Raw genomic sequence first — 57671 nt, 5'->3', positions numbered from 1 at the left:
GCAGCGTGCCGTCCTCCGCCATGATCGCGACATCGTTGACGATCGACGGCTCGCCCCAATAATTGCCCTCCTTGAGCAACTGCTGCTCCGGACGCAGCATCATCGTGCTCGGGTACATTTCGGTTTGGCCCGACGACAGGACAAAGGTCGGGCAAAACTCGACCAGCAGGCGCCGCAGCAAAGGTCCGGGCATGGGGGCCATCGCGTAAATGCAGTAGCGCAGCGATGCGAGGTCCACCGTGTCGCGGACCGGATGCTCCATCATCGCGGCGTACATCATCGGCAGCCCGACGAAAAAGCTCACCTTTTGCTGATCGATCGTTGTCAGCACCTGTCCGGGTTCGAAGCCGTTGTGGAGCACGACGGTTGCGCCGGCGGTGAGGAATGTCGTCAGCAGGCAATGCGCCGACACATGGAACAGGGGCAAGACGATCAGGATGCGGTCGTCGCGCGTGACCATCCATTCGCCGATGTTGCACATGACCGTGGCATAGACGGCCAGATTGCAGTGCATGACGCCCTTGGGGCGCGATGTCGTCCCGCTCGTGTACATGATCATCGTCAGATCACGTTCGTGAATTGGCAGCTCGGGTTCGACGTCGGATGCGGTCGAAAGTCCGACATCAAAACTGGAACCGAGCGTCAGCACCAACGGGGCGCCGTTAGAGCCGCCCGGGACCGCATGACCCACGTCCGCATCGGTAATGACAATTACCGTCTCGGTATGGCCGAGGATATAGGCCCGGTCGTCCGCCGACAGGACGGGGTTGATGGGAACCCAGACCAGCCCCGCCTTGTGAATTCCAAAGATGACGACGATGAAGTCGATACTGTTCGCACAGATGGTCGCGATCCGGTCGCCGGGCTTTGCGCCCTTATCGAGCAACATATTAGCGCAGCGGTTGGCTTTGTCGTCGAGCTCGCCGAAAGTGATGGTGCCCGATGGCGTAACCACCGCCTCCTTGTCGCGGAAGCGACGCGCCGAACGACGAAGCAGATCGCCGAGAGCCACACGCCCGATCCCCTCGGTGACGGCCGGAGAGGGTTGAAGCCCCAAACTGACGGGTGAGTTCTTATAACCCTCAGTCGGCGCTGACTGCGATTGCGTTGATTCGACCGGCGCGTTCAAAGCCCGAACCTCACGCTTGCCTGGAGACAGCCCGACTTCGTTCCGACAATCGCAGCATCGTTCCGGCCGAATTTCGGCCTGGTCAGTTGATCCAGACATAAGCCAAACATCGGCATCCTCTTTCATTCGCTTCTGCTCGTCGGGAGCGCGACTCTTATCGGTCGGCAATAGCTGCCGCCTGTCGCACGGTCAAGACTTGCTTGCCGCAAGCTAGTCCAAGTTATTTGTCGCTGGGACCAACGGAGACGCTGCCTGATCGCCGCAATCCGCGGCGGCGGCGACGAGTTGTCGAGGGAGGCTGGCGCGTTGTCGGCGTACCAGACCGGATATATCGGCAAGGGCGGGGCAGGCGGACACAATTGTGCCCGCCGCCCTTGGATGCTCTGAGGTCGCTGAGCTGCTTATCGTGCCACGCGTCAGGCTGCGCCGATAAGTTCGCGACCGATCAGCATCCGCCGAATCTCGTTTGTGCCACCACCGATGCCGAGGAGCTTTGCGTCGCGATAGAGACGCTCAACCGGCCAATCCTTGGTGTAGCCTGCACCGCCGAGCGCCTGGACCGCCTCACTCGCCACACGCTCCGTGTTTTCAGCGGCCAATAACAATGCGGACGCGGCATCAAATCGAGTCGTGCGGCCTGCATCGCAGCTTTTCGCCACCGCATACACATAGGCCCGCGATGAATTGAGTGCGACGTACATGTCAGCAATTTTCGCCTGCATGAGCTGGAACTCGCCGATCGGCTTACCGAATTGCTTGCGTTCCCGCACATAAGGCAAAACGACGTCGAGACAGGCCTGCATGATGCCCAGAGGGATGCCGGCCAGAACCGCGCGTTCGAAATCCAGCCCACTCATCAGCACGCCGACGCCGCCGTTCACCGGTCCCAGGGCATTCTCCTCGGGCACTTCGCAATCGTCGAACACCAGTTCGGCAGTCGGCGAGCCACGCATGCCCATCTTGTCGATCTTCTGACCGATCGAGAAACCCGGCATATCCTTCTCGATGATAAAGGCCGTGATGCCACCGCTGCCTTCCCCGGTCTTGGCGTAAACGACAAGCGTGTCGGCGTAGGTCGCATTGGTGATCCAGAATTTCGTGCCGTTAAGGACGTATCCGCCCTGCACGGCATCCGCTTTCAATTTCATCGAGACGACGTCGGACCCCGCACCCGCCTCCGACATCGCGAGGCTGCCGAGATGCTCGCCCGAAATGAGCGGCGGCAAATATTTCCTCTTCTGTTCGGGCGACCCCCAGCGCGCGATCTGGTTGATGCAGAGGTTGGTGTGCGCGCCATAGCTGAGACCGATCGCGCCCGAGGCCCGCGCGATTTCCTCGCACGCAATCACATGCTCGAGATAGCCAAGACCCAGCCCGCCATATTCTTCCGCGACAGTGATGCCGTGCAGACCGAGCTCGCCCATGCTCGCCCACAGTTCGTCGCGCGGAAACCAGTCGTCTGCGTCGATTTTTTTCGCAAGGGGCGCGATTTTATCGGCCGCGAACCGGCGGGTCGTTTCCCGGATCATGTCGGCCGATTCGCCGAGATCGAAGTCAAACAACTGCATAAATCGCTCCCATCATATTTGTCATTTCAGGATTCAAATTCCGACCGGGTCTCATGGCGACGTCGAAATCTGCCCGGCACCGTCGGATCGGGGACGTGTTTCGCCGGGAGGCGCCGGCCAAAGGCTGGCCGCCGCTACGGCATCGGCTTCGGCGAGCGTGAGTCCTCGCGCGGTCGAGCCTTCCGACCTGCCGTCACCGGCGGCGTGGCGGCGCAGTTCAAGCTTGGCAATCTGGTTGCGGTGGACCTCATCGGGACCGTCGGCCAATCGCAGCAGCCGAGATGTCGCGAAGGCGGCGGCAAGGAAATGATCGTTGTTCGTTCCACCACCGCCAAAGAGCTGAATGGCCCAATCGACCACCTGTTGTGCCATGGCAGGCGCGGCCACCTTGATCATCGCGATCTCCTGGCGCGCGGCCTTGTTGCCGACGGTATCCATCATCCAGGCGGCACGCATCGTCAACAGTCGCGCCTGATCGATCAAAATTCTCGATTGCGCGATCCGCTCCAAGGTGACGCTCTGTTCCGACAACGGACTGCCAAAGGCTACTCGCTCGGTCGCGCGGCGGCACATCCGCTCCACGATCCGCTCGCTGAGCCCGATCAGTCGCATGCAATGATGGATGCGGCCGGGCCCAAGCCTACCCTGCGCGATCTCGAAACCGCGGCCTTCGCCGAGCAGCATATTGGCTGCGGGCACGCGCACATTCTCGAACACAACTTCTGCCGAACGATCGGGAACGCCGTAAAAGCCCAGCACGGGCAAGGCCCGAACGACCCGGACACCGGCGGCGTCGCGCGGGACAAGGATCATGGACTGCGCCTTGTGCCGGTCGGTTGCCGCATCGCCCGTTCGGCCCATGAAAATGAAGAAGGCGCAGCGCGGGTCGGTCGCGCCGGTGGTGTACCATTTGCGGCCGTTAATGACATAGTCGTCGCCGTCGCGCGATATTTCCGAAGCGATATTGGTCGCGTCGGAAGATGCGACTTCGGGCTCGGTCATGGCAAAAGCCGATCGTGTCTCCCCGGCGAGAAGCGGCTCAAGGTAGCGCGCCTTCTGTTGATCGGTGCCGAACAGCAGGAGGGTTTCCATATTGCCCGTATCGGGCGCGGAACAGTTGAAGATTTCCGGGGCAAAAAGCGAGCGGCCCATCGCCGCGCATAGCGGGGCATATTCGACGTTGCTGAGCCCGCGCGCATCGTGCGAGGCCGGGAGAAACAGATTCCACAAGCCTTCGGCGCGCGCACGCGCCTTGAGATCCTCGATATCGGGATAGATCGCCCAAGGGCCGAGGCGTTCGGCGGCCAGATACAGCTCGCGCTCGACCGGATAGAGGTGCTCGGCCATGAAATCCTGCAGTCGGCGTTGCAGGGCAAGGCTTCGCGCGCTTTGAGTGATGTCCACGCTAGTTCCTCATGAGGCCGGGGCGCCGGCGCGGCGAGCCTGTCCCCAAGCGAGTTCGGCCAGTTCAGGCAGCGCCTTGACACGCTCGGCAGCTTCCGGCGACGCCGCAGTCCCCCTTGCCAGACGGCCCTTGATGCCGTGGATGATGGCGGACAGCCGGAAGAAGGAAAAGGCCAGGAAGAAGTCGTAGTCGGAAGTATCCGCGATACCCGTGCTCCCGGCATACAGCGCGAGATATTCCTCTTCGCTCGGCGCGTTCAACGTGGCGAGATCGGCGCCCGCCAGTCCGGCAACGATGTGACTGGGCATGCGATACATCATCGCGTGATAGGCAAAATCAGCGAGCGGATGCCCGAGCGTCGCCAGTTCCCAATCGAGCACGGCGACGATCCGCGGCTCGGTCGGGTGAAAAATGAGATTGTCGCAGCGAAAGTCGCCGTGCACGACGGCCACTCGCTCGGGATTTCGCGGCCTGGCATGGTCAAGCCATGCAATCACCCGGTCCATGTTCGGATCCCGGCCGGCGACCGTATCGGCCATATACTGCTCGGAAAGCCGTTTGATCTGGCGTTCGACATAGCCCGTCGGCCGCCCGAAGCCGCCCAGGCCAATCTGATTGGGATTCAGCGCGTGCAGGTTCGCGATCGCCGAGTTCATGGCCCGGAAATAGTCCGGTCGATCACCCGTGCCGACATCGGGAAAGGTGGCGTCCCAAAAGATTCGCCCGTCGACCAGTTCCATCAGGTAAAACATCGTGCCGATAACTTCGGGGTCGAGGCAGGTTCCGAAAATCTGCGCCACGGGAACGCCCGTTTTGGCGAGAGCGGCTTGCACCGCCGCCTCGCGATCGACGGCATGTGCACCCTTCAACAGCAACCCCGATGGCTGGCGACGAAGAACGTAAGACCGTGACGGCGTGGCGACCAGATAGGTGGGGTTGGATTGGCCGCCCCGAAATTGCCGGACGCTAATGGGACCTTCATAACCGTCGACATTGGCGCTCATCCAGTGCGCAAGGCTCGCTTCGTCAAACCGGTGGCCCTCTCGAACGGGCATGGCACCCGTCGAATCCGCTAAGTTGGCGAGTTCAGTCACCCGAAGAAACCCTCTCAATAGCGACACTCACGGCCGATATCTCCCGTTTAGCTTGCTAGCCACAAGCAAGCAAGTGTCGAATTTTCATTGGGCGGGCAGCTCGGCTGTCGATCTGGCGTCGGGGGCAATGCGTCGCGCGACCTGCTTGGTGCCACGCGTCGTAAAACGAAAGGCCGCCCTATCTTCAATTTTCGGTCCATCGGGGATGAGGACGCCGGGCGCGAAATGAGGTTGATCCAGCCCACGTTCGATGCGTTCAAATTGCAACCGCTCGTTGCATGCGTGGGCGACACGACTATTCGTCTTTCCACCGAGGCGACATGCAAGTTCGTCTCGCGCTGGCACCCGGTCCGGCGACATCGGCGCTCAAGCGGAGGGGGCCGATCGGCTTGGTTCGTCGCTAGGAATCAAGCCTGCGGCGCGTTGAAAGCTGTCGCCGACGCAAGCAATTTGGACCACCCGCTTCCGGCCATCACTTAGCTTGCTCGAAACAAGCGAGTGGACTAGAGCTAACGCAAATCTAAAAACAAAGGACGGTAAGTTGGTACAAATGCGAAGGCTGAAACCGGCCAGCAGGGCAAGCAACAAGGCGCCGCGCCTCACCCAGGCGGAACGTACAGCTATTTCGGACGGACGGATGCTGGAAGCGGCAATGGCGCTCGTGCTGGAGCGCGGAACCCATAACACCACGCTTCGCGAGGTCGGCGAGCTTGCCGGTTACAGCCGCGGGCTGGCGAGCAACCGCTTCGGCTCAAAAGACGAGCTGTTCGCCGAGTTGATCCACGTTTTCAACGAGCGCTGGAAGAAAGAGAGCAGCGCCCTGGTGGGCAGCAAGACCGGGCTGGAGGCCTTCGATGCCGCGAACGATAGCATCATCGACTTCATGAACGATAATTCGGATTATATCCGCGCCATGTTCATCCTATACTATGAGACGGTGGGGAGCAGTACCGTGATGCGCGACCGCCTCGCCGAACAGCATGCCGCCTATCGCAGGGCGATTGCTCGTTATATCAGTCAAGGCATCGCTGAGCAGACCATCAAGCAGACCGTCGATCCAAGCCGCGTGGCGCTTCAATATACGTCTTTCTTCTTCGGCCTCGTTTATCAATGGCTCGCGAACCCGGACGTCATCGAGTTCGAGAGCGCATTGCATGATTTTCGTGACGCGATGATTCAGGTCATCGGCGAGCCGGACAGGGTCGTGAGCCGCATCGCCTGATCGCACGCGGTCAAGTTGCGAGGTTGAATTCCTGGTAGTTCGGATCGCGGAGAATGTCGCGATATTCGTCCGGCGTCCCGGTCCAGTTTTCGGGCATGCCCTTTTCGTCCAGATACCAGTTCTTGCAGCCCGTGTTCCAAATCGTCTTCGGGACGGCCGAGAGCACGCGTTCGCGGAACTGTGCCATTGCTTCCGGCCGGGCCTCGATCGAATGAAATCCGTTGTCCGCGCAATAGCGGATGATCTTGACGATATGGTCGACGATCGCTTCCGAATAAGCGATCGCGCTGAAATTGCCGCGCGGCGAATGTGGCCCGCCGACGAGCATGAAGTTCGGGAACCCCGGCACGTGGACCGACAGATGCGCGCCAGTTTGTTTCTTCCACACTTCGGTCAGCGATTCGCCGCGGGCGTTGGTCAGCTCGATTGGCCGATGGTAGGCACGCGCATGGAACCCGGTCGCGAAAATGATCACATCGAGTTCGTGCAAATGTCCCGACTCGTCCAGCAAGCCTTTCTCTGTTGCACGCACGATCCCGTCGCGCACGATCTCCACATTGGGGCGAGCCACGGCTGGGTAGAATAATGTGGACATGACCATACGCTTGCAAAGCGGCTCATCGGTGGGAGTCAGTTTCTCGCGCAGCACCGGATCCTTGACGCGGCCAAGATGCCATTTGCACATGGCGGACAGAAATTTGCGCTGCCAACCCTCTTTGATGACCGCTTCAGCAAAAACGCGCTCGAAGAACCAACCGTAAAAGCTGCCCGCCATGCGCCCGATGAAAGGAAAGGCGCGGACGATGGCGCGCTCCGTTTTACCGAACCGGCGATTTGGCAATGGAAACACCCACTGCGGCGTGCGGATAAAGGCCTTCAGATTGACCCCTTGATTGGCAATGGCGGAGATGGCCTGCGTTCCGGTCGAGCCGCTCCCAATTATTCCGACCCGCTTCTCCGAGAGGTCGATGCCGTCGAGCCACTCCGCCGTGTGGAACTTGGTCCCCTTGAAACTATGGATTCCTTCGATATCCGGGAAGGCCGGAACATGTAGCGGGCCCGTTGCCGCAATCAGGAAGTCGACGGTGTCGCGCTGACCGTTCGACATCTCGAGATGCCATTGCTGACCGTCGAAGTCCGCCTTCGTTACCTTGGCGCCGAACACGATATCGCGCCGAAGGTCATATTTGTCGGCGATCCTGATCATATAGGACTGGATTTCCGGGCCCAACGCAAGCCGGTGGCTCCAGCCGGGGTTGTGCTCGAACGAATAATTATAGTGGTGCGCGGGCACGTCGCAGGCGATGCCGGGATATCGGTTTTCGCGCCAGGTGCCGCCGACTTCGTTGGCCTTTTCATAAATGACCAGATTGTCGAGGCCCGCCTCGCGCAGTTTGATCGCCTGCATCATGCCGGCAGCGCCGGCTCCGATGATCGCGGTACGCGGACGATAGGCGGGTTTCTTGTCCCGCGACGTGTTCGTCGCCGGGCCGTTGGCCAATTGATTTTGCATTGCTCTCTCCACTTGCTTGTCACACACTAGTATCGCATTGTCGCGGTGACAAGTAGATTGGAGTCACGGCAATGAATTTGATGGGGCGCGTTCGCGGTAAGAAAGCTCTTGTGACCGGCGCGGCGCAAGGATTGGGTGCCGCTTCGGCGCAAATGCTTGCGCGGCATGGCGCTCAGGTTCTGCTGACGGATATCAATGAAGCCGGGGCGCAGGGGGTCGCCGATTCGATCAACCTAGAGATGGGTAGCGAAGTTGCCTGGGGCTTCCGACAGGACGCGACAAAGGTCGATGATTGGGAAGCGGCAATCGACCAAGCCCAGCGCCGCATGCAGGGACTCTCTGTGCTCGTCAACAACGCAGGGATGGTGCGGACAGGATCGATCGAGGACCTCAATCTCGAGCAATGGCATCACGTTATGCAGGTCAATACCGACAGCGTTTTCTTGGGTTGTAAGCTGGCATTGCCAATGTTGCGCGAGAGCCAGCCAGCCTCGATCATCAATCTGTCGTCCATCTCTGGTTTGATGGCGTCTCCGAACCTTGCCGCCTATAATGCCTCGAAAGCTGCGGTGTGGCTCCTCACCAAATCGGTCGCGCTGCTCGCGGCCAAAAAGGGGTGGGACATCCGCTGCAATTCGATCCACCCGACCTTCATTCGCACGCCGATGCTCGACGATCTGCGCGGGGATCGCGACGAGGCGGCAACGCTTGCACGTCTGGCTAAACAGGTTCCACTGGGTCGCCTCGGTGGCCCCGACGACGTTGCTTATGCGGTCTTGTACCTGGCGTCGGACGAGAGCCGTTTCATCACCGCAGCTGAATTCAAGATCGACGGCGGAATTTCCGCGATTTAGAAACTTGCTTGCGCCTAGCTAGCGTATTAGATATGACGAATCACATTCAACGCAGATTGAGGTGGGAGAGGACGAATGAGCGCTCGGATGCCTTATCAACGCAAAGGCCCATTGATTGCCCGGCAGCGCGCCGGTGCAAGTCGCGCATCAACTGTCCCATTATCGCTGACTAATACCGATCGGCACGAACGCCGGTTCGTGCCGATCCTCGGGAAAATTTCTCTCCCGTAGGTTTCGGGGGATCGGTTTCACAAAAATAAAATCTAGGGAGAGCTTCAATGAACCATATCAATCGTGCGCTTTTGGGTGCCAGTATCGCTGCTATTGCCTTTGCCGGCCAGGCGCATGCCCAAGCCGTCGCGCCCGCTGCCGATACCCCCTCCCAGCAGCCGGTTGAGGTTGAAACTGCCAATCAGGCGCCAGACTCGGGTGACATTGTGGTCACCGCCAACAAGCGCGAGCAGCGCTTGAACGACGTCGGCATCACCGTCGCGGTGGTTTCAGGGGATGCGCTGCAGAACCGGCAGATCAACTCGCTGGCGGATCTTGCAAACGCGACACCCAGCCTCTCCTTTACCAACAGCGCGAACGGCACACCGGTGTACACTCTGCGCGGCGTCGGCTTTTACGAAACGTCGATTGGTGCTTATCCGACCGTCAGCACATATGTGGACGAGGCGCCGCTCGCGTTTCCGGTCCTTTCGTCCCACTCGGCGTTTGACCTGGAGCGGGTCGAAATTCTGAAGGGCCCTCAGGGCACCCTGTTCGGCCAGAACGCCACCGGCGGCGCGATCAATTATATCGCTGCCAAGCCGACTAACGAATTGAGTGCGGGCGGCAGCATCTCCTATGGTCGCTTCAACGAGGTCGTTGCCGATGCCTTTATCAGCGGTCCGATCTCCTCGACGCTGAGTGCGCGCCTCGCCGGCCGGATCGAACGCGCCGACGGCTGGCAGATCAGCAACTCGCGACCGGGGGACCGGAACGGCAAGGTCGAAAACTATATGGGCCGCCTGTTGATTGATTTTGAGCCGACCGAGCGGCTGCGTTTCAAATTGAATATCAATGGCTGGAAGGATAATAGCGAAACGCAAGCGCCCCAGTATATTGCGCTGTTTCCGCAAGTGCCTGCGTTCGTGACACCCCAATTGGCAGCAGCGCAGTTTTCGCCGGAGCGGCCGCAAGCAGCTGACTGGACTCCCGGCGTCCCCCGGCGCAGCAACAGGCTTGGACAAGCGACCCTTCGTACCGAATTCGACGTGAGCGACGACGTCACGCTGACCTCGCTCACGTCTTATGTCGATTATAAGCAACGGCAGGGTGATGAGGGCGATGGCCTTCCGCTTTCGACGCTCGACCTTGTCAATAACATCGGCCGGATCAAGAGCTTCAACCAAGAACTCAGGATTTCGAACAATAGCGGGTCGGACTTTCGTTGGGTCGTCGGCGCAAACTATGAGCGCAGCAAGGTCAATGAACTTATCGATCTATCGTTTCCTGACGTTTCCGTCAGAGGCCTTTATGGATCGTTCGGTTACCCGTTCTTCTCGCTATCCTACTCCAACGATCAAAAGATGGAGAATTATGCCGGCTTCGCGAACATCGAATATGATATCGGCCAACTGACAGTGAAGCTGGGTGGCCGCTATACCAAGTCGCGGACCGACGCCAGCGAGTGCGGGTTCGACGACAGCGGCAGTCCCATAAACACCGGCCCCCTGTTCTACGATGTGCTTTTCGGCGGAGCGTTGGGGCCATATGCCGGGCAATGCTACCAGATCAACAATACGCCGGACACGTACAACGGGGTTGCACCTGGCGCATCCGGCCGCTTCACCGACACGCTGAAAGAGGACAATTTTTCGTGGCGCGTGGGTCTGGATTACAAGCCGGTGGACGACGTCCTTCTCTATGCCAACGTAGCGAAAGGCTATAAGGCCGGCAGCTATCCGACGCTCTCGGCCTCGCTCTTTAGCCAGTATCTCCCGGTAGTGCAGGAGTCTGTGCAGTCTTATGAGGCAGGGTTCAAAGCCACGCTGCTCGATCGGACGCTGCAACTGAACGGTGCGGTCTTCTATTATGATTACACCAACAAGCAGCTGCGGTCGAAGTTCGTAGATCCGAATTTCGGAATTTTGGACGTGCTTCAAAATATTCCGAAGTCGGACGTCAAGGGCTTCGAAATCGAGATGAGCATCCGGCCGACGCAGGGCCTCGTGATCAACAACACATTCACCTATCTCGACGCCACCATCAAAGAATTCACCGGCATCAACTCAGGCGGCATTTCGGCCAATTTTGCCGGCGCAAATGTCCCGTACACGCCGAAATATCAGTTCGGCAGTAACATCGATTATGAGTTCCCTGTTTCCGACTCGTTGAACGCCTTTCTGGGCACGAGTTTGAATTTCCGGTCTAAAACGGTGGCGACGATCGGCGGCGAAACCAATCCCGCGGGAGTCACTTCGCCAGTCACGACCGTTTTCGGCATCGACGACTATGTTCTGATCGATCTCCGCGCTGGCGTGGCAGCGGCTGACGACAGCTGGCGAGTGTCCGTCTGGGGCAAGAATGTGGGCAACGAATATTATTGGAACAATGTGGTTGCCGCGTTCGACACCATTCAGCGCTATGCCGGCAAGCCCGCCACCTACGGCGTCAGTGTAAGCTTCCGCTACTAGGTCTGACGCGCGCACAATTTTAATGAAGGACAAGATGATGGCAGACAGACTAAATGGCAAAGTGGCCGTAATTTCCGGCGGCGCCTCGGGCATCGGTGCGGCAGCGGCGCGCCTCTTCGTATCGGAAGGCGCAAGTGTTATCGTCGCGGATCTCCAGGAGCCTCTCGATGAGAAGCTTGCTGAACTCATCAAGAGCAAGCCCGAAGCGATCAAATTTCAGAAATGTGATGTTTCCGTCGAGGACCAAATTGTTTCAGCGATAGACGCCGCGGTCTCGGCATTTGGCAAGCTCGACACGATTGTTGCCTGTGCCGGCGTAGCCGGAATGGGCGCGGCAGGCGATATTTCGGCTGAGCATTGGGACAAAACCTTCGCAATCAACGCGCGCGGTGTGTTCCTGTTCAGCAAATACGCCATCCCGCACATGATCGAAGCGGGCGGCGGATCGATCATCAACATTTCCTCGGCGTTCGGGATTGTCGCCGGCCCCCAATTCGCCGCCTATGCTGCATCGAAGGGCGCGGTGCGCAATTTCTCGAAGTCGGTCGCGCTGGACTATATTGGCCAAGGCATTCGATCAAATTCGATCCACCCGGGTTACATCGACACCCCCATTGTGCAGAACATCATCAACAAAGCTGAGGATGTCGATGCTGCACAGGCGAGCTTCAACAAACTTCAGCCTGGCGGCCGCCCCGGGGTTCCCGAAGACATTGCGTGGGGCTGCGTCTATTTGGCCTCGGACGAGGCCCGCTTCGTCACTGGTGCCGAACTGGTCATCGATGGGGGACTACTCGCGCGCTAGAACTGAGGGCTGGCTCCGGTGAAGGCTCGCGGTGGTTTTGACCATCTTTGCAGAGCCTTCTGGATCGCGTTCTTCAAGGGGCGGCTTTGCAGTGGGCTCGGTTGTTGACAATTCACCGGCGCCCTACCGCCATAAGAGGCCTTCCTATGCCAGAATCAAGATTGTTTGAGCCGCTCTCGCTATCGAGAGGTCCTGCAATGAAAAATCGGTTGGTGCTGGCTCCGATCACCAACCAACAAAGCTATGCCGATGGTTCTCTTTCTTTGGATGAAATCAATTGGCTCGCGATGAGGGCGGCAGGCGGTTTCGGCTTAATCAGGACCGCAGCGGCCTCTGTGCAGCACGTAGGGCAAGGGTTTCTTGGACAGCTTGGCATCTATGATGACTATCATATCGCGGGGTTAACCAAACTCGCTGCGACACTTCGCGCCAACGGTGCGATATCTGCAGTACAACTATACCACGGCGGCGACCGCGCCTCACCCGAACTAGTGGGTAAGCCAGTGTCTCCGTCGGACGGTTCAAATAATGACGCCAGAGCCCTGAATATAGGCGAAATCGAGCGGTTGAGAGAAGATTTCATATTGGCGGCGTTGCGTTCTGAAAAGGCAGGGTTTGATGGAGTCGAAGTCCACGGCGCGCATGGCTACGTTCTTGCGCAGTTTCTTTCGCCAGTCATAAACCGACGTACAGATCAATATGGCGGCAGCCTCGAAAACCGCGCCCGGCTGCTTTTAGACGTCATTGACGGAATCCGCGCTCGTTGCCGTTCGGATTTTCAAATTGGTCTACGGCTTTCCCCGGAACGGTTCGGAATGAAGTTGGACGAGGTTCGGGACCTCGCCACCGAAATCATGCGCAATGACAAGATCGATTATCTGGATATGTCGTTGTGGGACGCAACCAAAGAGCCGCACGATGAAGCTCACCGGGGCCAAAGCTTGCTGAGCTATTTTACAGAGATTCCCCGTGGGAATGTCAGGCTTGGCGTAGCTGGCAAAATCACGAGCGCCGCCGATGCGAGCGGCCTTATCGAAGCGGGTTGTGACTTCGTGACCATCGGCCGCGCTGCAATTTTGTGCGCTGACTTTCCGAAACAAGTCCAGCAAAACCTCTTTTATGAGATGTCCACAATGCCGGTCGACGAACAAGAATTACGAAACCAGGGTGCAAACGCGCAATTTGTTGATTACCTTCGCACATTTCCGGGATTGGTTAGCGCCAACTAGCGCGACTACAATCATTGCGACGGCCAAGCTGTCCGGGTTCACTACACTACGGATGTCGCGCCGATGTAATCAAAAATGGAACGCTCCTTGGCAGCGAACGCGCGCGTCAACGCAGGATCGGTAAAGCCATCTTCATCCTGCCGAATTGCTGCCACGGCCGAAATCGCTTCGGGCGAGGCCAATGCTTGCCGCATCGCCCCCATGCTTGGCCACCACATTTCTGTCACACCGGAAGGCGCTGGTCGCCACCCGCGCAGGTCGGCGAAATCGAATTTCGCCTCGGGATCGCCGTGATTCTGGACGTATTTGGAAATGCCCAAAGCCGTTGCGTGCTGCCGGATCAGGTCGGCATGTTTGGTGCGCCAATGCCCGCTGAATTCGGCCTTGCACAAATCCGGGCGCTTCCAGATATCGATCACCATTTTGACCGCAGGGCCGCTCCCGGGGGGCAGCCCGTCAGACTGATCGAGTATGACATCCTCGAGGGCGATAAATCCGCTGACGTTGGAAGTGTCGGTAAAAGCCTGTTCGTCGGTCTCTAATAGAGCACTGGCATCGATACCTTCGGGCGACCCAAGTGCACTCTCCATTCTCTCCCAGCTCTCCCACCACAGCTCCGACTGGCCATCGAGTGGGCTGCGCCATGGCCGCCCAGCCGAGAAATGTGCGATTTCAGGCAAGTCGATCCGGTGCGCCTGAATATAGCGCAAGAAGCCCATTGCCTGCGCGTGGTTTCGAACGAGGTCGCCATGCCCATGTAGATAGCGCGGGTAGAATTCGGCCTCGCTCATGCCTTGCTTGCGCGGCACCTGACACAGCATCTTGATCAAGATAATCTCCTTAAAGCCTGGGCCAGCCGTTTGCGGCTACATGTCCAGGTGCTTATCGAAAAACGCCCCTGCCTCCTCTAGTGCAGCCTGACCTTCGTCCAGCGTGCCCGTAAACAACTGCCAGACATGGGGAAGTCCCTGATAGACTCGCAGGTGCACCTGAACATCCACAAGGATCGCGGCTCGCAAAAGCCTCAAGGAATCATCCAGAAGAACCTCGTGACTACTGACCTGGATCAAGATCGGCGGTAATCCCGCTAGGTCGCCATAGATCGGTGACGCTTCTGGTGATGCGGCCTCTGCGCCTGCAAGATAGGTTTCCGCCATGCCGGGAGCCACGCCTTCGGTGACCACAAAATCACGGTCCCGGTTATCGACAAGCGACTGTCCGGCCGTGCCCATGTCGGCAAATGGCGAAAACAGAACAGCTGCACGGGGAAGAGGAATATTGCGCGCCTTGCATCGCAGCATTGTGGCGACGACAAGACCGCCCCCGGCAGAGTCGCCCGCGAAGAAAATGCGATCGGGCGGCGTGCCGCTATCGAGAAGCCACTGATATGCGGCGACGGCATCATCCACCGCTGCGGGAAACGGATGCTCAGGTGCGAGGCGGTAATCAACGGCCATAGTGCGCATCGACGCGGCCTGACCCAGCCTCGCAACAAGACCCCGATGCGATGTGATGGAGCCGATCACATATCCGCCGCCGTGCAGATAAAGTAACGTAGCGTCGGTTCTCGATCCCGGCGCGACTCCGATTTCACAGGGCACCCCATTGGCATCGACAACCTCGAATTTGATCGAGGGATCAAATGGCGTGAAATCGGCAAACCCGTCGAACGCCACGCGCAATTCCGGTACCGGCAGCGACCCGAGATCAGGGCCCGAGCGGATCATCTCATTGACTTGTTGCAGCTGTTCTTGGGACATGGTCGTCAACTCCGCTCAGTTAAATTGCCTGGAAAATTCAGACGCGAATACAACGCTTCTTAAGTTGGAAGGTGCGGCTGGGAAGTCGATCGTATTCACAAAGACCGCGGCCACCCGCTAGCGGCATCTGCCAAAACTCGATGTCGGTGGCTTGGCTCGTGCAGCCGGGCGCGCCGAATCGGGGTCGCGGCTGATCGCTCAGATGGCGCACAGAGCTCTGCAACGATGATCCTCTCCATATTATCGGATCTTGTTAGTGGAATAGCTTGCCGCAAGCAAGTATCAAGATGGTTTCGCAATTTTGCTTTCGAGCGGTAAATCTTCCCACCGTCGTCTAAGTGGGCCAGCATTAAGCCGCCATTTTCTCAGGGGCTTGTTGTCGCAACAGGAATTCTTGGAGCGCAGTCTTTCGCGAATTGCGATCAAGCGAATAGGCTCTTTGCTTGAATACGGTACCTTCAAGCAGCGCCGCGATGTATCCGGCAAGCGTATCGGCGGCAACGATCAGCGTGGCGTCCAGGACGTGGATATATTTGCTCGTGACGGTGCCTTTCGCGTGACCCATCAGGGCCGCGATCGTCACCTCGGTAAAACCAAGATCATTCCCGATACTCGCAAAACTGTGGCGCAAGACGTGCGGCGTGACCCCCTCGAGCGGCGAGCCGACGAAAATCTCGTTCCATTGATTAGGCAGTCCGCCGAACGCCGTGTCTTCGCCGCGTGGGCCGGGAAAGACGAAAGTACCATTCTCGTCGTTGTCGCGTGACTCCAGAAACTCCACTACGGGGAGGCCGATTGGTCGAACCGACCGACCCTCCTTGCTGTCCGAGAGACGTAAACAGCTTCCGTCGAGATCAACGTCGCACCATTTAAGGTTGATGATCTCGCCGCGGCGGCAGCCCGTCATGGCGATCTGGCGAATGATTTGGATGGTTTCTCCGTACCTTTCATTCTGGGCGGCGGTATTGAGCATCCGCCCAAGGATTCGGTACTCACCGTCATTCAAGCGACGTGAGCGAACATTGTCTTTCGGGCGCTTGATGCCATGAGCCGGATTGCTGTCGATGACCCCGAGATCGACGGCATACGTCAGTATCCCGCCGATCAATCCGAGCGTCCGGGCTGCGGTGCCGGGACCACCGCGCACGTTCGCCCGTCCGCGCAGCTTGTTGGTCTTGATGAAGGCCCTTGTCTTGCCCGCCATGATATCGCGCATGACTTTTGTGAGGATCGCCTTGGTCACATCCTTGACCCGACGCGATCCAAGCAAGGGAATAACGTGCCGCTCGATACGTCCGAGATCGATATCGACGGTTGACTGCTTCTTGGGCCTGCCGCCTTTGCCGAGGATGAGACCGTTTCTAAGATCGTTCATGTAGAGCTCGCAGAGCTCCTTCATCGAAATGGCCTTATTGAGTTCGGCCCGTTCTTCCGCAGGATCATCGCCCTGAGCTACGCGACCCAACTGCGCCTTGGCCTCGCGCCTCGCGCTCTCCGGCGTCCACACGCCGTGAAGTCCGATAGTGTACCGCCGCGAGCGGCCGTCGGCCCGGTATTGAATGAGATAGCTTCGTTTGCCGGTCGGAAAAATCCGGAGTCCGAAGCCGGGAAGTTCGTCGTCCCAGAGGACATAGTCTTTCGATTCTGCTACAGCGGTATCGACAACGCGCTTGGTCAGTTTGACCACGGGCCTTCTCCAATTGTGACCCTAATTTCGCGTAAGCACCACGTAAGCAGCCGGGAGGAAATCGGGGCGTAAACAAGGATACGTCAGCGGAAGCGACCAAAGCAAGAAAGCAACAGCAGTATAGTGACTTAGGTAAGAAAAACTTGCTCTAGCTCGGACTGGCGTAATTATGTTAGTACCCCCTCCGAAGGCAGAGGCCAGGGGTTCGAATCCCTTCGGGTGCGCCATTTTTCCAGTCTTCTGGCGCAAAAAAACCAATAACATAAGGGTTTGAGAATCGAGTTGATGCCTTTAGTCCGTTTTCAGGATGGGCGTTTCAAATCTTAAAACCGGACTGCTGCGGAAATACGCGGCTTGGCGCGGCGAGCGCCTGCAGCTCGAGGTCAAGATCGCAAAAATCGAAGCGGAGTATGAAACCGTCGAGGAAAAACGGGCACGAATCGCACGTCTGGACGAACTCACAAAAGCTACCGTTGAAATCATGGCCGAAATTGATCCGAAGTGGAGCCCTGAGCATACCAAACCGGTAAAGCCCAAGAACCAGGTAATCCCCTTCGAGCATGGCGCCACGACCAGAACGGCGTTTGCGATCATGCGCGAACTCGCGCGTCCGACCAATCCTGCAGAATTGGCAACGCTCGTCATGGAACGGCTGGGCGGCGACGTTTCTGATGAAGACCTAATGGACCGAGTTAAGGCGGCGATCGACGCGAGTCTGCGTTCAGCCGGCGCCGAGGTGAGAGTGCTCAGCACGCGCCCGACACGTTGGGAGATTGTTCCTATTTCTGAAGTGTGACCGAGGTCCGTTTCAGAAGGGGAACTTGCTTTTGTGGCGCTGCCAGTAGCCAGCGAAGGTGGACCGACCAGAACGCATCAAGCATTCAACCAACATGCGGATCTGCTGGCCATTGTCGACGAAACGATTTTCCTCCCGCCAAGCTAGCTCCACGCCATATTGCTCGGCATATCTCTCCCACCAATAACGATAGACGCCGCGTTCGGCAGCGCGCACGCGGGAGAAGAAGCTTTCGGCCCAGTTCGTGCAGGCGCCATCCTGCACGTAAGTCTTGGAGTGATTGACCCGCATCATCGGGAAATGGAGGTTCAAGCGCTCCCATTGCGACCCATAATCAGCATGGACAATGGTCCCCGGCTTCAGGACGGATTTGATGAAACCAACCGCTGCGGCTTCGTTCTTTCTATGCGTTACCCTGATTCGGCCAGTCTCGGTGCCGTCGGCCGAAGGTCGTTCCCGGACGACAACGAGCGACGTGGTCTTCTTGCGATAGATATCGTAGAATTTTTCGAGATCGGCCTCATTTGTGATCGGGAACGGCGGCTTCATCTTCTTGCTGCCGACGAACAGGCCATCGATTTCAACCACGCCCTCTAGCGTTTGATCATAGTCGATTTTCATCGACTCGCGGATCTTATGGCCAAATACGAACGGCGTTTTGTATGAGTTCTTGAACTCGCGCTTGAGACGCAGCGCGGCTGTGCCCAGCACGCCGCTGACGAAGGTCGCGATGGCCGCGAGGATGTCGCAGAAGGATCGTTTCCGACTTGCGAGGGGCGTCCTGCTGGTGACCGTATATTGCAGATAGCATTTGCTGGTTTCGCCGGTGATCTCGTTTTTGATCGCCCCCTTGCACTTCCATTTCCTGTTCTCGACCAGGGTCCACGACTCCTTGCAGCCGCATTCCGGGCAGGTCGGGATGCCATCCGGCCATTTGATCGATTTGAACATCTCGTAGGCGTCATCCTCCGTCATGCGATAGATGTCTCGCATGCTTAGCGAACTGGCCGCTGGAGAGAGGAGGAAATGCTGTGCCACGATATATGATGCTCTGCGTCATCATATACGATGATGTTTCCGCGAAGTCGAGTCATAATCATCACAAACGATGATGCGCCTCACTGCTGACGATGGCGCCCTCCTTTGCAAATTTGGAAGTTGAACCTATAACTTCCGCGCATGACTGATGATCAAACCAAAACCGGCGAAACCCAGGCGAACGACAAGGCGTGGGAAGAGCTCGTGAAAAACATGCTGCGCGCGGAGATGATGCGCCGCGGAGTTTCCTATGCAGCCTTGGCGGACCGGCTCGCGGAGTTCGGTATCACCGACAACGAGCTGAACTTGCGAAATAAGGTGAGCCGCGGCCGCTTCACAGCCGTCTTCATCATGCAGTGCTTTATGGCGCTAGGGGTAGACTGGATCCAGATGCCGTCCTCGCTGATCGAGGGCGCTGAAAAAGGCGCTGCACAAGGGCTTGCTCGTGGGAAATCCGGTCCCCGTGCCGGTTCAGACGACTGACGGCGCGGTCTCATGGCATTGAACACGATCGCAATCGAGGAAGAGCTCGACCAGTTGGTGGCAGACGTCACATCCGGCGCCTGCACGCTTCACGATTTTCCGTTCCGCGTGATGGAAGCTTTCGATGCGTCTCGCAACGAGGTCACAAAGCTTCGTATGAAGCATCCTGCAGGACTGGCGGCGTCCGATATCCTATGGCCGAAGAAGCTCCTCTTTCGAGCTGCGGACGCCGGACAGGTCCAAAACACAATTGAAGACCTGAAGGCGTCTTTGATCGGAAAGAAAGGTGCGGCGTCTAAAAATGCGCCTCGCTTCCTTATGAGCACCGATGGGGACGAGTTTCTGGCCGTCGATATAAAGACAGGCGAAACTCCATCGTTCGATCGCTTGGCGGACCTGGCAGTCAATTACGATTTCTTGCTGCCCATGTTTGGTGTCGAGCGCTACAAGCCGGCTCCTGAGACGGCTGCCGACGTCCGCGCTGCTCGTCACATGGCCAAATTCCATGATGCAATTCGGGACGCCAACCCGACTTGGGGCGCCGACCAAATCCACGACCTCAATATATTTATGACGCGGTTGCTGTTCTGCATGTTTGCGGAAGACACTGGAATATTTTCTGAAAAGCTTTTCCTGAACACTTTGCGCAGGGAAGCACGTGAAGTCGACGGGTCTGATACGCAACGCGTCATCGAGGATATTTTTCTATCGTTGGACGTGGCGGATAGCGAAGCTCGTCGGGCTCGAGGCGTGCGGTCTCAGCGCATAGCCGGTGACTTTCCTTATGTAAATGGCGGCTTGTTTCGTGATCGAACTGAGGTTCCAGTCTTCAATCGTCGGGCGCGACGGCTTCTGTTTGAAGCCGCTGAACTCCAATGGGATCAAATTCACGCCGACATTTTTGGCTCTATGATCCAAGCAATCATACACACTGATATGCGTGCCGATTTTGGTATGCATTACACCTCCGTGCCGAACATCATGAAGGTGCTAGAACCGTTGTTTCTCAATTCTCTTCGAGAGCAACTGACCTTAGCCGGAGACAATATCAAGGCGCTCGAAAAACTGGTCGGCCGAATTGCACATATTCGGATTTTCGATCCGGCCTGCGGTTCAGGCAATTTCCTTATCATCGCTTATCGTGAGCTCCGGCTGATTGAGACCGAAGCGTTTCGCCGAATGCGCGACGTTAAACGAAGAGGTCAGCTCGCGTTGGCTGATTACCAGACGGGGATTCGGATTAGCAGCTTCTATGGAGTAGATCCGGTCGACTTCGCTTGCGAAACAGCCAAGCTCTCGCTGTGGATTTCTCAATATCAGATGAACCGAAAATTGGACGAGATCTGCTCAGCCCCTACGCCTGCGTTGCCATTATCTGACGCGGGAAGCATCGTGGTAGGGAATGCCTTAAGAGCAGACTGGCTGACCATTTGCCCACCTGAAGATGGTGCCGAAATTCTAATTATTGGGAACCCGCCCTATCTTGGGCGCCCCAAAAGAACGCGCGAACAACAGCGCGATATGGAAATAGCCTTCGCGAATGAAAACGGCGTTTTCGGGAATTTAGATTATGTCGCCGCTTGGTTTGCTCGAGCTGCCGATTACGCCCAAAAAACGGGGGCAGAAGCGGCATTCGTCACAACCAATTCTCTGTTTCAAGGGGAACAGGTGCCCTTGTTGTGGCCACTTATAAATAAAAAGAAAGCGGAATACGGATTTAGTTATAAACCGTTCAAGTGGAGCAATAGCGCAGCTAAAAATGCTGGTGTTATTTGTGTGATCGTCTCGGTTAGACCGATTAGTAACAAACCGAAGTTTATTTTCGGATCAGAACATAAGCTCGCTGCTTCAAATATAAATCCTTACCTTGTTGACGCTCCAGATATATTCGTTGAACGTCATGCGTCTGCTATTTCAAGGCTTCCACAAATCGAATTAGGGAACGCTGCCAAAGACGGCGGCCATCTCATGTTGTCGTCGGATGAAGCTGCTAAATTGTGCCAAGATTTTCCCAGCTCAAAAACCTTCATTCGACCAGTTTTTGGCGCACAGGAATTTATTCAAGGGCAGACGCGATATTGTCTCTGGATTAGAGACAGTGATCTCGCCGCGGCAAAAGCGATCCCGGCTATTGCTGAACGATTAAGGCTCACCGCGGCAGTTCGATCGGCGAGTCCGAAGGCGTCGACCGCAGCTTCTTCGGCATGGCCTCACCGATTCAACGAAGTAAGGCATCGGGATGAAGCCTTTCTCATCATACCGCGAGTTTCGTCCGAACGGCGACCGTATCTTACCGTGGGTTTTCTTCCTCAGAATACAGTCGCTACCGACAGTGCGTTCGCTATTTATAATCCGCCGACCTGGGTCTTTTCCATTCTCAGCAGCACCCTACACCGTGTCTGGACAAGCGCAGTCGGGGGTCGGCTTAAATCCGACTACAGATACTCGAACACGCTTGTTTATAACACTTTTCCAATCGCTTCCTTATCAGATGAACAACGCTCACAGCTTGAGGATCACGCCTTGAACATCCTTCGGGTGCGTGAGCCTTATATCGCTGGCGGGAAAACAATTGCTTGGCTCTACAATCCGGAAACCTTGCCGGCCGATCTCGTTGGAGCGCACCGTGAGCTCGATGATTTCCTAGAGACCATTTATATTGGACGTCCATTCAAAGACGATGATGAGCGGCTTGGGCACCTGTTTAAGCTTTACGCGCGAATGACCAAGAAAGTGGCGAAAGCCGCCTGAGCCGGAGATTTCCATGCCTGACTTCGTAACTGTTGAATATGGGGCCACCGGCGCCAGCAAGTCGACCAACGATATGGGAATGCGTGCCATGCAGTCCCGTGCGTTTGACGCGCGGAACTCGCAGTATTTGTTGATCAAGTCCCCGCCGGCATCTGGGAAAAGCCGAGCGCTCATGTTTCTCGGGCTCGATAAGCTGGCCAACCAAGGTATCAAGAAGATCATCGTCGCCGTTCCAGAAAGGTCGATCGGAAACTCGTTTCGGTCGACAAACCTAACGCAACATGGGTTTTTCGCTGATTGGACCGTGTCACCGCAGAATAATCTGTGCGATCTGATTGGTGGCGAGGGCGGCAAGATCAACGCCTTCATTCGATTTATGCAAAGCGAAGACGAAATCATCGTCTGCACCCATTCCACGCTTCGCCATGCGTTCGATCGGATCATGAACGACGGTCAAGGCATTTCAGCTTTCCATCATTGCGCCCTCGCGATCGACGAGTTTCATCATGTGTCGGCCGACGCAGATAATCGCTTGGGCGAGTTGATCCGCGCGGTAATGAACGAAGGCTCGGCTCATTTGATCGCAATGACCGGGTCGTATTTCCGCGGCGACCAGGTGCCGGTGCTTCGGCCTGAGGACGAAGAGAAGTTCACGCGGGTCACATACACCTATTACGAGCAGCTTTCGGGCTACGAGCACCTCAGGACCCTTGGTATTGGCTACCATTTTTACCATGGCAACTACCTGACCGCGATTGGCGAGGTTCTCGATCCGACCAAGAAGACCATCATTCATATCCCGAACGTCAATTCGCAGGCGGCGATGGGCGATAAAATAAAGGAAATGAACGGCATCCTCGACGTCCTTGGCGACGTCATCGAAATCGACGAGGTGACGGGCTTCCAGCTTTTACGCACGCACGGTGGCAAGATCCTCAAGATTGCAGATCTGGTGACCCCCGATACCCAGCAGAAGGTTTTGTCCGGACTGCGGGATGTGGAAAAGAAGGATGATCTCGACATCGTCATCGCCTTAGGCATGGCGAAGGAAGGCTTTGACTGGATCTGGTGCGAGCATGCCCTGACCATCGGTTACCGCGGCTCCCTGACCGAGGTTGTGCAGATCATCGGCCGTGCAACCCGCGACGCGCCCGGAAAGAGCCACGCGCAGTTCACCAACCTTATTGCAGAACCCGATACGGCCGACGATCTGGTGCGCACGGCAGTGAACGATATGCTGAAAGCAATCGCCTGCTCTTTGCTCATGGAACAGGTGCTGGCGCCAAACTTCAACTTTCGCACCAGGCCATCGGACGATCGCTTCGATGGTGTGGCAAGGCCCGCGACCCGTATTGACCTACTCGATGCCGAGCCGACGATTGAGATAACGGGGCTCAAAGAGCCGACAAGCAAACGCGCCGTGGAAATCATTCAGACCGATATGACGGATCTCATGGCTGCTGTCCTGCAAGACTCCCAGGTGCTTCGGGCGAGCCTTATTCCAGACGAATTTCCGGCAGAGACGATCAATCAGCACCTTATCCCTGATCTGATCGCCCGGCGTTATCCCGACATCGCCGAGAATGAAGACGACATAGAGGCAATTCGCCAAAACGTGGTGGCGAGACGCGCTGTTCTCGCTCATCTGACGCAGGCCAGCCGTCAGGAGGGCCTTCCTCCTTCCGAAGACGGAGATGCCACCGACGGTCAGAAGGCTCATGCGCAGCTGCTGAAGCTGACCTCGAAATTCGTCACGATGCCGGAGCTCAGCATCGACCTGATCGACCAGGTTAACCCCTTTCAGCAGTCATATGAAATTCTGTCGAAGGCGCTGGGCGAATCTGTTCTCCGGCGAATTCATCAGACCATTGCGGAAACCAAGATCACGATTAGCGAGGCCGAGGCTTTGGCACAGGTGCCGCGTATCCGCGCGTTCAAGGAGCAGCACGGGCGGGATCCGAACATCAACTCGGCAAATCCGATCGAGAAACGCATGGCCGAAGCCCATGCCTGGATACGAGCTGCGGCAATCCGACGGCAGAGGGAACAGGCCGCCTGATGTCTCGGTCAGTCAGTCGTTTCTACGATATGCTGGACGAACTCATTGCGTCCAAAGACGATCTGTTCGTTCCTGAAACGAAGAAGGTGTCGTCCCCGGCCGATGACCAGGCTCGACTGTTCCTGGAAATCGTAGCATTTCGCGAGCGTCATGGCAGGGCGCCGGACCCAGCTTCCCGATCGCCCGAGGAAATGAGGCTGGGTGTGCGGTTGGCCGCGTTCCGAAATGATGAGGCCAAAGTCCGGGCGCTCCGGGATCTGGACCAATATGATCTTCTCGTGCCGGCCGAGCATGACAAAGATCGGATCCCCGCCAGCCTCGACGAACTCATCGCGGCCGACGATGATCTGCTGTCGACACCCGACGATCACATTTTCGAGTTCCGGGCCACTCCGCCGCCTGTCCCCAAGGCGGAAGCGGATATGATTGCCGAACGGATACCGTGCGCCGAGTTCGAGAAGTTTGCTCCCATTTTTGACGAATTCATCGCTGATATTGCTTCCGGCGCCAGATCAACGGTTCCGACCAGCTCCACATACCAGATTGCTGCCGGTGATATGTTCATCCTCGATGGGCAGCTCGCCTACATCGCTGAGGTTGGTGCATGGATGACGCGCACCCGCGGCGACCAGAAAGATGCCAGGCTCCGTATCATTTATGACAGCGGGACCGAGAGTGGCCACCTGCTCCGCTCCTTCGGAAAGGCACTGTATCGGGCAGAGAATAGCCGCAGGGTGCTTTCGCCGCAGGCCGGCCCTCTCTTCGAGGGGCAGGCGGCCCCGGTGACTGGGTGCATTTACGTCGCGAAAACACTGTCCGACGATCCCGCCTTAGCCGATCTGAAGCATCATATGGTGAAGATAGGCTCTACGACTGGCTCGCCGGCCAGTCGAATCAGCACCGCTGAAAACGATCCCACCTTCCTCATGGCGAAGGCCGAGATCTTGGCTGAATATGACACTCGCGGCGTGGCCCCGAAAAAGATCGAAGGGCTACTTCATCGCTTTTTCGCCGGCGCCTGTATCGATGTCCGACTGCCCGATCGATTTGGTCGGTCGGTGGATCCGCGTGAATGGTTCTTCATTTCGCCTGCAACCGTTGAATATGCCGTTCGGCTAATCGCGACAAGGAGCCTGCATCTCTATAGTTATGACCTAGAAAAAGACCGGGTCATGACACGCGCAGAAGGGTAAAATGAGCCGTGGAGAGCGAATTGAAATCGCCTAAGAATTGCAGAGCGATGAATGCAACGAAAAAACGGCGTCATGTAGATAACGATGGATTTTCGCCCTCGAACAAACCTAGAACTTTTCACGTTTTACGGGTATATGCGACAGCGAAGAAATAGCTGATGGAGTTTAGATGAAATGCGGTTGCTGCGTTACAGGGTCACAAACTTCCGATCAGTTATTGACAGCGGATGGATCAGCATTGACGACGTAACGGCACTGATCGGTGTCAACGAGTCCGGCAAGTCCAACCTCTTATTGCCTCTTTGGAAACTCAAACCTGCTCGGGAAGGCGATATAAGGCCAACGTCGGATTATCCCAAAACGATGTTCGCCGAGATTCGCGAGAACCCTGGAAGCTTCTGTTTCATCTCGGTGGAATTTGACTTGGGAGATGTGGCTGACCGTTTCGCCGGTGCGGCTGGGATTACTCTTGAGGACGCGCAGGTCGTTCGCGTCGATCGATACTACGATGGCGAATACAAAGTTAGCTTTCCGCGGCATCAGCATCATACAACAGCGTCGGCAGAAGAGGTCGAAGGCCTGCTTCAAACTGCGCTGACCGAGATCAAGTCGATTTCGGCCCTCGCGAAAGAAGAGACTCAGAAGGACGAGTTGGTTTCGGGCATCGAGTCTGCCATTCTTGGTCTCCCTACAGTCCCGCTGTCCGCCGACGAGCTTAGCGCACTAACAAGCGATTTGCGCGCCCTAGCGCCAGAGGCTCCCGCAAAAACAAGCAGCATTTTCCCTCGTCTTGAGGCACTAGCCGCCCAGATCGACGATTTGCAGGCTCGGCTGCTCGCTCCCGCTCCCGGAACAGTCGAATCTGTCAAAGCGGCAATAATTAAGCGAGTGCCGCGTTTCGTTTATTACTCAAATTACGGCAATCTCGACTCTGAGATTTATTTGCCTCACGTTGTAGACAATCTCGAGCGTGACGATCTTGGGGAGAAAGAGGCAGCAAAAGCCCGCACTTTGCGTGTCCTCTTTAGCTTCGTTCGTCTCGAACCCAGCGAAATCTTGGAACTGGGACGAGATGAAACGACTGTTGGAAATCCTCCTCGTGGGCCGTCTGAGGCAGAAATAGCTGAGGTTGCCGAGCGGAAGCGAGAACGCTCAATCCTGCTCCAGTCGGCAGGGACGACGCTCACGTCGCGATTCAAAGACTGGTGGAAACAGGGCGATTATCGGTTTCGCTTCGAGGCAGATGGAAACCATTTTCGCATTTGGGTCGCGGATGAGCGGCGACCTGCAGAGGTCGAGTTGGAAGGTCGAAGCACCGGACTGCAATGGTTCCTCAGTTTTTATCTCGTGTTTCTGGTCGAAAGTGCAGGCCAAGGGGAGCATGAGAACGCGATCTTGCTCTTGGACGAACCAGGCCTATCTCTGCATCCGCTCGCCCAGTATGACCTTTCAAAATTTTTCGACAATTTAGCGAAGACAAACCAGATCCTTTACACGACCCACTCTCCGTTCCTCGTTCACGCCGACCGGCTCGATCGGGCACGCAAGGTTTACGTCGATGAAAAAGGAGCAACACAAGCGACTTCTGATCTGCGTAAAGGAGCCGAACTTCAGCCAGGCGCTGCCTATGCCGTGCACTCCGCGCTTGGACTGAGCATTGCGGATAGTCTCATGCTGGGCTGCCAGCCGGTTATCGTGGAAGGCAGTTCGGATCAGCACTATCTTACGGCAATCAAGACATTACTCGTGTCGTCCGGACGCCTCAAGCCAGCAAGGGAACTTGTCTTTCCACCGGCCGGCGGCACCAAGAACACCCGAATGGTTGCGAGCATACTTACCGGACGCGATGAAGCTCTACCTTACATGATTCTTGATGGGGATGAGAGCGGACGCCGGATCGCAAAGGAACTCGGATCAAGTCTCTATCAGCAACAGCCTGACCGCCTGATCATTATCGACAGCTATACTGACATAAATGGGTCAGAAATTGAGGATCTTATTCCAGCTAGCGTAATCGCCAGCGTGATCGATCGGATATATCGTCTGGCCGATAATCAATTTTCTGACTCCGTTGAAACGGGGCGCCCAATCTTAGACCAAATCGAAGCGTGGGCTCAAAAGGAAAAGATCGATCTCGAGCCAGGCTGGAAAGTCGAAGTTTCCAAAAACGCGAAGCAGTTTCTGCTGAAAAACGGGATCTCTGTTATCTCTGAAGAGTATGTTGATCGCTGGCAGAAGCTCTTTGATCTCCTAGGGTCGACAACCACGGATCAATAAGGCGCGGCTGGTATTCGCTCAGCCATCGTTTTTGCTAGATTTTGTGATTCGTCACGCTGCTTGACCCACGTCCGAGAGAAGACTCAACCTTCTGACGATACGTAGTGTTTGCTATGATAGTTCTCGAGTCATCGACCCGATTAAAACGTAGACATCTTCAATATGGCGATCATCGTAGCAATAATTCCAACGCTCGTCGGCCACCTTCACGTTATTGTCGATGCGCTTAAACCAAAACCGTCCCTCTGCTCCATCCCGCGACGAGAACGCGCTCCAGCCTGAAAAATTGGACGTTGGTTTACCGTCGGTCACTTCTAACTCGCCGCCAATTGTGCATTTCTTCGACGAGACACCCAATGGGGTGGTGACAGTGTCGCTATCGACGGAATAGCTCTTCCCATCCCCGGATATGATCAAATAGCCTGTAAGCGTGCCCTGAGGATCCGGCTGTGCAAAAACTTGACACGTGCTGCTCCGCCACAAGTCTACACAGCTCTCCTTTACATATTTTCGAACGTCGAACCCCATGAGTTTCATGTTAGTTGTTGAGGGTAGCTGTGCCTTATTTACCCCGTCAGAAATACTCAGGCGCCACTCCTGACCACGGATGTCTCTTCCCACCTCGCTACGAGAAGACGTCGTTTCAGGCGCCTGAGCAGACACAGCTTGCTCAGAACATGCGCTAAGAAAATAGATGGCCGTCGCCAAGAAAATCCAGTCACGTCGCATCGTCGATCCTTATATTTTAATCAAAAGCCTTTGGAGTTTTAGGATCAAAACAGCGGAAGGCAAAGCAATTTGCCGATACAGCTATCGCCGCGTAACGGGAAGCTAAGGCAAGCATCCATGCCATCACCATTTCACAAACTCATAACAATGACCAGCATCGAAGCTAAAAAATGATTAGCTTGGGAGACCGGCGTCTTGATCCTAAAACTGCTGAGAGTTGGGCTAATAGATTCCGGAAGTGGGCGACATGAACACGGGCAAAGGCTTGAAGCGGCTTGGGATAGTGATTTAAATTCCATATTTCACTTGGTGGGCCTTGGTCTTCGCAATCAACATCGAAACACTTCAAGAGTGCTCCGGTTGGTTCTGGGGTCCATTTGATGGGTGCAGCAATGAAATATCTTGGGAATCTATGGAAAGCGCGTCAACCGCGGTCATCAAGAGCGTTTTCTTCGGCATCGTCTTGCCCGTGTTGGCGTGGCCCACGTTTCTCATCGGTCGATGGATCTACCGTGGCTTTAAATCTTGATCCGTAATTTTGGTTTTTTTGCTCCATAAGACTGCATTTTTCAATGGCCTGGCCATGCGGCCATTTCAGCACATCAAAATTTGACGACATGATTGTCGCGGTCGCCCGCGGTCGAATCTTTGTGCTGTCTGCTTGCCGTCGCGCGTCGCTCCGCACGAATTGCCGGGCAGGTGATGAACCTGCCCGGCAATTCCGGGTGCTATCAGGCGAAGATATAGGGGTCGCTGATGCCGTGAACGCCGCGCTCGATGCGCCCGGCGAGGCGGGTTTCGATGCCGGTCAGCGTGACGGTCACGTCGTACCAGTCATGATCCTTCGGGGTCGGCCACGCCTGTATCGCCTTGCTGTAACCCGCGATTGCAATCTCCTTGCTGGCGGAGGGCGCATAGGCGTCGCGGGCGATCACCGCCTTTTGCGGATCGCCCGCTTCATTAACGAAAGCAAATGCCAGCTTCTTGCCTTCATAGCGCGCGGTCATCGTCGGTGCGTGCGCCGCGTGACCCAATTTTCCGCGAAAGGCCCGGTGGAATCCGTTGGGGCCGAGCACCCACAGGTCGAACGCCCCATCGGCTTCGACGTCCCAGCGATCGTCGATCGTCTTGCCCGCCTCGACGGTGTAGCGGCGCGGGATGCGATCGAGGTTCTGCTTGTCGTAGACGTGGAAAACAGCGCCCGCTGAGCCTTGATTGACGAAGTCGAGTACGACCGCCTTCCCCGCGGCGTCGATCCGGGCATCGACGTGGAGCACATAAGGCAGAGCGCGTGAGCGGCGGATGCCCTTTTCCTGGAACAGGTCCTGCGGCACGCGCGGCGGCATCGCCTTGGGGCGCTGCAAATGCGTGTCGAGGATTGCGGTCGATCCGCTGACATCGGGCAGCGCGGGAAAGGCCGCGTCGGCGCTTTTGGTGAAGTCGAAGCAGGAAGTCATGTCGCCGCACACCGCGCGGTGCCAAGGGCTGATCGCCGGGATGGTGACGCCGAAGCGCTTTTCGAGAAACTGGCCGACCGAGGTGTGATCCATCACTTCGCTGTTGGCCCAGCCGCCCTTGCTCCATGGCGAGACGACATACATCGGCACGCGCGGGCCAAGCCCGAAGGGGCGCGTCGTCCCCGAGATGCTGTCGTCGCGCGACAGATATTTATCCTCATGATCGTCGAAATAATGGCCGGGCAGCGCGAGCGTCGCCTTGCCCGCGAGCGTGCCGTCGGCGTTGTACGACGGCGGCGCGGCGGGAGGCAGATGGTCGAACAATCCGTCATTCTCGTCGAAGGTCTGAAAGAAGACCGTGCCGCTCCACACGTCGGGATTGGCGGTCAGCGCATCGAGCACGCGCGCGGTGAATTCGGCGCCCTCGATCGGGGTCGAGGCCGAAGGATGCTCGGACCATTGCTTGGGCGGCAACACCCACGACACCGCGGGCAGCGTGCCGTTCTTCGCGTCCTCGGCGAGCTTCTCGAGCGAGTGATGCGCCATGCCGCGCTCATAGATCGGCGAGCCCGGCTTGGCGTCGCGAAAGCCTTTGAACGCCAGCCCGCCGTGCATTGCCCCGGTCCAATTGTCATTGGGGTCCTGATAGATGCGCCAGTCGACGCCCGCGGCTTCGAGCACTTCGGGGATCGTCGCCCATTCGAGCGCATTGCCGGCATAGGTATAACCCGGTTCGGGCAGCGCGCCCTTGATCCAGCAGCGGAGGTTATTGGGTTCGGACTTGTCGTCGCGGCAATTGGTGCCGGTCGCGGCAACTTCCGGGTCGAAGTTGGAGCCCGACCAGAAGACGATGCGGTTGGGATCGGTGCCCGTTGTGATCGAGCAATGATAGGCGTCGCAAATGGTGAAGGCCTCAGCGAGCGCGAACTGGAACGGAATATCCTCGCGCCTGTAATAGCCCATCGAATAGTCGGTCTTATATTTGGGCCACAGGCCGAACTTGCCCTGATTCCACGCCGCCTGTGCGTCGGAGAAGCTGTGCGGGGTGCCCGGCACCTTCAGCGCGTTGGTGCGCGCGGTGTCGAGGTGGAACGGCGGCAGTTCGCGCGCGCCATTGTTCTGGAACCAGACATTCTTGCCATCGGGCAGCGGGATCGGATGGCGATCACCGAAACCGCGCACGCCCTTCATCGTCCCGAAATAATGATCGAACGACCGGTTTTCCTGCATCAGGATGACGATGTGGCGCACATCCTTGATCGTGCCCGTCGTCCGCTTCGCGGGGATGGCCAGCGCCCGGCCGATGCTGGCGTGGAACGCGGCGGCCGATCCGGCGACACCGGCGGCTTTCAGGAAATGTCGTCTCGACTCGCTCATTCAAACTACTCCGGGTTGAAAAGGAAAATGTGCGTCACCGCCACGCCCGACGCGCGCGGCACGCGATCAGGTCGAGCGCCAGGATGACGATGAAGATGGCGATCAGGATCGTGCCGACATGGCCATATTCATACATGTCGAAGCGGCCCTTCAATTCCTGGCCGATGCCGCCCGCACCGACGAGGCCGATCACCGCGCCCATGCGGACGTTGCGATCGAAGGTGTAAAGCGTGCAGGCGATATGCTGCGGCAGCGCCTGCGGCAGGATCGCGCAGCGCCAAATCGTCAGCCGCGCAGCGCCCATCGCCGCGAGTGCGGCTTGCGGGAGCGGATCGGCATCCTCGATATCGTCGGCGTAGAATTTGCCGAGGAAGCCCGCCGCATGCAGGCCGAGTGCCAGCACCCCGGCAATCGGCCCGAAACCATAGGCGATGACGAGGAAAAGCGCGGAGATGAGTTCGGGCACCGCGCGGAGAAAAGCCGATGCCGCGCGGGCGATGCTGCGGATTGCTGGGTGCGGGGTGACATTGCTTGCGCCCAGCAGCGCGAGCGGCAATCCGATCAGCACCGCGATGACGGTACCCCAAAGCGCGATCTCGATCGTCTCGAGCATTTTTGCGGCGACGTGGAAGGCATAGCCGAAGGGTTCGACCAGCCATGCCGTGTGCACCGCGCGTTCTTCGTGGCGCAGCGTTTCGGGATTGAGTTCGGTGACTGGCGTTTCGACCGTTTCGATGCGCGCGAAGAGGGGGAGGCGTTCGGGGTCGAAATCTTCGATCCGGCTCACCTCGCGCCGCGACGATAGCTGGATTGGCGCCAGTTGAATGAGCGTTGTGCCCAGCCCCTCGGCGACCTGTGAGCGCTCGGTGATTCCCGCCGTTGCCAACATGGCTTCGCCGCTGAGCGCCAGCATCCGGTCGATCTCGACGCGCTGGCCGGTGTAGCAGAGCAGCAGAAACGCTGCGACGAGCAGCGCGACGGTGCGCGCGTTGAGCATCGCCGGAAAGCGCCAGGGAAGGGCTGTTTTCATTGCCCCACCGCCAGCAAACGTGGTCGGGTGATGTCACCGTCGAACTTCGCAGGGGTCCCGTCGAAGACGATACGGCCGGCGTCTAGCAGGATGATTCGGTCGGCGAAACGGCGCGCGAGATCGGGCTGGTGCAGGCTACAAATCAGTGTCGCGCCGAGGTCGCGCGCTTCGTTGCGAAGCAGCGCCAGTGTCGCTTCGCCGGTCGCGGGGTCGAGGCTGGAGACGGGCTCGTCAGCGAGGATGATCGCGGGGCGGTGGAGCAGTGCGCGAGCGATCGCGACGCGCTGTTGCTGGCCGCCCGACAGGCTGTCGGCGCGGCGCGCGAGATGGGTTTCTTCCAGCCCCAGTGCCGCGAGCAGCCTTGCGGCGCGCGCACGTTCGGACTGCGGATAGAGGCCGATGAAGGAGCGCCAGAGGGCGATATCGGCGACCGCCATGACATTGCGCGCGACGCTGGCCCGTCCGCACAGCGCAAAATCCTGTGGGATCAGGCCGATGCGGCGACGGAGCGCGGTGTCCGATGGCGCGCCACAGTACAACATGCTCCCGGTGCTGGGGGCGGTTATTTCCGCGAGTACCCGCAGCAAGGTCGATTTGCCCGCGCCGGATGCCCCGAGCACCGCACAGAACTGGCCTGCGGGAATGTCGAGCGATACATTCGCCAAGGCCTCGGCGCCGCCGGGATGGCGGAGGCTGAGATCGATGATGCGGACGTCGATCATCGGCGCGGCCTTTCGGCCGACTTGCGCAGCAATTCGTCCTTCAGGGTGTCGCTGACCTGCGCCATCTTCCGCTCGGCGGGGGCGAAATGATCGGGCGCGATATGGCCGACATAGGAATCGACCTGCGCGCCGCCATAGCCGCGGATCATCGCGGGCGTAACGCCGGGGCTGTCATCGAGATTCTCGAAAGCTGCGCGCAGTTGCCCGCGCAGCGCGGGCGACAGGCGCGTGCTGGCGATCAGTGGCGGATAGGGGATCGAGTCGCTCCGCGCGATCACGCGTAGCGACCGTGCGCCGGGGACATTGGCGCGGACGGCCTTGTCATAGGAATCGAAGGAGAGCGCCGCGGCGTCGACCTCATCATTGATCAGCGTCGCGAGACTGTTGGCGTGGGTGCCTGTCATGCGGACCGCCGACAGGTCTCGAACTGGATCGATCCCGGCATCGAGCAGCATGGTGATGGGGAAAACAAAGGCCGAGGTCGAATTGACGTCGCCAAAGGCGACGCGCTTGCCGCGCAGGTCGGCGATAGATTGGATGGACGATTCCGGCCGGACGAACAGCCCGGCATAATAGACTGAACGGCCTGATTTGACCGCGATCGCGAGCGGCTCGGCGCAGCCGCGCTTGCGGGCCTGGAGATAGGTGACGGACCCAACGAAGGCGATGTCAGCGGCATTGTTGCACATCGCCTCGACCACTCCGCCATAGGATTGCGCCACCTTCAGGTCGAAGCGGAGCCCGGTGCGGCGTGCCACGGCGTTGAAGATCGGCCGATAGTCGGCCAGCGTGCCGCTTTCGGTCCCGCCATCGGCGGGGATCAGCAACACGCGCAGTGGCGGCGGCTGCGCTGACCGCGGGCGCAGGGCCATCCAGCCCGCGCCGGCGACGAGCATCGCCACCAGCACGCCCGCCATGATCCACCGTCGCATAGGCAAGCTCCATCGACCCGAAAGACGGGGGGCAGCTACGAGGGGGCTGTGACAGCATCGTGAATCGGGTTCGGCGGGTCTGGCGCCGTCTGCGGCGCCAGACCCGGGACGATCAGAATTTGGTGGAGTAGGAGATGTAGACGCTGCGCGGCTTGCCCTCGAACTCATAGCCATAGAAATATTCGGGGCTGTTGACCGCAATCTCGCCGCGGTTGAACGCCGAGCTATAGCGCATGTTTCCATAGCCATAGCGCTCGGCATATTTCTGATCGAAGATGTTGACGATGCGCAGCTGGAACTGGTGCTGCCGCTCGTCGCCGAGCCGATATCCGATCGATCCGTTCATCAGGAAATAATTGCCGAAATTGTGGCGCAGCGAGTTGTTGACCCCGCCGGTCGCAAATTCAGGCCCCTGATAACGCGGGAAGAGCGTGATGTGGAAACGCTCGTCGGGGCTACGCCAGCTGACATTGCCGCCGATCATATATTCGGGCGTCTCGTTGATCTGCAGGTCGCTGCCGTCGAGATGCGCCTTTTGCTTGGTATAGTTGACGTTGAACGAGAATCCCTTGCCGACACGGACGTCGAGTTCGGCGGTCAGTCCGCGGATCTGGGTGGTCCGGTCGTTGTTGAAATAGGTGTTGGGCGTCAGGCCCGAGGTGGTCTGGATGCGGTTGGTGACATCGGTGCGGAACGCCCCGATTTCGGCATTGACGGCGACATTGCCGAATTCCTTGGAGAAACCGATACCGCCATTATAGGTTTCGGTTTCTTCGGTTTTGAGGTCGGGGTTGCCGACGAGCGTGGGGCTTTGGGCGAAAAGCTCGTTGGTGCGCGGCAGACTGTACGATGTACCGCCATTGCCGCGAATATAGAAATCGCCGATCGGCTGGCGGAAGCCGAATTTCCAGATCGTGCGCGACCCGAAGCTGTCGGCGAAATCGGTGCGCAGCGCGAGCGAGAGCTTGGTATCGGGGCTGAAGAAGAGCACCGGGCGGAAATCGGCATAGACGCCGGTGATCGTGTTCGCCTTGTTCGGGATCGGGAAGACCGGGTCCGAATCATCCTTGTACGACACGACCTGGACGCCGGTGACCAGCTCGAACAGATCGGGGAAGGACAGGGTGTTGCGGACGTTCAGCCCCATCTCGCGGAAACCGCCGATCTTGGAATCCTTGCCGAAGCCCTTGTTCGCGGCGGGGATCGACTTGCCGGTGCCGTCGCCGAACGCGGTCGTCTTGCCGGTCGTCGGATCGATGCAACCCGCAGCGATCTTGCAGATTTCGGGATAGGTTTCGGTGTTGTTGAGCTGCGGGTTGCTCCAATAACCCGCGATCTCTGTGTAGACATTGTCCGACCAGCGGCGGTCGAGCGTGAAATCGACGATCGGGTAACGCACGCGGTTGGGTGAAAAGGTTTCGGCGTCGGGGAAGGGGTCCTGGAACTCGATCTGGGTATATTGCCCGTTGACGCGCAACTCGGTCTTGTCGTCGACCTGCCATAGATATTTGATGCCGATATTGCCGCGGTTGAGGGGATATTTCTGGATACCGCCGGCCTTGGCGACATTGTCGACATAGGATTCGGGGGCGAAGATGCGCGGGCCGTCGGTCTGGATGCTGCCGCCATAGACCATCAGGCTGTGGCGTCCGTCGGCGTCGATCGGGAAGCGGGCATTGCCCCAGATTTCGCGCGTGTTGAACGCGCCATATTGCGCGCCCAACTCGAACTTGCTCGTGCCGTCGGGGCGCTTGGTGACCAGGCTAATCACGCCGATGCCGCCGTTGCTGCCAAAGAAAAGGCTGTTGCCGCCGCGGAACACTTCGGCGCGCTCGATCATATGCGGGTCGATCGTCGTCGTGCCCCAGATATCTTCGAGCGCGGGTCCGCGGTCGTAGAGCGGCACGCCGTCGAGTACGACCAGCGTGTCGCGGTCGCTGCCGCCGTCGAGGCGGATCGTATATTCGCCTTCGTCGGGTGAATATCCGATGTTGGCGCCCTTGATCAGAAATTGGGCAATCTCGGCAAAGTTGGTCGCGCCGGTCTCGGCAATCTGTTCGGCGCTGATGATCTGGACGGCATTGCCATATTCGATCGCCTGTGCGGCAGTCGCGGTTGCTTCAGCCGTCACCGATCCGGTCACGACGATCTCATCCATCGCGTCGGCTGCGTCGGCCGCTGCCTCGGCGGCGAACGCGGCGCATGGCAGCACGCTGGCGGTCAGGAACAGGCCAAGACGAACGGCCGCACGAAATTTGGGAGAGTTTTGCACAATATTGCCCCTGTTGAAGGATCGCGGTCACATTGGTGGGGCAAAGGTCGATCGCGTTGAGCGACTCGATGCTGCGCCGCACCAATGTTCGAGGCCCGGCTAGGCGCGGCATGTGACAGTTGAATGAAAATTTCTCATTTTTCAGTTTATATAAAAATGAGAAAGTTTGCTTTTGATATGGCCGGGCTCTGGGGTAATATGATCGGCCCCAAAGGGGTTGGGCAGCGGATTCAGTCAGAGAATTGCCGGATATGAACGAAAAATCCGCAGGACACCGGGGTGCGGCCGACGATCAGAGGCCGGTCGAAAATGCACTGGCGCGAATGAGGGTGGCGCAGGGCAGCATGGCCAAGGGCGCGCGGCGGATTGCCGACTATATCCTCGCCCGGCCCGAGGGCATCGTGCGGATGTCGATTACCGAGCTGGCCGATGCGGTCGGGGTGAGCGAGGGCAGCATCGTCAATTTCTGCCGCGGTATCGGCCTTTCAGGCTTCCAGCATCTGAAGCTCAGCCTTGCGCGCGAGATCGTCGAGCCGGTGCAGTTCATCCATGAGGATGTCGCGCGCGACGATGATATGGACATGATCTGCCGCAAGGTTTTTCATTCGGGGATTCAGGCGCTACGTGATTCGTTGTCGGTACTCGATCCGCAGTCGCTCGCGCGCGCCGTCGATGCAATCCGCACGGCAAAGCGTGTCGAGATTTATGGGATCGGCTCCTCGGCTCCGATGGCCGAAGACACACATTATCGCATGTTGCGCATCGGGCTCGACGCCCGCGTGGTCACCGACAGCCATGTCCAGGCGATCAGCGCCTCGCGTTGCGACCCCGACGTGGCGGTGCTGACCATTTCGCACAGCGGAGCGACGCACGAGACAGTCGCCGCGACGCGGCTCGCGAAAGAGGCTGGCGCGCGTACGATCGTCATTACCAATTTCGCACGTTCGCCGATCCAGGCCTATGCCGATGTTGTTCTGTTTACGATGGCACGCGAAACGCGCTTCCGGACCGAGGCGATGACAAGCCGTATCGCGCAACTCTGCGTTGCCGATGCGTTGATCGCGGCGCTTGCGCTTGCCGATTATGACCGATCGACCGAAACGCTGCGCCAGACTTTCGAAGTGCTGTCGATCAAGCGCTTCTGACCGGCCGGGCGAGGGCCCGCCGACAAGGCGATACCTCAAAAAGCAAATACTCAACTCGGGGCATATGGTTCGATGAATCATGCGTGCCTGCGCGGGCTGATTGCCGTTCCCGCCCGGCAATGCATGGGCCTACTGGCTGGAATCTAGGCGATTTATCGAATTTCCATCAATAGTACTCGAAGATTTTTCAACTTTATGACAGTTGAGCAGAATAAACTACGCCGTTCGGGTTAAAATACCACGCACCTTCGGCTGGTCTGGTGATAGTTCTGAAAAAAATGCCAAAAATGCAAAAAGGGGAAGACAGAATGAAAAATACAGGAATTTCCGTGCGTCGCGTCGGCCGCTCCACTCGCGCCGCGCTCCTGGTTTCCGCAATGTGTGCGACGGGCATCGCACCGGCGATGGCCCAGGAAGATCAGGAGCAGCAGGGCAGCGCGCATGCGACGGGCGGCGAAATCGTCGTCACCGCGCTGAAGCGCGGCACCCGCCTCCAGGATACGCCGCTCGCCATTTCGGCGGTGACCGGTGATTCGCTCGAGCGCGCCGGGACGACCAGCTTCACCGAACTGACCCAGAATACCCCCAGCCTGCGCATCGTCGACAACGGCCCGGGCAACCGCCGCGTCATCCTGCGCGGCGTCGTCGGCGCGGGCGAAGCGACGGTGGGCGTCTACTACGACGAATCGCCGGTGGCGGGTTCGGTCGGCACGACCAGCGACGCGGCGGGCAGCACCCCCGATTTCCGCGTCTTCGATGTCGAGCGCGCCGAAGTGCTGCGTGGGCCGCAGGGCACGCTTTATGGTTCGGGTTCAATGGGCGGCACCGTCCGCATCATCTATGAAAAGCCCAAGACCGACCTGCTCGAAGGGGCCGGGACCCTCAATCTGTCGGCGGTCAAGGGTGGCAGCCCGGGGGCGTCGGTCGATGCGATGGTCAACCTGCCGATCGTCGAGGACAAGCTCGCGCTGCGCGTCGTCGGCAGCTATCAGCAGTTCGGCGGTTATATCGACAACAGCTATTACGGCACCAAGAATATCAACGACGGCTATAGCTACAGCGGCCGCGCCTTGCTGCGCTTCACCCCGACCGACGAGCTGACCATCGATCTGGGCGCTTATTATACCAAGGTGTCGACCGATGCGTCGCGCTGGTTCTTTGAAACCGGTGAACGCCACACGACCAATGCGCGTTCGGAATCGGGCAATTATGACGAAAGCCGGATCTACAGCGGCACGCTGCGCTATGATTTCGGCCCGGTCGCGCTGACCGCAGTTTCGACCTATTTCGACCGCGATCGTACCGTCGTCGGCGACGTCAGTGACAATTTCAACGGTCGCGACACCGCCGCAGGCTGCGTCACCTACCTGAAGCCGGCAGGGGGTGTCTGTACACCCGCACAGCTTGCGCCCTATCTCGATTTGACGCGGACCATTCAATTCTCCAGCCTGTATCAGCCGCAGGGCGTGAAGAATTGGACGAACGAAATCCGGCTTTCGTCGACCGATGGCGGCCCGTTCAACTGGACCTTCGGCGGCTATCTGGAAGATCGCAAATCCTGGGTGCGTTCGACGCTGTTGAGCGCCAATCCGGCGAGCGGCGAACTCAATCCGTTCATCCCTGCGAACATCTATTATGATCGCACGATCAACGATCATCTGAAGCAGAAGGCGCTGTTCGCTGAGCTGTCGTACAAATTCTTCGACAAGCTGACCGCGACAGTCGGCACCCGCTGGTATGAATATGACAAGACCGTGGGCGGCGTCGTCGATCAGGGACAGATCCATTATGCGTCGGTCCCGTCGGCCTATACCGAAGCGCAGACCACCGAAAACGGCTTCGTCCACAAGTTCAACCTGTCGTATGAATTCAGCCGCGACCTGATGATTTATGCCCAGGCGGCGCAGGGTTTCCGCCCCGGCGGCGTCAACCAGGCGATTGGCCTGCCGGCTGCGCTGAGCGCCTACACCGCCGACAGCCTTTGGAACTATGAACTCGGCGTCAAGAGCCAGCCGATCCAGGGCGTTTACTTCAACCTGACCGGCTATCAGATCGACTGGTCGAACATGCAGGTTTCGGCCCGCACCTCGGGCGCGGGGTCGGTGTTCGGGCTGATCTCGAACGTCGGCGCGGCGCGCATCAAGGGCGTCGAGGCCGAACTCAACGCCTCGCCGATCGACGGCCTCTCGCTGATCGCCAATGTCGGTTACACCGATGCCAAGCTGACCGAAGATCAGGTCAGCCAGGTCGTCGTCGCTGCTGGCCGCAAGGGCGACCGTCTGCCCTTCGTTCCCAAGTGGAATGTCAGCGGATCGGCCGAATATGGCTGGTCGCTCAGCGACAGTCTCGACGCTTCGGTGCGCCTCGATGCCAGCTATTCGGGTTCGTCCTATTCGACGCTCGCCAAGACCGACGTCTATCGCCGCAAGGTTGATGAATATGCGCTGGTCAACGCGCGGATCGGCGTCGAGGCGCCCGACGGGAACTGGAGCGCGCATCTTTATGTGAACAATCTGTTCGATGCGCTGGCGATCACGACCAAATCGAGCAGCGCGAACACCGGCGGCCTGACGGTCACCCACGGCGCGCCGCCGCGGACGATCGGTCTCAGCCTCGCGAAGCGGTTCCGCTAACGACAGGCCGGGTGCGTGGCGGGATGTTCTTCGCCACGCACCCGCAGTCGCGACGATAATTTTCAAAATTTCCAGGATTTCCATAGGGAACGGGAGGGGGCATGATGAAGAAATTGGGCTTGGTCGCACGGCAGGCGTTGGCAGTTGGAAGCTTGGGTTTGCTGGGCTCCATTTCGGCTACCGCAGTGCAGGCGCAGACCGCCGCACCCGCCGCCGAACCGGTGAAGGCGCGCGCGGGCGCGGTTCCAGCGCCGGCTCGGCAGCAGGGCGAGGGCGCCGGACCGTTCCGCAAAATGGTCATCCGCGGCGTGACGCTGATCGACGGCAGCGGCGCCCCGCCGCGCGGCCCGGTTGACGTCGTTGTCGAAAATAACATCGTCACCGCGATCGAGGCCGCCGGCACTCCCGGGCTGCCGCTGGTTCAGGGCCGGGCGCCGCGCGACGCAGACTATGAACTCGACGCGACGGGCATGTATATGCTGCCGGGCTTCATCGACATGCACGTCCATGGGTCGAGCGACGATAAGGCGCCTGATCTCAGCTATTCGTACAAGCTGTGGCTGGCGCATGGCGTCACTTCGGTCCGCGGCGTCGACCTTGCGCCGTTCGAAATTGCACTGAGCGAGCGTGCGCGTTCGGCGCGCAACGAAATCGCAGCGCCGCGCATCTTCTCCTATCACCGTCCCGGCACCGGGCGCGGCTGGACCGGCGGCGTGACGAACACCCCCGAAAAAGCGCGTGAGTGGGTACGCTGGGCGGCCAAAGCCGGGATCGACGGGATCAAGGTCACCGCCGATCCGACCCAGCCGCCCGAAGTGCTTGAAGCCATTTATGACGAGGCGAAAAAGCAGCATATCGGCACTGTCGCGCATCTCAGCCAGATCGGCGTTGCGCGGATGGATGCCCGGCATGCGGGCGATGCCGGGCTCGGCACCGTCACCCATTTTTACGGCCATATGGAATCGCTGCTGAAGGAAGGCCCGGTCCAGAACTGGGACCCCAGCTATAATTATATGGATGAGCAGGATCGCTTCAGCAATGTCGCGAACCTCTATCGCGAAAGCTTCGAACCCGGTTCGGACGAGTGGAAGGACTATCTTCAGACCCAGAAGAAAAATGGCGTCACCTTCGACCCGACGATGACCATTTATGCGGCGTCGCGCGACCTGATGCACGCGCGCAACGCCGACTGGCACGGCCAATATACGATGCCGCAGCTGTGGAACTTCTTTCAGTCGTCGCGTGAAAATCACGGCTCCTACTTCTTCGACTGGACGACCGAGAAAGAGGTGCGGTGGCGCAATTTCTACAAGAAATTCATGCACCTGATCAATGACTACAAGAATATCGGCGGCCGCGTCACCGCGGGTTCGGACTCGGGTTTCATCTTCAAAACTTACGGCTTCGGCTATGTCGAGGAGTTGGAACTGCTTCAGGAAGCCGGCTTCAACCCCACCCAGGTGGTGCAGGCCGCGACGCTCAACGGCGCGCTGACGCTGTACGAGCCCAAGGGCAATGTCGCGCCGCCGATCGGCACCGTGCGCGTCGGCAAGCTTGCCGACATGGTGCTGGTAAAGGAAAACCCGCTCCAGAATTTCAAGACGCTTTACGGCACCGGCGCGCTTCGGCTCAACGAACAGACGCAGAAGCTCGAGCGCGTTGGCGGGGTCAGCTATACGATCAAGGACGGCATCGTTTACGATGCGAAAAAGCTGCTCGCCGACGTCGCCGAAATGGTGAAATCCGAAAAGCGGCGCATGGGCCTTCCCGAAGAAGGCGTTCCACTACCCTGAGCCGATGGGGAGGCGGTGCCGGAAGGTGCCGCTTCCCCATTCGCTTTTCAAAACAGATGATTCGAACTGGGGAAGCAGAGATTATGAAGTTGAACTTGACGAAAATCGCGCTGGTGGCGGCGTTGCTTACGGTGCCGGCAGCGGCGCATCAGGACGACGGTAAAAAGCCTGCCGCCGCGGAAACCTTCCCGATCAGCGCCGGGGCTCCGGCGCGCAAGCCGGGTGAGGGGGCGGGGCCGTTCCGCAAGATGGTGATCCGCAACGTGACGATCATTGACGGCACCGGCGCCCCGCCGCGCGGCCGCTTCGACATCGTTATTGAGGGCAACCGCATCGCGTCGATCAAGCAGGCGGGCTGGCCGGGGCTTCCCTCCGCCGCCAACCGCGCGCCGAACGACGCCGATCATGAAATCGACGCGACCGGCATGTATATCATGCCGGGCTTCACCGACATGCACGTCCACCTGCCCGGCGCCGACAAGGCGCCCGACGCCAGCTATGCCTACAAGCTGTGGCTCGCGCATGGCGTGACGACGGTGCGCGGCGTTCCGCTCGCCGCCCCCTCGGTCGCCAGCAATGAGAAGAATCGTTCGGCGCGCAACGAAATCGCCGCACCGCGCATCTTCAACTATCAGACGCTTGGTGCCGGTTGGGCCGGTGGGGTCGTCGACACGCCGCTGAAAGCGCGCGAATGGGTGCGCTGGGCTGCAAAGAATAACATCGACGGGATCAAATTCTTCAACCGCGAGAATGAAACCCCCGACGTCTTCTCGGCCGCGCTCGACGAGGCGAAGAAGCTCGGCCTCGGCACCACCGCGCATCTCAGCCAGATCGGCGTTGCCAATTTCAACGGGCGCCAGGCCGGCGATGCCGGGCTGAACACGATCACCCATTATTACGGGCATATGGAATCGCTGCTTAAGGGCCGCGCGATCCAGGATTTCCCGGCGAACTACGACTATAACAACGAGCAGCACCGCTTCGGCGAAGTCGCCGAGATCTGGGACCAGGTCAACGGTCCCGAGACCAAGCAGTGGCAGGAATATCTTGAAGCGCAGAAGGCGAGCCACGTCACCTTCGATCCGACCTTCAACATCTATGCCGCCTCGCGCGATTTGATGCGCGCGCGCAACGCCGATTGGCATGGCCGCTATACGACGCCGCAGATGTGGAGCTATTTCCAGTCGACCCGCGATAATCACGGTTCCTATTTCTTCGACTGGACGACCGAGAATGAGTTTGCGTGGAAGAATTTCTACAAACTCTACATGCGTCTGATGAATGACTATAAAAACATGGGCGGCCGCGTCACCGTCGGCACCGACTCTGGCTTCATCTTCAAAACCTATGGCTTCGCCTATGTCGAGGAACTGGAATTGCTGCGCGAAGCGGGCTTCTCACCGCTCGAAACGATCCGCGCTGCGACGATGATGGGTGCCAAGACGCTGTACGAACCCCGCGGTGAAACCCCGCCGATCGGCGCAGTCCGCGCCGGCATGCTCGCCGATCTGGTGATCGTCCCCGAAAATCCGCTGCAAAATTTGAAGACCCTCTATGGCACGGGTTTCCAGCGGCTGAATTCGGAAACGAACAAGCAGGAAATCGTCGGCGGCGTGAAATACACCATCAAGGACGGCATCGTATACGACGCGAAGCAGATGCTCGCCGAAGTCGCGGCGATGGTCGAATCCGAAAAGGCCCGCCTGGGCCAATAACCAGCTTATCGAACCGAAATCGGGGTCGTCTCTTGCCGCATGTGGCAAGGGTCGACGCCCGGTTACCGGCGTTGATCCCGATCGTCGTGATGGTCGGGCAGGGGGATTTGCATGTCTTTTTTGACCAGACGAAAATCGATCGAATCGATCACGACGATGAACGAAACGCAGCGGCTACACCGGACGCTGAGTTGGTGGCATCTGATCGCGCTGGGCGTCGGGGCGATCGTCGGCACGGGTATTTATACCTTGATTGGCGTCGGCGCCGAGCGCGCCGGTCCTGCCGTCCTCATCGCCTTCATCATCGCCGGTCTCGTCTGTATCTGCGCCGCGCTCGCATATGCCGAGCTCGCGACGCTGATGCCCGTATCGGGCAGCGCCTATACCTATAGCTATGCCGTGATCGGCGAAGGCGTTGCCTGGGTGATCGGGTGGAGCCTCGTGCTCGAATATTCGGTCGTCTGCGCCGCGGTTGCGGTCGGCTGGTCGGGCTATGCCGTGGGCTTTCTGCAGTCGGCCGGGATCGATATCCCGCACGCACTCGTCGCCGGGCCCCATGCCGGCGGGATCATCAATCTTCCCGCCATCTTCATCGTTGCGGGTGTTGCGGGCATGTTGCTGGTCGGCACGCGCGAAAGCGCGACGCTCAACATCATCCTTGTCATCCTGAAGCTCGCTGCGCTTGCCGCCTTCATCGCACTGGCGCTGCCGGCGTTCGACGCCGGAAATTTCAAACCCTTCATGCCTTATGGCTTTGCGGCGCATGAGGTCGATGGGCAGGTGCGCGGGGTGATGGCGGCCGCCGCGATTATCTTCTTCGCTTTCTATGGCTTTGACGCTGTTTCGACCGCAGCGGAGGAGACCAAGAATCCGGGTCGCGACCTGACCATCGGGATCATCGGGTCGATGGTCGTCTGCACCCTCGTCTATATCGGTGTGGCCGCCGCCGCCATCGGCGCGATGCCCTTCCTCGATTTCTCCAGTTCGGGCGAGCCGCTCGCGCATGTCCTGCGCACGCTGGATCATCCCGGCGTCGCAACCTTCATCGGCGCGGTTGCTGTCGTTGCTCTGCCGACGGTGATCCTCGCCTTTATGTTCGGACAGAGTCGCATCTTTTTCGTGATGGCGCGCGACCGGATGCTTCCCGAGCGGCTGGGCAAGCTGAACAAACGGGGCACGCCGGTCGCAGTCACGGTGGGCACTGCGCTTGTCGTGTCGGCGATCGCGGGCTTCTTCCCGCTGTCGGAGATTGCCGAACTCGCCAATGCGGGAACGCTCGCAGCGTTCGTCGCGGTGGGTTTATGCCTGATCATCCTGCGCGTTCGCAAACCCGACCTGCCGCGTGTGTTTCGCGCGCCGATGCCCTGGCTCGTCGGGTCGATCGCGATCGGCGGTTGTATCTATCTGTTCATCAGCCTGCCCGGGGTGACCCAGTTCCGGTTCCTGATCTGGAACCTGATCGGGGCCGCCATCTATCTGGCCTATGGCGCGCGCAAAAGCCGCCTGGCCGGATAGGACGGATTATTGCGATGGCGTCACAAAGGCAGGCTTGTCTCGTTCTTGACCTCTTCGAGAACGGCGTAGGTCCGGGTTTCGCGAACCCCGGGCATATGGACGAGCGTTTCGGCAAGGAACATCCGATAGGCTTCCATGTCGCGGACGCGAACCTTGATCAGATAGTCGAAACCGCCGGCGACCATATGACATTCGAGGATTTCGGGCATCGCCGACACCGATGCCGCGAATTCCTTGAACACGTCGCCGGTGGTCCGATCCATCAGCACTTCGATGAAGATCAACAGCGCGCGGTCGAGCTTGGTCGGATCGAGCAGAGCATGGAAACCAAGAATATAGCCTTGCTCGCGCAACCGTTTCAGTCGGTCGAAACAGGCCGACGGCGACAGGCCGCAACGATTGGCCAGTTCCTGATTGGTGATCCGGCCCTCCGCTTGAATCACCTTGAGTATGCGACGGTCGGCATCGGTCAGCATAGAGGATTCTCCGGTCATGTTTAAATTTTCCCGATATTGGTCCCATGTTTTGACGAAACTACCAAGAACATTTTTTGAAATTTGGCGTGAAGTTCGAAGAATCGATGGAACGGAGGGGTGGTTGAAGTGAGCGAAGTGAAGCAGCGCATGTGCATCGTGAATCCGGCACTGGTGGACGATATCGTTCCTCTCGTCGGTGGCCAGTGCGAAATCATGACCAAAATCGGCATCAGCTGGAACAGCTGGATCAAGATCACCGGTGGCTTGCCGGTCCGACATTCGCTGGCCCACCGGTTCAAGGCGCGCGTTCTTGCCACCGCCGAAGAGGTGGAAGGTTTCCGCCGAAAATTTCCGTCGCCGTGCGGCGGGATCGATCGTGCCGCGCTCGACGACGCATTCCTGTTGCCCTGAGGCTTGATGCGCGTCGTCGACGCGCCTATGGGCCTGCCCTCCCGAAAGTCTATATAATCCCTCTGCTCGCGCCCGGCCTGCACGGGCGTATGGGCCGCGCGCGCTTCATAGAGTAGAAAAGCATATGACGACCAGCCCCGCCGGTCCGGTCCTGGGGCTGGATTTCGGTACGACCAACAGCGTCGCCGCGATCGCCGGCGATGATAGCACCCCCGAACTCGTGGGCTTCGATGGCCCCGCGTCGAGCGGGCCGGTCTTTCGTTCGGCGCTCTGCTTCTGGCAGGATGCTGCTGCCCGCGGCGGTCTTGCGGTCGAGGCCGGGCCGTGGGCGATCGCCGAATATCTGTCCTACCCGCAGGACAGCCGTTTCCTGCAATCGTTCAAATCGGTCGCCGCCAGCGCGAGTTTCGACACCGCCTCGATCTTCACCAAACGCTATCGCTTCGAGGAATTGGGACGGCTGTTCCTCGACAAACTCGTCGCGCATGCGGGTGCCCCGCTCGCCGAGCGGCCGCGCCGCGTGGTTGTCGGACGCCCGGTGGAATATGCTGGGGGTCGCCCTGACCCCGTCATCGCGCGCCAGCGTTATGACGCGATGTTCGCCGGTTTCGGCACCGAGATCCATTATGTCTATGAACCGATCGGCGCGGCGTTCAGCTATGCCTCGCGGCTGACCGAGCCGGCGACCCTGCTCGTCGCCGATTTTGGCGGCGGGACGAGCGATTTTTCGGTGGTCAAGGTTGCCGAGCCCGGCGCCGCGCGGCGCTGCGTGCCGCTCGGCCACGCGGGGATCGGGATTGCGGGGGATCGTTTCGATTACCGCATCATCGACCGGCTGGTGCTGCCGATGCTCGGCAAGGGCGGGCTCTATCGCTCGTTCGACAAATTGCTCGAGATTCCGGGCGGGCATTTCCGCGATTTCGCCGACTGGTCGCGCCTCGCGCTGATGCGCAATCGCCGCACGCTCGACCAGTTGCGTCGGCTTCAACAGAGCGCGGTCGATGGCGCGGCGATCGGGCGGATGATCGCGGTGATCGAAAATGAACTGGGCTATCCGCTCTATGATGCGGTCGGCCAGCTGAAGCGCGCGCTCTCCGAGGGCGATGCGGCGCATTTTCATTTCGCGGGTGCGGGGCTGGAGATTGAGGCCGAGGTCACCCGCGCCGAATTTGAAGGCTGGATCGCCGAAGATGTTGCGGCAGTCGAGGAAACCGTCGACCGCGCGCTCGTCGCGGCGGGCGTGCAGGAGCGCGCCATCGACCGCGTCTTCCTGACCGGCGGTACCTCGCTGACCCCCGCGATCCGCGCGCTGTTCGCGCGGCGCTTCGGCGAGGCAGCGATCATGAGCGGCGATGAGCTGACCTCGATCGCGCACGGGCTGGCGCTGATCGCGCAGGAAGAGGATATGACGCCTTGGGCAGCCTGATCGCCCGCCGCATTTAATCCTCTTCGCACCGCCGGTGGTGTGATATGTTGCGCCTTGCCAGCCTGCACATGGGAAGAGGAGGGCAGATGATGGCCGACGACTGGAATGTCGACGATCTGGCGCTGTGCATCAGCCGCCACGAACGCTATCCGCCCGAAGTCCGTCCGGGCGTAATCCTCATCGTGCGCGAAGTCATCGGCGATATGGTCGATGTGGTGACCGGCCACCATGGCATCGCGCTGCGGTTCCGGGGCGCGCCCGATCTGGGTCCTCGCGCCGCCTATTGCGCGCGACGCTTTCGCAAGATCACCCCCTGCGAGGCCGATGCATTCGATCACGAAGTGATTGACATCATGACCGAAGCGGCCGCCGGCCACGAATAGGGTGCGCGCAGGCCGCTAATCGCTCCGGCGTGGCTACAAAAAGCGTCTTGATCGCTTTTACCGATAAGTCTGCAAGATATTTTGAACTTGCCGGGCGAGGCTGCGGTGCATACCTGCCCCCCTGCAAGAGATTATTGCAGTGCAACAAACAAAGGAAACTCTCCCATGGGTATCATCGGAAGCTCGATCAAACCGTTCAACGCCACTTCCTATTATCAGGGCAAGTTCGTCCCCGTGTCGGACACCGACACCCAGGGCAAATGGGCGGTTTTCTTTTTCTACCCCGCCGACTTCACCTTCGTCTGCCCGACCGAGCTCGAAGACCTCGCCAATCAGTATGAAGTGCTGCAGGGCCTCGGCGTTGAAGTCTATGCCGTGTCGACCGACACGCATTTCAGCCACAAGGCATGGCACGACAGCTCGCCGGCGATCGGCAAGATCAACTATCACATGCTGGGCGATCAGAACCACGTCCTCGCCAACAATTTCGGCGTGCTGCGTGAAAATTCGGGCCTTGCCGACCGCGCGACCTTCGTTGTCGATCCCGACGGCGTGATCCAGGTGATGGAAATCACCTCGGAAGGCGTCGGCCGCAACGCCGAGGAACTGGTCCGCAAGATCAAGGCCGCCGTTTATGTGCGCGCCAACCCCGGTCAGGTCTGCCCCGCGAAGTGGGAAGAAGGCGCCGAAACGCTGGCTCCCTCGATCGAACTCGTCGGCAAGATCTGAGCCGCAACTACCGGATCGCCGGGCGGGCATCGCGCCCGCCCGGCCTTCACCCCCCTCAAAAAACACATCGTAGCCAAGTCGCCGCGACCGCCCATTCGGCCGCGAAGCCTTGCGCTTGCCCGGAAAGGCCCTCTCCCATGCCCATCCTCGACGCCAACACGACCGCCCAGCTCAAAACCTATCTCGGCAATCTGCGCCGTCCGATCGAGCTGGTCGCGAGCCTCGACGGCTCGCCCAAGTCGGCCGAGATGCGCAGTCTGGTCGAAGAGGTCGCGGCGCAGTCCGATCTGGTCACCGCACGCTTCGACGGCGACGATGCCCGCCGCCCGTCCTTCGCGATCCGCGGCGATGAAGGGCGCGCCGAAGCGGTGTTCGCGGGCCTGCCGATGGGGCATGAATTCACCTCGCTGATCCTCGCGCTGCTCCACGTCGGGGGCCATCCGCCGAAGGAAGACGCCGAACTGCTCGACGCCGTGCGCGCGCTTGAGGGCGAATTTGTCTTCGAAAGCTTCTTCTCGCTCACCTGTCAAAACTGCCCCGATGTCGTGCAGGCGCTCAACATCATAGCGGCGCTCAACCCCCATGTCCGCCACGTCGCGATCGACGGCGCGCTTTATCAGGATGAGGTCGAGCGGCGTCAGGTGATGGCGGTTCCCGCCGTCTATCTGAACGGCGAACCCTTTGGGCAGGGCCGCATGGATCTGGCGCAGATCATGGCGAAGCTCGACACCGGTGCGGTCGCCCGCGCGGCGGAGAAGATCGCCGCGAAGGATGCGTTCGACGTGCTCGTGATCGGCGGTGGTCCCGCTGGCGCTGCGGCGGCGATTTACGCCGCGCGCAAGGGCATCCGCACCGGGGTCGTCGCCGAACGCTTCGGCGGTCAGGTGCTCGACACGCTGGGGATCGAAAATTTCATCTCGGTCCAGCACACCGAAGGGCCGAAGCTCGCGGCGCAGCTCGAACAGCATGTCAAAGAATATGACGTCGACATCATGAACCTGCAGGAAGCGGTCCGGCTCATCCCCGGCGGCACGACCGGCCTGCACGAAGTGAAGCTGAAAAGCGGCGCGAGCGTGCGCGGCAAGACGGTGATCCTGTCGACCGGCGCGCGCTGGCGCCAGATGGGCGTCCCCGGCGAAGAGGAATATCGCAACAAGGGCGTCGCTTACTGCCCGCATTGCGACGGTCCCTTGTTCAAGGGCAAGCGCGTCGCGGTGATCGGCGGTGGCAATTCTGGGGTCGAGGCGGCGATCGACCTTGCTGGGCTCGTCACCCATGTCACGCTGATCGAATTTGACAGCGAGTTGCGCGCCGATGCGGTGCTGCAGAAGAAATTGCGCAGCCTGCCCAACGTCACCATCATAACCTCGGCGCTCACCACCGAAGTGCTCGGCAATGGCGAGCGCGTCGTCGGGCTGCGCTATCGTGATCGGGGCAGCGACGACGAGCATGTTGTCGAACTCGAGGGCATTTTCGTCCAGATCGGCCTGATCCCGAATACCGAATGGCTCGACGGCGCGATCGCATTGTCGAACCGCGGCGAGATCGAAGTCGATGCGCGCGCCGCGACCAGCCAGCCGGGCATTTTCGCCGCCGGTGACGTGACGACGGTGCCGTATAAGCAGATCGTCATCGCGATGGGGCAGGGATCGACCGCCGCGCTGTCGGCCTTCGACCATCTGATCCGTTCGGAGGGCTGAACGCGGCCGACGCGGGGCCAGGCAATCTCCCTCTCCTGCGCTTCATCCCATCCATGGGCGTCCGGCTCGTCCCGTCGCGACGGATTTACCTGCAGGGCGACGGAAGAATCTGCCTGACTAGGTTGCCGTGCCGCCGCCGAGCGCCTGATAGAGCGCGACATAGGCGGTGAGCCGGTCGGCGCGCAGCTGGATGAGCGCCAGATCGACCGCCAGCAGCGCGCGCTGCGCATCAATTTGCTCGAGATAGGGCGAATAGCCCGCGCGATAGCGGTTCGTCGCGTGACGCAGCGCATCGGCGACGGCGGCGCGCTGGGCGAGCAGCGCAACCTCTTGTGCGCCGAGCCGGTCGATCACCGCGAGCTGGTCCTCGACCTCGCGAAAGGCGGTGAGCACGGTGCGCCGATAGGCAAAGGCAGCCTGATCGCGCTGCGCGGTCGCGGCGTCGAACTGGCCCTGCAATCGCCCGCCCTGAAACAGCGGGGCAAGGATGCTGCCGCCGATCGACCAGATGCTCACCGGATCGGGCAAAGCGGAGGAGAGGACGCCGCCTGCCGAGGCCGATAGGCGGAGCTGCGGCAGGAATTGCGCGCGGGCGACGCGCAAATTGGCGTCGGTCGCAGCGAGGGCATATTCGGCTTGCGCGATGTCGGGGCGGCGGCGGACGAGGTCCGATGGCACGACCCCCGGCACCAGCGGGGTCGCCAGCGCGGCAAAGTCGCGCCCGCGTGCGATGGCGTGCGGCGTATCGCCGACCAGCTGTGACAGCGCATTTTCCTGTCGCGCGATCGCCGCTTCAATCGCGGGGATTTGCTGTTCGGTGGCGCGATATTCGGCCTCCGACTGCCGAAGCTCGAGCTGCGAGGTATAGCCGGCCTCGGCGCGGTCGCGTGCGATGCGCAGCGCTTCGCCGCGCGAGGCGAGCGTCTGGATCAGCAGCGCGCGCCGTTCGTCGAGCGCGAGCAGGGTGATATAGCTGCTCGCGGTCGCCGCACTGACCGACAGCATCGCCGCCTCGCGGGCCGCCTGCACCGCCGCGGCATTGGCGCGCGCGGCGTCGACCTGCGCGGCGTTGCGGCCGAACAGGTCGATTTCATATGCGGCCTGAAACGCAGGCTGCCCCGCGAGGCTTTCGGTCGCGACCCCAAAGGCATTGAGGCTGCGCGATTCGGCGCCGGGGAGGTTGGCGCTCAGGCTGGGGAGCAGCAGCGACCGTGACACGCGCTCCTGCGCCCGCGCTTCGGCGACGCGCGCCGCGGTGATCGCAAGGTCGGCGTTGTTCGCGCGCGCCTGCTCGACCAATGCGGCGAGCTGCGCGTCGCCAAAGCCGATCCACCAGTTGCGGTCGACCTCGCCCGTCGCGGGGGGCGCGGTGCGCCAGTCGGCGGGCGGCGCAACCATGCTTGCTTCGGGACGCTGCGCGATCGTCGGCATGCAACCGCCGAGCAACATTGGAAGCAGCAGGGCAGCGCGGCGCATCGGGCGGCGGGTCATACACCGTCCCCGGTGTGGACCGTCGCGACCACCGACATGCCGGGGCCGAGCCGGTCGGTCAGCTTCTGATCCTTGTCGATGCGGATACGCACCGCGATGCGTTGCGGCACTTTGACGAAATTGCCCGACCCGGTGTCGGGCTTGATCACACTGAACTCGCTGCCCGCAGCGGGGGCGATGCTTTCGACATGCCCTTTCAGTTCGGCGCCGCCTAGTGCGTCGATGGTCAGCGTCGCGCGCTGGCCGACGCGGATGTTCGCCGTCTGTGCTTCCTTGAAATTGGCGACCACCCAATGACGCTGGGGGACAAGGTACATGAGCTGGGAGCCCGGATTGACGAGCTGGCCGACGCGCACGGGTACTTCGCTGAGCGTCCCGTCGCGGGGCGCGCGGATGATCGTGTTTTGCAGGTCGATGTCGGCGAGGCCGCGCGCGGCTTCGGCATTGGCGACCCCGGCCTCCAGCCCGCCGCGGCCGACCCCGACCGAGCGGACCTGCTCGAGCGCGATCTGCCGCTGGGCTTCGGCCTGACGAACCGCCGCTTCGGCCTGGCGCAGCGCGGCGAGAGTCTGGTCGCGTTCGCGCAGCGAGACCGACCCCGCATCGACCAGTTCATTGACGCGGCGCATATCGGCCTGCGCGCGGGCGAGCTGGGCTTTGGCATTGCCGATGCTGGCATCCTGCAATTGCACCTGCGCCTCGGCCGAGCGGCGGCTTTGCTCGCTGTTGCTGAGGTTGGCCGACTGGGCCGCGATGCTGGCGCTGCCTTGCGCGACCCGCTGGCGATAGATGCGGTCGTCGATGGTGACGAGGATTTGGCCCGCCTTCACCCGTTCGAAATCCTGCACCAGAACTGCGGTGACATAGCCGCCGACCTGCGGCGCGATGATCGTCGTCTGGCCGCGGACATAGGCATTGTCGGTCGACTGGCTGGCGGGTCGGAAGGGCGGTAGGCCCCAAGCGTAAAGAATGGCGAGCGCGCCGGCGAGGATGATGCCGCCGAACAGGATCATGCGTCCGCGCGAGCGGTCGGGCCGCCATCCATCGGCGGGCGCTTCGTCGGGCTCCGGGGAGGGCTCGGGTGCGGCGAGCTTGGGTGCCGGAACCACCTTCGCCTTGTCGGCGGGCGGCTGTGTGCCTTCTTGCTTGTCGGTCATTGGTTTCTCGTCATCATCTTCTGAAGCGCCTCCAGTTCCTTGGCCAGCGGATTGAAGCCGCGCGTGCGATCGTACAGCCAGCGCGCCGCCATGATCAGGAAGGCCAGCGAAGCCCCGGTTCCGATCACGAAAAACACATCGTTAAAGGCCAGGATCGCCGCCTCGCGCGCCGCTTCCTGCACCACCATAGCGCCCGCAGTCGCGCTGCGCAGCGCGGGGTCGGTCATTGTTCCGCTCATGCTCGCGGCCAGGTCGTTGATCGCCTTGGCGACCCCGGGGTTGCTGGTCGATATGCTTTGTCCCAGCATCATCAGATGCGCTTTGGTCCGCAGCGTATGAAAAGCCGAAAGCGCTGCGACCCCGGCAAGACCACCGAGGGTTTGCGAGAGGTTGAACAGCGCGAGGAAGCTGATCACATAGGATGGCCCTTTGGCCAGCGCGCGCACGAAGCCCTCCATCAGCATCGGTCCCATGAAATAGACGGCGGCAAAGGCGAGCGCGGCCTGCGTCAGGTAAAGGTTGGCGGGACGGGTCAGTAGGCCCGAATGGGTGTCGGCGAAGGCGGCGACCGCGATGACGGCCAGCGAGATGAGCGTCGGCCGCCGGAGATCGTTGGGATCGAGCCGCGCCACGGCGAGGATGGCGCCAAACAATGTCGCGAGCGTCAGCAGCGTATAATAGGTGACAAGCTGGTCGTTCACCATGCCGAGCGCTGACAGCAGCCCGGTCGAGCCGAAACTCTGCTCGGACAGGAGAACGCGCACGAAAGCGCCGGCCAGCGCGAATTTCAGCAGGTCGCGGCTGCCCATCCAGCGCGTGTGCAGCATCGGGTTGGCGCGGTTATGCTCGATCAGGAACGCGACACCGATCAGGAGGAGCGCCGCCGCCAGCGCGCCGCCGAGCCACGGCGTCGACCACCATATAATCCGGCCCTGAATCAGAAAGGCGCACAGCAATCCGACCCCGGCGGCGAGCAGCGGAAAGGTGACGAGATCGAGTTTTTCGAACGAACGGATCGTCTCGCCCGGCGGCAGATGGAGGATGTTGACCAGCCCCACCGCGACGAGCGAGAGTGCAAATTGCAACACGAACAAATTGGTGACGTCACCGTCGGCGAGCAAAAGCGGTGAGATGGCACGCGCGAAGGGCAGCGCAACCTGTGTCAGGCCGATACCTATCAGCAATCCGCCGAGCCGCGCTTTGGCGGGTACGCCCTGCATCAGATAAAAGATCGCCAGCGTGGAAAGGCCGCTCGCCGCGACGCCCGATACCCCGCGCGCGACCAACTCCATCCGGTAACCGGCGTCGAACAGCTGGAGGAAGTTGGCGAGCAGAAGCGCCAGCATGACCGCGCGTACGAAGCGCTGGATGCCGAATTGCTGGCGCGCCTTGAACAGCAGGATGCTCATGCACGCATTGGTCATGCTATAAGTGGCGGTGACCCAGCCGGCATCGACCGGGGTCAGGTCGAGATGTCCCTGGAGCGCGGTCAGATTGGCTAGCAGCAGGCCGTTCTGGAAACCGCCGACGATGCCCAGATAGGCCCCGATCAGGAAATAGGCGAATTTGCGCGAGGCCGGATGGTCGGGGTTTGCGGGCGATCCCGGCATCATCGGTCGTTCGTGCGGCTTGAAGATATAGCCGCCCGGCGTGGGACTGCTGTTCGCCGGATCAGCCATGGGGGGCGTGCAGATTGTCGAGGTCGGCATGATCGACGCCGTTGATCTGGGCGCGCGGCAGGACGGGCATCGGCTGAATCCTTCGTCTCCTCCGCCAGCCCACGACCGAATGCGTGTCATCGCGGCTTTGGCGCGCTGCACAATAGCTCGGCATGGGCGGTGTTTCGAGCCGAAATTGCAAGAAAATGCCCAAGGATATTCAACCGAAACCGGGCCCCGGGCGGGCGTTTGGAACCTTGCCAGTCGCTTGCGGCAGCGCGTGTGCGTCTCTTTTCGGGGCATGTCGGATAGAGCGTCATGGCACCGCGCATATGAATCGCCCGTTTACCCAACTTGATTTCGACTCGTGATGCTCTATTCCGGGCGCCGTGCAAGGCGACCCAGACAATTACATCAGTCTCCTTTCGGCCGCGCAAATTGAAACGCTGCGGCATGTTTTCGAGCATAAAAATTCCAAGCAAATTGCCCGTATCATGGGCGTGTCACCCCATACGGTCGACGAGCGGGTGCGGCGATCATTAAAAAAATTGAATGTTTCCAATAGAATAGAGGCATCCAGAATCCTGGCCGCGCATGGCGTCTTCGACGATGTTACCCCTTATCAACCTTTGACATATCAATTGATCGACCTAGGCAGCGATGCCCCCCCCGCCGATGCGGATGTGGGGCGCAGTTCGTTTAAGCGAATATTTGATATCGGTTCGCCATTTCCGACCGCGTCCCAGCCGGTCAACCGGCATGGGTTGTTGGAAAGGATTATCTGGCCGATTCTGATCGCATTTGCGACCATTTTGGCCTTCTCCGCTCTCTATTCAATCCTTGTCGGACTCGGCCGCGTTCTGAAGTGAATGTCGAGGCGAGATGCTGCGGGGGGGTCCGTTAGCATTCTCTTTTCAAGGGATAAGACCATGCTGAACGAACGAGTTTCTGCGGCGAAGAAGATCGCATCCGAACTGCATCAGGCCGAAGACGCCCTCGATGAAGCGATGATTTGTATCGCCCGGCTGGCGGCGACTTTGCCAACGGCGCGGCGCGACACCAACATGTCGGCGATCGTCGGCCAGACTGCGATGGGCAAGGTTGCACATGCGCTCGCAGCGGCGGGTGAGGTGCGCCAGCTTTTGACCGACGCGCATCTGGCGCTGACCGTCACGCAGAAAGAGGTTGGTCTGGGCACGCGGATGTTCGGCGCCGGGGTGAAACCGCCGAGCGGGATGCTGAGCGACGAAGGCAGCAACGACCAGGCCCTGGCCGACGTCGTGACGCCGTCGTTCGCCAAGGCGTCCTGACCGATCGACAGAAGGCGGACAAGTTAGATGTGGACCGTGGCGGCCTATTATGGCGTGCTGCTCATGACGGTCGCCGTCGCCATGTGGCGCGGCGGCCGGTTGGAGCGGTGGGCAGCGTATACCGCGCTGCTCGCCTCGGTCTTCACCAGTGTTTTGGTACCCCATCCGGAATGGACCAACATTGAAACCCAGATCTTCGTCATCGACGTATTTGCGTTGATGAGTTTCTGGTTCATCGCATTGAAAACGCATCGTTTCTGGCCATACTGGATTACCGGTTGGCAATTGATCGCGATTTTCGGCCATGTTCAGAAGCTGATGTTTTCGGAGATATTGGAGCGCCCTTATGCGCTGCTTTCAATGTATATTTCCTACCCGATCCTCCTTGTCATTCTTTATGCATCGGGGTCGGCGAAACGGAGGGGTGAGGTTAGGGCGTAGCATGGGCTGCGCCCGAGGGGGCTTCATCAAATGCAGCAATTTTCAAACCAAGAAATTGCCGAGATCAAGTCGCGCATCGACCAGATCCACGAAATGCTGGCGAGCCGCGGGAGCGACGCGCCGGTCGTCATGGACGAACTCGGACAGGCTCGCGATGCGCAGGCATTGCGGATCGGCGTACCGCGTCCGGCTCTGGCGAACCAGGTGGCTTTCAACATCCAGATGCGACGGACGCGCAAAAGTCATTTCGGCGGCGCCCCGCTGACGGGGCCGGCATGGGACATGATGCTCGACCTGATGTTGGCCAAGACGCACGGCCGCGAACTGAGCGCCAGCGACCTCGCGACAGGTGCGGGCGTTCCCTTGTCGTCCGGTCTTCGGATGATCGGCGCGCTCGAAACGCATGGCCTTGCCAAGCGCAGCATCGACGCGCGCGATCGGCGGCGATCGATCGTCCGGCTGACCGAGAGTGGTGCTGAACGCATGGCCACCTATTTTGAAATCATCGGCGCCGCCTGGCAGGAAGGTCAGCCGCGCGCGGCCTGATTTTTCCCGTTGGGCCGCGTCAATGGCGGTCGCCCGGCGCGTCACCGATGCCCGGCACGCCATTGATGAACGCCGGATCAATCGGTCATCTCGCGCATCATGCGATCGACCTTGGCCATCGCTTCGCGCTTGATCTGACAGATACGCGCGGCACTGACGTCCAGCGTCAGGCCGATCTCCTGCAAATTCAGTTCCTCGAAAAAATATAGCTGGAGCACCATCTGCTCGCGGTCGGACAGCTGGCCGATGCATTGCTGCAACGCCTTGAGCATATCTTCCTGCTCGCATTGGTCGCTGGCATCGCCGCCGCTGTCGGCGACCAGAAAATCCCCGCCATCCATCATTTCATCGAGTGAGGTCGAGCGACCGTGGGTCGCGCTGCGTTCGAGCGCAAAATAGTCCTCGGCCGACAGGTCGAGCGCCGCCGCCATTTCGGCCGTGCACGGTGCGCGCATCAGCTGTTGTTCCAGCGTCTTGCGCATCGCCTGGATCCGCTTGTTCGCGACCATCGCCGATCGGCCGACATCGGCCTCGCGGCGCAGCTGGTCGATCATCGCGCCGCGGATGCGGGTCGTGGCATAGGTGGTAAAGGCAAAGCCGCGTTCTTCATAATGACGGCTCGCCTCGATCAGCGCGATCAGCCCGGTCTGGATCAGATCGTCGAGTTCGCTTGTCCGCGCCACGCGGGAGAATACCTGCCAGGCGATCTTGCGTACCAGCGGCGCGTGCTCCGCGACCAGCGTATCGACGCTGTCGGCATAGCCATGGGGACGCAGCGCGCGGGCAGCGGCGCCGGCAAATTGCTCGGCGGGCTCAATTCTCATGCAATTCGTCCTCCATCTGAGCGTTCTCATCACGGGTTAGGCGCGGGACTTCGCCGCCGATCGTCGCGACGATCTCGGTCGCTTTGGTTGCCGGTATCTCGAGGTAGGAAATGACCGCGACGTCGGGGAATGTTGCGCGGACCAGCCGCGACAAAGCCGAGCGGCAGATTGGCGAGGCGACGAGGGCAAAGCTGCGCGTCTGAAGCAGCAGCGGCTCGACGGCCTGGCCGACCTCGCCAATGATCTTCATCGCCA

Annotated in this window: 47 protein-coding genes (2 of these 47 only partly in view); 25 read left to right on the top strand and 22 right to left on the bottom strand. The window is 59.8% G+C overall.

The features are described 5' to 3' along the window. The 4 genes from CDQ91_RS06375 to CDQ91_RS06360 all read right to left on the bottom strand — a co-directional run. Positions 1-1012, bottom strand: the 5' portion of a protein-coding gene (locus CDQ91_RS06375; RefSeq protein ID WP_201791866.1) for a class I adenylate-forming enzyme family protein. The gene continues 488 nt to the left of window position 1, outside the view; the window shows 1012 of its 1500 coding nt (coding positions 1-1012); its start codon is at positions 1010-1012; its stop codon lies beyond the left edge, outside the window. A gap of 533 nt (positions 1013-1545) precedes the next feature. After that, a complete protein-coding gene (locus CDQ91_RS06370) occupies positions 1546-2697 on the bottom strand; it encodes an acyl-CoA dehydrogenase family protein (RefSeq protein ID WP_088471859.1) in 1152 nt (383 codons plus the stop codon). Between the two features lie 51 nt (positions 2698-2748). Continuing rightward, the gene (locus CDQ91_RS06365; RefSeq protein ID WP_088471858.1) at positions 2749-4101 is read right to left on the bottom strand and encodes an acyl-CoA dehydrogenase family protein; all 1353 of its coding nucleotides are present in this window, start codon (positions 4099-4101) and stop codon (positions 2749-2751) included. A 9-nt stretch (positions 4102-4110) separates the two neighbouring features. Beyond that, entirely contained in the window at positions 4111-5157 is a 1047-nt protein-coding gene (locus CDQ91_RS06360; RefSeq protein WP_088471857.1) for a phosphotransferase, read from the bottom strand. Positions 5158-5746: 589 nt separating this feature from the next. Between CDQ91_RS06360 and CDQ91_RS06355 the strand changes: the two genes are divergently transcribed. Then, positions 5747-6418 (top strand): TetR/AcrR family transcriptional regulator, encoded by a 672-nt coding sequence (locus CDQ91_RS06355; protein ID WP_088471856.1) that lies wholly within the window; start codon positions 5747-5749, stop codon positions 6416-6418. 10 nt (positions 6419-6428) lie between these two features. Here CDQ91_RS06355 and CDQ91_RS06350 read toward each other — a convergent pair whose 3' ends face one another. After that, on the bottom strand, positions 6429-7919 hold the full coding sequence (locus CDQ91_RS06350; RefSeq protein WP_158213624.1) for a flavin-containing monooxygenase: 1491 nt from the start codon (positions 7917-7919) through the stop codon (positions 6429-6431). A 92-nt stretch (positions 7920-8011) separates the two neighbouring features. On the opposite strand from CDQ91_RS06350, the gene CDQ91_RS06345 reads away from it, so the two are divergent. The 4 genes from CDQ91_RS06345 to CDQ91_RS06330 all read left to right on the top strand — a co-directional run bounded on the left by CDQ91_RS06345 (position 8012) and on the right by CDQ91_RS06330 (position 13500). Then, positions 8012-8785 (top strand): SDR family oxidoreductase, encoded by a 774-nt coding sequence (locus tag CDQ91_RS06345; RefSeq protein WP_088471854.1) that lies wholly within the window; start codon positions 8012-8014, stop codon positions 8783-8785. 278 nt (positions 8786-9063) lie between these two features. Continuing rightward, positions 9064-11466 (top strand): TonB-dependent receptor, encoded by a 2403-nt coding sequence (locus tag CDQ91_RS06340; RefSeq protein ID WP_088471853.1) that lies wholly within the window; start codon positions 9064-9066, stop codon positions 11464-11466. Between the two features lie 34 nt (positions 11467-11500). Next, a complete protein-coding gene (locus CDQ91_RS06335) occupies positions 11501-12271 on the top strand; it encodes a glucose 1-dehydrogenase (RefSeq protein ID WP_201791865.1) in 771 nt (256 codons plus the stop codon). Between the two features lie 146 nt (positions 12272-12417). Next, positions 12418-13500: an NADH:flavin oxidoreductase gene (locus CDQ91_RS06330; protein WP_088471852.1), complete on the top strand. Its 1083-nt coding sequence runs from the start codon at positions 12418-12420 to the stop codon at positions 13498-13500. Between the two features lie 41 nt (positions 13501-13541). On the opposite strand, the gene CDQ91_RS06325 is transcribed toward CDQ91_RS06330, so the two are convergent. From CDQ91_RS06325 to CDQ91_RS06315, 3 genes are all read right to left on the bottom strand, one after another. Next, positions 13542-14321: an EthD domain-containing protein gene (locus CDQ91_RS06325; protein ID WP_237245850.1), complete on the bottom strand. Its 780-nt coding sequence runs from the start codon at positions 14319-14321 to the stop codon at positions 13542-13544. Positions 14322-14366: 45 nt separating this feature from the next. Then, complete coding sequence (locus tag CDQ91_RS06320) at positions 14367-15260, bottom strand: alpha/beta hydrolase (protein ID WP_088471850.1); 894 nt, start codon at positions 15258-15260, stop codon at positions 14367-14369. Positions 15261-15609: 349 nt separating this feature from the next. Further along, positions 15610-16947 carry a tyrosine-type recombinase/integrase gene (locus tag CDQ91_RS06315; protein WP_088471849.1) on the bottom strand — a complete coding sequence of 446 codons (1338 nt, stop codon included), beginning with the start codon at positions 16945-16947 and terminating at the stop codon, positions 15610-15612. Positions 16948-17254: 307 nt separating this feature from the next. Between CDQ91_RS06315 and CDQ91_RS06310 the strand changes: the two genes are divergently transcribed. Further along, positions 17255-17743 (top strand): hypothetical protein, encoded by a 489-nt coding sequence (locus CDQ91_RS06310; protein WP_088471848.1) that lies wholly within the window; start codon positions 17255-17257, stop codon positions 17741-17743. 12 nt (positions 17744-17755) lie between these two features. Here CDQ91_RS06310 and CDQ91_RS06305 read toward each other — a convergent pair whose 3' ends face one another. Continuing rightward, positions 17756-18781 carry an IS1595 family transposase gene (locus CDQ91_RS06305; RefSeq protein WP_144036703.1) on the bottom strand — a complete coding sequence of 342 codons (1026 nt, stop codon included), beginning with the start codon at positions 18779-18781 and terminating at the stop codon, positions 17756-17758. A gap of 141 nt (positions 18782-18922) precedes the next feature. Here CDQ91_RS06305 and CDQ91_RS06300 point away from each other — a divergent pair, with 141 nt between their 5' ends. From CDQ91_RS06300 to CDQ91_RS06280, 5 genes are all read left to right on the top strand, one after another. Further along, positions 18923-19264, top strand: a complete 342-nt coding sequence (locus CDQ91_RS06300) for a DUF6471 domain-containing protein (RefSeq protein ID WP_088471846.1) — start codon at positions 18923-18925, stop codon at positions 19262-19264. 12 nt (positions 19265-19276) lie between these two features. After that, complete coding sequence (locus CDQ91_RS06295) at positions 19277-22015, top strand: class I SAM-dependent DNA methyltransferase (RefSeq protein ID WP_088471845.1); 2739 nt, start codon at positions 19277-19279, stop codon at positions 22013-22015. A gap of 13 nt (positions 22016-22028) precedes the next feature. Beyond that, positions 22029-24074 (top strand): DEAD/DEAH box helicase family protein, encoded by a 2046-nt coding sequence (locus CDQ91_RS06290; protein ID WP_088471844.1) that lies wholly within the window; start codon positions 22029-22031, stop codon positions 24072-24074. Further along, on the top strand, positions 24074-25267 hold the full coding sequence (locus CDQ91_RS06285) for a GIY-YIG nuclease family protein (RefSeq protein WP_088471843.1): 1194 nt from the start codon (positions 24074-24076) through the stop codon (positions 25265-25267). Before CDQ91_RS06290 ends, CDQ91_RS06285 begins: the two co-directional genes overlap by 1 nt. 174 nt (positions 25268-25441) lie before the next feature. Then, positions 25442-27544, top strand: coding sequence for an AAA family ATPase (locus CDQ91_RS06280; protein WP_088471842.1), 2103 nt, complete (start codon positions 25442-25444; stop codon positions 27542-27544). A gap of 111 nt (positions 27545-27655) precedes the next feature. On the opposite strand, the gene CDQ91_RS06275 is transcribed toward CDQ91_RS06280, so the two are convergent. From CDQ91_RS06275 to CDQ91_RS06250, 7 genes are all read right to left on the bottom strand, one after another. Next, positions 27656-28273: a hypothetical protein gene (locus CDQ91_RS06275; protein ID WP_144036702.1), complete on the bottom strand. Its 618-nt coding sequence runs from the start codon at positions 28271-28273 to the stop codon at positions 27656-27658. A 424-nt stretch (positions 28274-28697) separates the two neighbouring features. Beyond that, positions 28698-28892: a hypothetical protein gene (locus CDQ91_RS20955; RefSeq protein ID WP_144036701.1), complete on the bottom strand. Its 195-nt coding sequence runs from the start codon at positions 28890-28892 to the stop codon at positions 28698-28700. A gap of 112 nt (positions 28893-29004) precedes the next feature. Next, positions 29005-31107, bottom strand: a complete 2103-nt coding sequence (locus tag CDQ91_RS06270) for a phosphocholine-specific phospholipase C (RefSeq protein ID WP_088471840.1) — start codon at positions 31105-31107, stop codon at positions 29005-29007. 34 nt (positions 31108-31141) lie between these two features. Beyond that, on the bottom strand, positions 31142-32137 hold the full coding sequence (gene phnE / locus CDQ91_RS06265; RefSeq protein WP_088471839.1) for a phosphonate ABC transporter, permease protein PhnE: 996 nt from the start codon (positions 32135-32137) through the stop codon (positions 31142-31144). After that, a complete protein-coding gene (locus CDQ91_RS06260) occupies positions 32134-32859 on the bottom strand; it encodes a phosphonate ABC transporter ATP-binding protein (RefSeq protein ID WP_088471838.1) in 726 nt (241 codons plus the stop codon). The genes phnE and CDQ91_RS06260 overlap by 4 nt, the downstream gene beginning before the upstream one ends. After that, positions 32856-33791 carry a phosphate/phosphite/phosphonate ABC transporter substrate-binding protein gene (locus tag CDQ91_RS06255; RefSeq protein WP_088471837.1) on the bottom strand — a complete coding sequence of 312 codons (936 nt, stop codon included), beginning with the start codon at positions 33789-33791 and terminating at the stop codon, positions 32856-32858. The genes CDQ91_RS06260 and CDQ91_RS06255 overlap by 4 nt, the downstream gene beginning before the upstream one ends. Before the next feature lie 112 nt (positions 33792-33903). Next, positions 33904-36063 carry a TonB-dependent receptor plug domain-containing protein gene (locus CDQ91_RS06250; protein WP_237245845.1) on the bottom strand — a complete coding sequence of 720 codons (2160 nt, stop codon included), beginning with the start codon at positions 36061-36063 and terminating at the stop codon, positions 33904-33906. A gap of 251 nt (positions 36064-36314) precedes the next feature. On the opposite strand from CDQ91_RS06250, the gene CDQ91_RS06245 reads away from it, so the two are divergent. The 5 genes from CDQ91_RS06245 to CDQ91_RS06225 all read left to right on the top strand — a co-directional run bounded on the left by CDQ91_RS06245 (position 36315) and on the right by CDQ91_RS06225 (position 44864). Next, positions 36315-37208, top strand: a complete 894-nt coding sequence (locus tag CDQ91_RS06245; RefSeq protein ID WP_088471836.1) for a MurR/RpiR family transcriptional regulator — start codon at positions 36315-36317, stop codon at positions 37206-37208. A gap of 308 nt (positions 37209-37516) precedes the next feature. Beyond that, entirely contained in the window at positions 37517-39841 is a 2325-nt protein-coding gene (locus CDQ91_RS06240) for a TonB-dependent receptor (protein WP_237245844.1), read from the top strand. Positions 39842-39945: 104 nt separating this feature from the next. Continuing rightward, complete coding sequence (locus tag CDQ91_RS06235; protein ID WP_419722550.1) at positions 39946-41634, top strand: amidohydrolase family protein; 1689 nt, start codon at positions 39946-39948, stop codon at positions 41632-41634. Between the two features lie 83 nt (positions 41635-41717). Then, the gene (locus tag CDQ91_RS06230) at positions 41718-43349 is read left to right on the top strand and encodes an amidohydrolase family protein (protein WP_088471833.1); all 1632 of its coding nucleotides are present in this window, start codon (positions 41718-41720) and stop codon (positions 43347-43349) included. Positions 43350-43460: 111 nt separating this feature from the next. Beyond that, positions 43461-44864, top strand: a complete 1404-nt coding sequence (locus CDQ91_RS06225; protein WP_088471832.1) for an amino acid permease — start codon at positions 43461-43463, stop codon at positions 44862-44864. Positions 44865-44884: 20 nt separating this feature from the next. Here CDQ91_RS06225 and CDQ91_RS06220 read toward each other — a convergent pair whose 3' ends face one another. Beyond that, positions 44885-45358 (bottom strand): Lrp/AsnC ligand binding domain-containing protein, encoded by a 474-nt coding sequence (locus CDQ91_RS06220; RefSeq protein ID WP_201791864.1) that lies wholly within the window; start codon positions 45356-45358, stop codon positions 44885-44887. Between the two features lie 99 nt (positions 45359-45457). Between CDQ91_RS06220 and CDQ91_RS06215 the strand changes: the two genes are divergently transcribed. The 5 genes from CDQ91_RS06215 (at position 45458) to ahpF (ending at position 49989) form a co-directional block, all read left to right on the top strand. Further along, complete coding sequence (locus CDQ91_RS06215) at positions 45458-45751, top strand: hypothetical protein (RefSeq protein ID WP_088471830.1); 294 nt, start codon at positions 45458-45460, stop codon at positions 45749-45751. Between the two features lie 124 nt (positions 45752-45875). After that, positions 45876-47177 carry an Hsp70 family protein gene (locus CDQ91_RS06210; protein ID WP_088471829.1) on the top strand — a complete coding sequence of 434 codons (1302 nt, stop codon included), beginning with the start codon at positions 45876-45878 and terminating at the stop codon, positions 47175-47177. An 86-nt stretch (positions 47178-47263) separates the two neighbouring features. After that, positions 47264-47560: a hypothetical protein gene (locus CDQ91_RS06205; RefSeq protein WP_088471828.1), complete on the top strand. Its 297-nt coding sequence runs from the start codon at positions 47264-47266 to the stop codon at positions 47558-47560. Between the two features lie 165 nt (positions 47561-47725). Beyond that, positions 47726-48289: an alkyl hydroperoxide reductase subunit C gene (gene ahpC / locus CDQ91_RS06200; protein ID WP_088471827.1), complete on the top strand. Its 564-nt coding sequence runs from the start codon at positions 47726-47728 to the stop codon at positions 48287-48289. A gap of 143 nt (positions 48290-48432) precedes the next feature. Continuing rightward, positions 48433-49989, top strand: coding sequence for an alkyl hydroperoxide reductase subunit F (ahpF, locus tag CDQ91_RS06195; protein WP_201791870.1), 1557 nt, complete (start codon positions 48433-48435; stop codon positions 49987-49989). Between the two features lie 117 nt (positions 49990-50106). Here the strand turns inward: ahpF and CDQ91_RS06190 are convergent, their stop codons facing one another. Genes CDQ91_RS06190 through CDQ91_RS06180 form a run of 3 tightly spaced genes read right to left on the bottom strand, consistent with a single transcriptional unit; the run spans position 50107 to position 54346 of the window. Beyond that, on the bottom strand, positions 50107-51480 hold the full coding sequence (locus CDQ91_RS06190) for an efflux transporter outer membrane subunit (RefSeq protein WP_237245843.1): 1374 nt from the start codon (positions 51478-51480) through the stop codon (positions 50107-50109). After that, a complete protein-coding gene (locus CDQ91_RS06185; RefSeq protein ID WP_088471825.1) occupies positions 51477-52637 on the bottom strand; it encodes an HlyD family secretion protein in 1161 nt (386 codons plus the stop codon). Before CDQ91_RS06185 ends, CDQ91_RS06190 begins: the two co-directional genes overlap by 4 nt. Then, a complete protein-coding gene (locus CDQ91_RS06180; RefSeq protein ID WP_237245842.1) occupies positions 52634-54346 on the bottom strand; it encodes an MFS transporter in 1713 nt (570 codons plus the stop codon). The genes CDQ91_RS06185 and CDQ91_RS06180 overlap by 4 nt, the downstream gene beginning before the upstream one ends. A gap of 338 nt (positions 54347-54684) precedes the next feature. Between CDQ91_RS06180 and CDQ91_RS06170 the strand changes: the two genes are divergently transcribed. The 4 genes from CDQ91_RS06170 to CDQ91_RS06155 are packed head-to-tail and all read left to right on the top strand — an operon-like array spanning position 54685 to position 56592. After that, on the top strand, positions 54685-55164 hold the full coding sequence (locus tag CDQ91_RS06170; RefSeq protein WP_237245841.1) for a response regulator transcription factor: 480 nt from the start codon (positions 54685-54687) through the stop codon (positions 55162-55164). Between the two features lie 60 nt (positions 55165-55224). Further along, a complete protein-coding gene (locus CDQ91_RS06165; RefSeq protein ID WP_088471821.1) occupies positions 55225-55605 on the top strand; it encodes a hypothetical protein in 381 nt (126 codons plus the stop codon). A gap of 27 nt (positions 55606-55632) precedes the next feature. After that, a complete protein-coding gene (locus tag CDQ91_RS06160; protein WP_088471820.1) occupies positions 55633-56046 on the top strand; it encodes a hypothetical protein in 414 nt (137 codons plus the stop codon). A 30-nt stretch (positions 56047-56076) separates the two neighbouring features. After that, complete coding sequence (locus CDQ91_RS06155; RefSeq protein WP_088471819.1) at positions 56077-56592, top strand: MarR family winged helix-turn-helix transcriptional regulator; 516 nt, start codon at positions 56077-56079, stop codon at positions 56590-56592. 77 nt (positions 56593-56669) lie between these two features. On the opposite strand, the gene CDQ91_RS06150 is transcribed toward CDQ91_RS06155, so the two are convergent. Beyond that, a complete protein-coding gene (locus tag CDQ91_RS06150) occupies positions 56670-57416 on the bottom strand; it encodes a sigma-70 family RNA polymerase sigma factor (RefSeq protein ID WP_088471818.1) in 747 nt (248 codons plus the stop codon). Further along, a protein-coding gene (flhA, locus tag CDQ91_RS06145) for a flagellar biosynthesis protein FlhA (protein WP_088471817.1) crosses the window boundary here: on the bottom strand, positions 57406-57671 show its final stretch. 1858 nt of this gene lie beyond the right edge of the window; only the last 266 of its 2124 coding nucleotides appear in the window; its start codon lies beyond the right edge, outside the window; the stop codon is at positions 57406-57408. The genes CDQ91_RS06150 and flhA overlap by 11 nt, the downstream gene beginning before the upstream one ends.

The organism is Sphingopyxis witflariensis (genome assembly GCF_002205635.1).
In the GTDB taxonomy this organism is placed as follows: domain Bacteria; phylum Pseudomonadota; class Alphaproteobacteria; order Sphingomonadales; family Sphingomonadaceae; genus Sphingopyxis; species Sphingopyxis witflariensis.
This window is presented reverse-complemented; position numbering and strand designations above follow the sequence as displayed.

What these genes read in the sequence shown, in the direction of transcription:
- CDQ91_RS06320 (WP_088471850.1), bottom strand. Translation starts at nt 15,260, where the DNA reads ATGTCCCAAGAACAGCTGCAACAAGTCAATGAGATGATCCGCTCGGGC.
- CDQ91_RS06185 (WP_088471825.1), bottom strand. Translation starts at nt 52,637, where the DNA reads ATGACCGACAAGCAAGAAGGCACACAGCCGCCCGCCGACAAGGCGAAG.
- CDQ91_RS06275 (WP_144036702.1), bottom strand. Translation starts at nt 28,273, where the DNA reads ATGCGACGTGACTGGATTTTCTTGGCGACGGCCATCTATTTTCTTAGC.
- CDQ91_RS20955 (WP_144036701.1), bottom strand. Translation starts at nt 28,892, where the DNA reads ATGTCGTCAAATTTTGATGTGCTGAAATGGCCGCATGGCCAGGCCATT.
- CDQ91_RS06225 (WP_088471832.1), top strand. Translation starts at nt 43,461, where the DNA reads ATGTCTTTTTTGACCAGACGAAAATCGATCGAATCGATCACGACGATG.
- CDQ91_RS06270 (WP_088471840.1), bottom strand. Translation starts at nt 31,107, where the DNA reads ATGAGCGAGTCGAGACGACATTTCCTGAAAGCCGCCGGTGTCGCCGGA.
- ahpC (WP_088471827.1), top strand. Translation starts at nt 47,726, where the DNA reads ATGGGTATCATCGGAAGCTCGATCAAACCGTTCAACGCCACTTCCTAT.
- CDQ91_RS06205 (WP_088471828.1), top strand. Translation starts at nt 47,264, where the DNA reads ATGATGGCCGACGACTGGAATGTCGACGATCTGGCGCTGTGCATCAGC.
- CDQ91_RS06325 (WP_237245850.1), bottom strand. Translation starts at nt 14,321, where the DNA reads ATGCTGTGTCAGGTGCCGCGCAAGCAAGGCATGAGCGAGGCCGAATTC.
- CDQ91_RS06335 (WP_201791865.1), top strand. Translation starts at nt 11,501, where the DNA reads ATGATGGCAGACAGACTAAATGGCAAAGTGGCCGTAATTTCCGGCGGC.
- CDQ91_RS06355 (WP_088471856.1), top strand. Translation starts at nt 5,747, where the DNA reads ATGCGAAGGCTGAAACCGGCCAGCAGGGCAAGCAACAAGGCGCCGCGC.
- CDQ91_RS06155 (WP_088471819.1), top strand. Translation starts at nt 56,077, where the DNA reads ATGCAGCAATTTTCAAACCAAGAAATTGCCGAGATCAAGTCGCGCATC.
- CDQ91_RS06220 (WP_201791864.1), bottom strand. Translation starts at nt 45,358, where the DNA reads ATGACCGGAGAATCCTCTATGCTGACCGATGCCGACCGTCGCATACTC.
- CDQ91_RS06340 (WP_088471853.1), top strand. Translation starts at nt 9,064, where the DNA reads ATGAACCATATCAATCGTGCGCTTTTGGGTGCCAGTATCGCTGCTATT.
- CDQ91_RS06345 (WP_088471854.1), top strand. Translation starts at nt 8,012, where the DNA reads ATGGGGCGCGTTCGCGGTAAGAAAGCTCTTGTGACCGGCGCGGCGCAA.
- phnE (WP_088471839.1), bottom strand. Translation starts at nt 32,137, where the DNA reads ATGAAAACAGCCCTTCCCTGGCGCTTTCCGGCGATGCTCAACGCGCGC.
- CDQ91_RS06290 (WP_088471844.1), top strand. Translation starts at nt 22,029, where the DNA reads ATGCCTGACTTCGTAACTGTTGAATATGGGGCCACCGGCGCCAGCAAG.
- CDQ91_RS06160 (WP_088471820.1), top strand. Translation starts at nt 55,633, where the DNA reads ATGTGGACCGTGGCGGCCTATTATGGCGTGCTGCTCATGACGGTCGCC.
- CDQ91_RS06370 (WP_088471859.1), bottom strand. Translation starts at nt 2,697, where the DNA reads ATGCAGTTGTTTGACTTCGATCTCGGCGAATCGGCCGACATGATCCGG.
- CDQ91_RS06255 (WP_088471837.1), bottom strand. Translation starts at nt 33,791, where the DNA reads ATGCGACGGTGGATCATGGCGGGCGTGCTGGTGGCGATGCTCGTCGCC.
- CDQ91_RS06300 (WP_088471846.1), top strand. Translation starts at nt 18,923, where the DNA reads ATGACTGATGATCAAACCAAAACCGGCGAAACCCAGGCGAACGACAAG.
- CDQ91_RS06240 (WP_237245844.1), top strand. Translation starts at nt 37,517, where the DNA reads ATGAAAAATACAGGAATTTCCGTGCGTCGCGTCGGCCGCTCCACTCGC.
- CDQ91_RS06230 (WP_088471833.1), top strand. Translation starts at nt 41,718, where the DNA reads ATGAAGTTGAACTTGACGAAAATCGCGCTGGTGGCGGCGTTGCTTACG.
- CDQ91_RS06245 (WP_088471836.1), top strand. Translation starts at nt 36,315, where the DNA reads ATGAACGAAAAATCCGCAGGACACCGGGGTGCGGCCGACGATCAGAGG.
- CDQ91_RS06210 (WP_088471829.1), top strand. Translation starts at nt 45,876, where the DNA reads ATGACGACCAGCCCCGCCGGTCCGGTCCTGGGGCTGGATTTCGGTACG.
- CDQ91_RS06330 (WP_088471852.1), top strand. Translation starts at nt 12,418, where the DNA reads ATGCCAGAATCAAGATTGTTTGAGCCGCTCTCGCTATCGAGAGGTCCT.
- CDQ91_RS06360 (WP_088471857.1), bottom strand. Translation starts at nt 5,157, where the DNA reads ATGCCCGTTCGAGAGGGCCACCGGTTTGACGAAGCGAGCCTTGCGCAC.
- CDQ91_RS06165 (WP_088471821.1), top strand. Translation starts at nt 55,225, where the DNA reads ATGCTGAACGAACGAGTTTCTGCGGCGAAGAAGATCGCATCCGAACTG.
- CDQ91_RS06235 (WP_419722550.1), top strand. Translation starts at nt 39,946, where the DNA reads ATGAAGAAATTGGGCTTGGTCGCACGGCAGGCGTTGGCAGTTGGAAGC.
- CDQ91_RS06285 (WP_088471843.1), top strand. Translation starts at nt 24,074, where the DNA reads ATGTCTCGGTCAGTCAGTCGTTTCTACGATATGCTGGACGAACTCATT.
- CDQ91_RS06310 (WP_088471848.1), top strand. Translation starts at nt 17,255, where the DNA reads ATGGGCGTTTCAAATCTTAAAACCGGACTGCTGCGGAAATACGCGGCT.
- CDQ91_RS06260 (WP_088471838.1), bottom strand. Translation starts at nt 32,859, where the DNA reads ATGATCGACGTCCGCATCATCGATCTCAGCCTCCGCCATCCCGGCGGC.
- CDQ91_RS06295 (WP_088471845.1), top strand. Translation starts at nt 19,277, where the DNA reads ATGGCATTGAACACGATCGCAATCGAGGAAGAGCTCGACCAGTTGGTG.
- CDQ91_RS06180 (WP_237245842.1), bottom strand. Translation starts at nt 54,346, where the DNA reads ATGCCGACCTCGACAATCTGCACGCCCCCCATGGCTGATCCGGCGAAC.
- CDQ91_RS06150 (WP_088471818.1), bottom strand. Translation starts at nt 57,416, where the DNA reads ATGAGAATTGAGCCCGCCGAGCAATTTGCCGGCGCCGCTGCCCGCGCG.
- CDQ91_RS06190 (WP_237245843.1), bottom strand. Translation starts at nt 51,480, where the DNA reads ATGACCCGCCGCCCGATGCGCCGCGCTGCCCTGCTGCTTCCAATGTTG.
- CDQ91_RS06280 (WP_088471842.1), top strand. Translation starts at nt 25,442, where the DNA reads ATGCGGTTGCTGCGTTACAGGGTCACAAACTTCCGATCAGTTATTGAC.